This is a genomic window from Ruthenibacterium intestinale (genome assembly GCF_040096265.1).
Classification (GTDB): domain Bacteria; phylum Bacillota; class Clostridia; order Oscillospirales; family Ruminococcaceae; genus Ruthenibacterium; species Ruthenibacterium komagatae.
Genome location: NZ_JBBMFA010000101.1, coordinates 56,568 through 112,832, shown reverse-complemented (window position 1 = coordinate 112,832; position 56,265 = coordinate 56,568). Strand labels below are relative to the sequence as shown.

Genomic DNA, 56,265 nt, shown 5'->3' with positions numbered 1-56,265 from the left:
TTCTTTACATGGTCTGCTGCCACTGGGGGTCAGCGGTTTGGGCTTGCTCCTGAAACACCTCCAGATAATCCGATACCGCATCAGAGAGCTTTTGAAAGTCCCGTGCGTTGGGATGGTAGACATACCACTCCATTTTGCCGCCGTCATCCCAGATATAGGGCGAAATGCCGTTGCGGAAATTGGGATTGCCCACCTGCTTGCTGCCGAGAATGTCCTTAAAGTGGAGGACGAGGTTGTCGACATCACCCTCCGTCCGATTCAGGATAGTCAGGCGCAGGGCGTCATAATGGCTGGAAACGCCACAAGCGATAAACTGGATCTTTGCGCGGGTCATATCGTTCAGGCGTACATAGCAGGCTCTGCCCACGAAGGTGGCGTCAGGATGTTCACCTCCCACGATTTTTCGAAGCTCCTGCTCAAAATAGGTCATCATTTCACATCCTTACATCATCTGGATTTCGGTCGACTCCTGCTCTGACAACTTGAATGCCCTCAGCGCCGACTGGGATTCTTCAAACTCCTCTGCTGTGGGATCACATCCGTTTTCGACCGTATACTGGCTGATTTTCTCCAAAGGCCATCCCGCTTTCAACTTATTGGCTGCGCCCCGAAGCTCGAAGTAGTTAAAAGTAAATACCTCTCCATAGTTGAAGAGGTTTGTTGCGATGTCCTCGCCGTGGTGCTGCTTGATGAGCATCAGCTCCACATAAGCAGCGTCGAAAAAGTCCGATTCCGCTTCCACTTCCTCGTGATCCAGCTCTTGAGCGTATTGCACCCAGGTATCCACGGCACGGTCAGTCACAGCAGGAAGGAGGCTTTTGACCATGCTCTCAAAACGGACTCTCTGCATGGCTCAGATACCAATGATGCTCCAGAGATACATGGGAGCAGTGAGGGTGAACACGAGGCAGGCAAACAGGATGGCGGGAGCTGCCCACTCGAATTGGCCGGATTTTCTGTACTCGAAGTAGGCCGTGCCCAGCTTGGCGAAGAAGAATACGGCCAGAATCAGGTCGATGGCGGGAAACACCACATTGTCGACGACCGACTTAATCTGGGTGGATGCGGTGGACCAGGTGCTCTCGACGGCGCCGGCCACATCCCCGGTGCCTGCGGCAAAAGCTGTGGTCGCCATCAGGCAGGTCATTGCCAAGACCACAACCAGCATAACGATCAGGCGCTTATAGTTGAATTTACGCATAAATTCCCTCCGTTGTATGTTGTTAATTTGTGGGGGCGATATGCCAGTCCTCCCAAAGATCTCCGGAGATCCGGACGGAGTCCGTGAGGTTTAGCGACAGCATTCCTGCCGGTGTCCAGCAGTCCAGCAGCCAGGTGTACGGCGTATAGCTCCCATCGGGATACCATATCGGTGTGAAATGGGTCGGACGATTATAGGTGCTGTATGGATTGTCCTTGAAAGTGAAGGTGGAGCGTTTGCCGCTGATGCTTCGGTTCAGGAGCCTCCAAAAGCCCTCGTAGTTGAACTCCGGGAAATAGGTCACCGCATTCTGAGCCGCAGTAACTGCGGCGCTCTGTGTGGTGCTGACGCTGGCCGTAACGCTCTGCTGGATGCCGTATCCGCTCTTGAGCGTAGAGGAAGATGCCGTGGGCGACAGGCTGTCAGGCGTGATGACCATGGTTGCCGTCAGGCTGGCTGTGTAGGCGTTATAGTCAAATTCCCACCAGCCCTGATCCTCCCACCAGCCGTTGTCCACCCAGTGGTACCAGCGGTCCGTGTGGGATTTGCCCTCGCTGTCCGTCCACCGATCCGTGTGCCAGCACTTCTCCCAGTTTTCAACCCACACCCAATTCTCCTGCCACCAGGGAGACCAGATGCCCCAGGAGGCGGAGGTAACTTCTTCTTTCTCTGGGATATCCACGAGGGAGAAGGTATCGTTTCGGTCATCGGCCACGGGATTGGGCGGGTCGTTGCCGTCCAGATCCACAATGTTGGCGGTGATGGTGCTTTGCGCCGTGCCTCCGCCCAGCACCCTGACCTGAATGGTGCAGACACAGGGTTCATCGGGGGTGTGCCACTTTACCCAGACCAGCTGGCTGTCGCCGTCCGGATAATAGACATTGCTGACGGTATAGGTGCTGCCTTCGATCACAAACTGCACGGTGACCGGATTGTCCGGGTCTGACTGCCCGCCGGACACCTCCACCGAGGTGATAACATCGGTGTCCACCCGGTATTCGTAGTCAAACTCATCCACCTCCGGTTCCTCCACCTCATCGTTGAAGCGGACGATGCCGATCCCCAGCGAGGAAATGATCTGCTCATTGCTGACCTTGCTGGTGGTGCTGCCTGACCACGCGGGATACCCGAGGTCGGCTTCCTCCAGGAAGATAGCGAGCGGGAGATTCTGATGGGTCAGCGATCCCATCCAATAGCGCAGGTCACCGCTGACCACCTGGTCGTACAAAGCAGCTTCGGTGGCTGTCATTGCAAACTGCTGTCCGTCATAATTCAGGTATGCAATCGGCTCGATGATAATCTTGTAGTCGCCATTGATCAATGTATCGAAGTCCATGCCGACATAACCTGCCAGAGAACGAATGACCTGTTCATCCGTGAAGTAGCTTCGGATGGCCTCAATACTGGCCGAAGATGACCCCGAAGAAATGATTCTGGGTAAACTCTGGGAGGGATTTCGATAGGAATAACCGCCCACAACCGGCGATAGCGCCGCGCCTCCGTTATATGTGAGTTTGCAGACCTTCCCAAAGTGGATGATACCTGTAGAGGGCGTTTTGTTGGTGAGATCAACCGGCGTTGTCACGACAGCATGGCTTTCAGCGTTTATCACTGTAACTCTCACGCCGTCCATACCGGGATTCCAATAGCTCGAAGAATTGCCGCTGCCCATGTTGCCGCCACCGCCATCGATATTTCCCTCGCCGGTGGCGGCAAACGCAGGCATGGTCGTTCCCAGAAGAAGAGCGAGGGATAAAAAGAGTGCGAGAATTTTTCTCATGCAGGACTCCTTTCGGCAAAAAAAGGGCGCAGCCGCTTCCGACTGCGCCATGGGGATGTGGGGAGCTTACTCGCCACCCATAATCCCAATCTTATTCCCGTTTTCATACATATCATCCAGAGTGCCGCCCTGATTCTCACCGCTGTTTTCCACATAGCCGAAGCCGGGTACATAGACCTGACCGGAGCTGTTGGTGCTTCCCGCGGCAGGCTCCGTTTCGGTGGGAGTCACTGTGGGAGTCTCCTCATAGGTGGGCGGCACCTCATCCTCGGTCTTGCGCTCCTCCTCCGGCACATCCGTTCCGTCGTGGTCATCCGGCAGCGTGGTGGTGCCGGCAGGGGATTCCGGTTTTTCAGGGGATTCCGGCTTTACGGGATCTGCCTGGATGGTTTGCTCCAGACCGCTGGAGTCCGCGCCCTGGGCGGGATCGGTTTCGGATGCGTCCGGCGTTTCCACCTGGACATCCAGATCAGTCTGGCCGTTATTGTCGATATCCACATTGGGATCACCGCTCTGGGTGGGATCATCGGAAACCACACCGGAAGAAATGTCGGCATTGCCGCCGAACCGGACGGCGATCCCAACGGCCGCCGCAACGCAGAGCAGGCAGCAGACGGCGATGAGGACGATCCTCTTTGTCTTGTCTGTCATGGTGTATGCCTCCTTGGTGTATTTCTTGTTAATGGGACAATACCACATTTTTCTGTGGAAGTCTATTGAAAAGACCGGATGGATCAGAAGAGAGGCACATATTTGGCCTCCGTGTGCAAAGTCATGCTGGCGGCGGGCAAAAGATTCCCCAGAAACCGGACGGGCACCTCCAGATGGATCTCCACCAGTGCGGTATAGCCCTCGCTCTGGCCGGAACCGAGGCTGTTATTTTCCAGAACCACGGACAGGTCGGAGATGGTATATTCCACCTCGCCGTCCGAGATTTTCTGATACCCGCCCGCTGTATTTTCCAGACCGAGCGTTTCAGAGAGCTGGCCATACACATCGCCGGTGTCAATGCTCTCATCCCAGCGGCCTGTACCGTCCGGATACCAGCCTGCGGCGTATCCCTCACGGACGGCGTGGTACACATCGTCATAGTTGTCATTGACGGTGGAGATGACCGCCTGCTGCGCGGCCTCCTTTACGCCTTGGGCAATGATCCACAGCCGGCTGAACTCGGCAATGGCGCAGAACAGCATCAGCAATACCAGTACAATGGCAAGGATCATGGGGGTGCCCTCGCCGGAGCGGCGGCGAAAGACCTGCTTACATTTCAATGGTTTCACCAACTTTCATCGCGGGCGCACAGGCCCGATTATTCCGGCTTCTGGTGCGCGCACTGGGGGCAGCGGCACGCTGCTCACTTCCAATACACCTCCGACTTTCCTGTGGCGGAAGCCGTCAGCGTGATCGGGAACGAGCCAAATCCACCGAACAGGCCGATATCCGTTTCCAGCGTCAGGGTCACGGTGACCTCGTCGTTGAGCTGGATGCGTCCGGTGGTGGACCACCGGATGTCGGGGTCAAGCCCGGTGCTGTCGGTAAGCGCCGCCGCCCGGCGGGTGGTCTCCGTGCCAACCCGGCCGGCGATCTCCGCCTCGCGCACCAGCTCCACCGCATAGGTGTCCAGCTGCTGTTTGGTGATGTAGACCGGAAGCACACGAACCACCAGCGCCAGCACCAGCATGGCGCACACCACCAGAACGCATACATCGATATAGCCTTCGCCGGAGCGCCGTTTCAGTATTTTTTTCATGGCGACCTCCTTTAGAACAGGCTTCCCAGAGAATTGACGATCTGGTACACGATGATGACGATGTAGGTCATCATGAAGCACATGAGCATGATGAAGCTGAACACCCGGATCTTGGGCGGGATCTTGGCGGCCTTGGCCTTGAGGCGCTGCAGTTCCAATGCCTTCAGATCGTGGGACAGCATCTGGAAGTACATTCGCCCGTCGTCACCCCGCAGTATGCCGATGAGGCCGCGGACGATGTCCGAAATGATGGCGGAGCCCATTCTGGCCTCAAAGCGGATGAGCGCCGCTTCATAGGAGGAGGAACGCATATCCGCAGTCAGAACATCCAGCTCCCGACCGAAGTCAGATCCGGCGTGTTTCTTGTAGTTCTCCAGAATCCGCAGGACATCCCGGCTGGCTGCCAGCTCCTGATGGATGGTGGCGACGAACCGGGGCAGTTCGCCCTCGATCAGCTCCATTCTGGCCTTGACCAGCTCGTCAGCCCGGCGGCTCTCCTTGAACCAGGTCAGAACGGCCAGCACCACGATGAGGGGACTCAGGATGGGCAAGATCAGCAGGCACGGGATGATGCCGAGCAGGATGAGGCAGGGTTTCAAAATGGCGTAGGCCGTGTAGACCTGGGGCGTCATATCCAGCCCCGCCGCCGTGAGCTTGCTCTCCAGCCGGCGGTATTTGTATTCGTCCATTCGAATCAGCGGGGCCAGCTTCAGCGCCCAGCCGAGGATCAGCGCCTCCAGAGCTTTGACCAGGCTCCGCTCCCGCCGTCCGGCGGAAATGAGCGCCCGTTCCGTGGCCAGTCTGGGAATCTTCAGAAGGTCGGCGAGGACGAAATACAGTCCGGCGGCCAGCACGGTCCCGAACAGAAATAAAAGTGCGCCCATTTCCTCACCTCCGATACTCAATGGGCTGCGTCAGCTTCACCACGAAGGCAAAGGACACGAATACGGCTGCGATGCAGACGGCGATGACCATCTGGCCGGGAACGGTGTCTACCAGAGTGTGGTACCAATCGGTGTTGATGAACCGCACCAGCGGGATATTGATCAGCACCAGGATCGCCATGGTGACGAATTCCTTGCGGGGGCCGAAGACCAGATTTTCCAGCTCTCCGTTGACCACTCTCATGTCCGACAGCTTGCTGACGATGGGAGTCAGGGTGCTTTTCAGGCTGCGGTCTGTCTGGCACGCCATCACCGCTTCGCACCACTCCTGCCACACCTCATTGTCGATGGCGTATTTCAGGTCATGAAGTGCGGCGTCCATGTCCGGGTCAATGTGCTTGATGCGGGTGAGGAACCGCTGGAACACATCCTGCACGGGGTGGTGCAGGTAGCGGATATTTTCCTCTACGGCCTGCTGGAAGTTCTCTGTTCTCAGGTAGGCGGTGGTGATGACCGACAGCGCCGTTTCCAGCTCTGCGGCCACATCCTTTTTAAAGCCTCCGGCTGTCAGCTTGACATACCAGAACGGCGCCAGCATAAAGCCGACGGCCAGCACAGGGACAAGAAAAGCATTCCCGGCGAGAATGGCAATGCAGGCGCCCAGGGCAAACAGCACCAGGGATGCCATGCACACCATGGGGAACTTCCCCTCACGCCCGGATGCGGCCAGCACCGCCTGCGCCTCCGTGATCTCCCGGCGGAGGAAGCCGGCCTTTTTTCGCTTGGTCGTCTCGTTGATATCCGCCCGGATGCTGCCGCGGGCGGAAGTCAGCCGGGAGAAGATGCTGTCGCTCATTTCTGCGGGTGAGATCCCCAGCACCATAAAAAGCCCGGCGATCATGCCGATACAGGCGATCAGTTGGATCATTGTCATGCAGTTTCCTCCTTCCTCTGGATAAACTGCTCCAGCTCACCGCGGGGCATACCGTTTTCGATAAAGCGGCGCTGCAGGCTCTCGGACATCTCCTCGCACTTCTGGTGGTGTCCCTCAATGATGAACCGGTCGCCCTCCAGACGGTTTTCGGTGATATTGTACTCGTAGAGCTTGTGGAGCCGGCGGCTCCCATCCGGCAGGATCTCACATTCGGAGATGTTGGTGATGCGGCGCTCCTTGTTCTCCAGCTGGCGGCAGTAGACCACAATGGGATATGCCTCAGTGACATAGCCCATGAGCGTATCGTCGGGGGTGTCCACGGCCCGCTTGCACAGGGATACCATGCGGCGATAGGTGCCCTCGCTGGAGCTGGAGTGGATGGTGGTGAGAACGGCCACGCCCACGCGGGCGGCCTCCTGGGCGGCATTGGCCTCCGGTCCGCGCATCTCACCCACGGCGATGATGTCGGGATTAAAGCGAAGGGCGATGTCCAGCAGCGCAATCTGGTCGATGCGCTGCCGCTCATTCTCACTGTCGCGGGTCTGGGTGTGGACGACGGAGTTGACCACCCTGCCGTTCTGCTCCCGGATGAGCTGAAGCTCACGGGAGCCGTCCTCGATGGTGAAGATCCGCTTGCGGTCAGGGATGGTGGACAGGAGCCAGCCCGCCACCGTGGTCTTGCCGGAGCTGGTTGCGCCTGCCACACAGATGGAGACGCCGTAGCGCAGGCAGGCGGACAGGAAATCCAGCATTTCCTCCGTGGCGGTGCCGCTGCCCACAAAGTCCTCCTTGGTCAGATTCTTGGGGTTGACGATTCGGATGGAGGCCGCGACGCCCGCGTCCTCGTCCAGCACCGGGGTCTTGATGACCGAAACACGGATGTTTTTGGCCAGACGGGAGGTAATGATGGGGCTGGCATTGTCCAGCACCTTGCCGGAGTTCTGGAGCATACGGCGGATGACATTGGCCGCATGGTCCGGGGAGTCGAAGTGTTCCTCCAGCTTGACGGTTCGGCCGTCGGAATACTGGATCTCGATGTCGCGCCAGGAATTGATGTCGATCTCCTCGATGCCGTCGGCGAAGATGTACTTGGTCAGAAACCCATACTCGGCCATCTCTGTATACAGGGCGTCCACCAGTTCGCTCTGAGTCATGCCGTCCACGGCCATGTGGTTATCCTGCAAATAGCGGGCGATCCGGCGCTTCATCTGCTCCTTGGCCTCGTCGCCGCCCTCCGTGATCAGGGTGGCATAGGTGCCGGAGAGGTAGGACTGCACCTGGCTGAGAACCTCCGCGAAGGGCATCCCCTTGTTCTGGGGAGCGAAGAAAACATCGCTCGCTTTGGGTGCGACCTTGGTTTCCGCAAAAATAGCCCTTCCGGTATTTTCCTCAAAGGAGATGTCATGCACCCCGGCCTGCTCCTGCCTGGCCTCCGCCGGGGCGGCGGACGGGGCCGCGGCGAACAACGAATTGCTTCTTCTGTCGCCAAGCATCAGAACACCTCCTTGCAGATTTTCTCGATCTCCCGGCGGAACGCCTTGCTGTCTTTCATGGAAAGATCATTCAGGAGCGTACCCTCCAGATACTGCTCCTCCAGCTCCTGGGAGTGCGGGAGCTGGAAAGCGACGCTCCCAAGTACCTGACCGATGCGGTCCGCCGCCTGGAGGGGCTTGATATTGGATGCCGCCTTATACTGCTTGTCCTCATCCCAGTGCAGTTCCCGAAGGAGCGGGAGCTGGCTGGACAGGTAGCCGATGGATTTCAGGTCGCAGTTGGCCAGCCGGAGGACGCTGTCGGCCTCCATGAGCGCCACGGCGGAGAGAATGTCATTGGCGATATAGCTGGAGCAGTCGATGACCACATAGGGGGCGATCTCACGCAGGCCGCGGATGAGCTCCTCTGCCTGCTGCTTGGTGCAGGCCGCATAGGTGTACTCGTTTTCCCCCTTGCGCAGCCCCAGCATGGTCAGGTAGGACAGCTTCTTGTGGGTGGTCAGGTTGTGCTTGATGAGATTCACGGAGATCCGCTGGGCGGCGAAGATGCTGCCCAGGGATTTGTCGCACTCCAGTTCAGAGGGCGGACAGATGCAGGGCATCATAGGGGCGGTCATATCGCAGAGCAGAAGCGCCACATTTTTCTTCTGGGAGGCCAGATGCTTTGCGATCTTTACCGCAGTCACAGTTTTGCCGCAGCCGGGGCTTCCCCAGACGGCCAGGACTCCACCGCCGGATTCCTGGGTGATTTCCAACTCCTCCGGCTCCGTGCTGCGGTGAAAGAGGCTTCCTTTCATGAAGTTCATTCCGCAGCCGCCTCGCTCTCTGCGGCAGGATCGGCGCCCTCGCTTTCCCCGGTTTCGGTATTCTCAGTCGCCTCGGCAGTCTCCTCGGCTTCCGGCTCGGCGTACAGCTCCTCGATCAGAGCGTCCTGCGCCTCGATGAATGCGGAAGCGTTCTCGGCGGTCCCACGATAAACCAGCGCCAGATGCAGCTCGCTTTCCTGTTCCAGCCCGGCCAGAACCTTGGCTTGCTCGGTGGTCACCAGCAGGGTGACGGTGGAGGGCAGCTCTTTCTCATCTCCAACGGCCTCGCCGGTGTTGGCGTCATAGCCGGAGGAAGCGGTAACGGAAATGACCTCAACATACTGCAGCTCGGGCGGGATCACGGTTTCGCCCATGCCCTGATAGTCGGCCACGAGGACGGAAACGATGTCGCCGCTCTCCAGCTTGCCGGAAAGGCCGGTGGCGAAGCTCTTGATGGTGACCGAGATGGCGTATTTACTTCCGTCCAGACTGTACAGATAGGCATTTTCGGCAGCGGGTTTGTTGGAGAGCTTGCTGGCCAGAATGTAATCGCCCACCTTCAGGTCGGCGGTGGCATACTTGCCGATGACCTCGTCTTTTTCTGTCATGATGCCGGACGGCAGGTTATAGGCGCCCACCTCCACGGTCTGTACCATCTCGGCGGTGATCTCGTCACCCTCCTTGATGTCGGCGGTGACGCGGACGATCTCAGCCTTCTCGCTGGCGCTGCGGCTGAACAGAGGCGTCACCCCGAAGCAGATGACGAGCGCCAGGAGGATACACAGCACACCGATCACGGTGCGGTTACGGAAAATCTTCATATAAGCCTCCTTATAAGAAATATGCGGGGATAAATCCTGCGGCAATGAACGGGACCAGTGGGCAGGTGAACCGGGTGGGGCGTTGGGAGAGCTTCAGGACAAGACTTTTTCCAAGCACAAACAGGGCGTAGCAAAAGGCGAACAGCGTAAGCCCCGCGAGAGTGCGGGAAAGGCCCAGCACAAACCCCGCTGACGCCGCAATCACCGTATCCCCGGCTCCGTTTTTCCCAAACCCTGCCCCCAGATAGAAGGGCAGCCCTCCCGCAAGCGCCCCCAAAAAGGAGGCGGGGCTGATGGTGATCAGCCCCGCCAGCACGAGCGCCACACAGACCCGGTCATCCACCAGGCGGTGCCGGACATCATAGATCGAAGCGCCCATCAGGCAGCCGCAGAAGGCCAGCGCCTGTGCCCAGTGCATCAGCCGGCGTAGTCGAACATCTCCTGGATGCGCTGAGTCACGGTGGGCATGACCGTGTCGTTCAGCACAGCGTACAGGCCGGCCAGCACCAGGGCGCCCAGAACGACGGCGATCAGCACTTTGACGGCGGTATCGATATAGCCCTCGCCGGCGTTGCCGCAGACGGCGCGGCGGTGGAAGGCGGCGATGGAAGTCTGGCAGTTGATGGCGGCGGACTTGGCGGACTTGGCGATATTCTTGAACATCTTCTTCATAAGGTACATTCCTCCTGTAAGTAAAAATGATTTTTGGTAGTGTGTTGGCTGGAAAGAGATCGTTGGACGCACTTGGGGAGGCCCCCGGCCTCGGCTGGGCAAAGGAAAATCCGGGCGGCTATCCTCCCAGACTACATAGTCATTTCGTGGCATTCGTTCTGCTCCTGATGCTGGTCGAACTGGATGGGACGGAATCCAACGCGGTCGCAGTAGAAGAACTCGCTGCCGGAATCATCGTACAGCTCCACCACATCGGACAGAGCCATCCGGTAGCCCTGATATCCGGGAGGCGGGCTGTCCCGGCAGATGGCGTAGATCTGCTCCAAATCGTTGGTACCCAGATCGCCGTCAAAGACCTGCGTATAATTGTCTGCGTCCGGTTCTCCGAACCGCTTTATCAGATCCTCATATCCGATAAAGCGCATGGTGACATCCACGCCTTTCCGGAGCTGCCAGATGCGGCAGCCTTTTTGCGGCTGCCCCAGCTCCTCGCCGGGCGCCTCTCCGGCTGCAAGGCGGTCAAATACGCCTTCCTTCCACTGAGGCGTCAGATTCAGCCGGGCCAGGTAGTGGGACAGCTCATCCGTCTGGAACATCTCGTCCACAACAGCGGCGTCATCCTTCACATAGCCCACCATGTTGCCATAGAAGATCAGGCGGTTTCGATTGTCTATTGTGAAGCGGACCAAAATCACATCACCTCCCTTCCGGGCGAGCGGCTCACATCTGCTGGCTCATGGTCTGGTCGGGAGCGTCGCCTTTCTGCTCCTGCTGCTCCTGGAGCTTCTGCTCGTAGGCGTCGTTGACGGCGTCCACCAGAGCGTTCCGGGCTTCGGCGGTGATGGCATGGAAGGTGTCGTTGTACTTGGTCTCACCGTTTTTCTTGTAGGAGTCCTGGGGCATGGAGATGAAACGGCCCTTGTCCGACTCGATGACCCGGATGCCGTGGACGGCAAAGGCACCGCCGATGGTGGCGCTGGCAAAGGCTTTGGTCTTGAAATCTCCGTCCATCAGACGGTCGATCCGCGCCTCCACCTGGGGCGTGGTGGCTTCCTGCTGTTTCTTCTTGGTTGTTGCCATGGTAATCAAGCTCCTTTCACTCACATGGTTGGGGTGGTCATATCGGGAGATTCGGCGGGATCTTCCTGCCGGATCTGCTTCAGGCTTTCTCTGGCCCAGTCGGGCAGATGCTCCTCCCGGAGAATGCCGATGAAGTCGCTGCGGTTCCACCGGGTCTGCTCTCCGTCGCCGAGGCAGGTGGCATATACCGCTCGGCCCGCGGCGTTGGGGGCGCAGCCAAACCCGCCGGTCGCCAGCCAGAGCTGGTTTTCGGGAGCCCAATAGGACTCCTTCAAAGTCATGGGACTCATGACCAATACCTTGCCTTCCAGCTCCTGCCCGGTCATATCGTCACAGTGGGAGCGCGTAAACATCCCAAGCGCATCCTGGGCTTCCCGAAACTCATTCACGAAGATGTCCAGAACACCGGCGTGACTTTCTACCATAAACTCATGGTTCCGGTCGCTGGGAGGGATGAAGGCTGCGGCGGCCCATTCCTTGTTCCGGCGGCTGAAGCGTCCATCCTCCGGCTTCAGCTGAATGGTGGCGGCCAGCACCCATCCCACACGCTTGAAGCCAAAGTCCTCGATGACGCCCCTGGCGCAGTCGTGGCTCAGGTGCATCCCGTCAAAGCCCCTGCGGATGGCCTCCTCGATGGCCTGCTTACAGGCGATGTTCTCCAGATGGCTTGCACGCCAAAGGGCCAGTTCGTTCTGCCGCCTGGCCTCGGAAACAGAGCCGAGATAGAGATAAGCGTGATCCTTAGTCATCGCCCTCGTCCTCATCCGGCTCCATGACTGCCTTGACCAGCTTCTCAAAACCGGCTCTGTCGATGCCGAGCTGTTCCAGGCTCTTGTCCAGCTCGGCCGCCCACTTGGTCTTGCGGTCATCGGACACCACCAGAACAGCGCCGTCCACGCTGACCACACAGAGGTTGTCGTGCAGGATGCCGGCATCCGCAAAGGCCTCCGCAGGAATGGGCAGCATATCCTCGCCGCAGCCAGAACAACCGCCGCACGGGTCCGCATCGCCCTCCTGATCCTCCCATCCGGCCATCATATCCGCCCACAGGCTGTTGGTCAGCCGAATCAGCGCCATCATAGCGGCGGCTTTCTCCACCGGCTCCATCTCCTGCTTGAGCAGGACAATGGCGTTTTCCAGGGTATGCATCTCCAGCGTTTCCTCCTGCTCCAGACCACTCAGGGTGAGGGCCGCAGGCTGAATGACAGCCTTGCCGTCGTTGGTGTACTTGATAAAGGTCATCTTCATTCCTCCGTTTTATCAGATTTTGTTTTCGGTTCGTGGATCAGCGTGTAGCGCCCGTCGTCTTCCTCCGCAGCTGACAGATTGAAAATGCTGAGCTGCCAATGCCTTGCGGAGTTATAGAGGCGGGGATCGTAGTTGGTGATGACGATCTCCTCGTATTCACTTCCGGCCTTCTGAGACATGCTGTTGGGGCGTGTGGTGTAGAAGATGTAAAACTCCTTGTACAGATCTACGATGAAGGGGCAGTAGTTGTAGGAAACCATTACAAACCCCTGGCACTCCAGAAGCGCATCGTGGAGGCGCTGGTGGTCTTCCTTGGGAAAGACCACCGCATAGCAGTCCTCCGCATCGTAGTAAGGCGGGTCACAGTAGAAGAATGCGTCTTCCCGGTCATATTGGCGGATGAGGTCGACGCAGTCCTTGTTCTCCACCACAACATCGGCCAGCCTGCGGGAACACTCCCAGACCAGATGGAAAAAGCGGCGGATGTCGCAGGATTTTCCAGCAAAGGATTTTGCGCCGCCGCTGAAGCTGTACCGGATGAGCTTGAAATAGTCGGCGGCTCGCCGCACATCTCCGCGAGGCGCCCGTTCCAGCATCATCCTTCGGATGGTTTTGGCATCCGGCGGTTCCAGATACCGCTGAGTCAGCTCCATCTCCTCGTCCAGATAGTCATCGGTGAATTCCTCGCGGGAGAAGAACTTATACAGCACATTGAAGTCATCACGGGTGTTCAGCGGCAGAAAGCCAAGCTCCAAAAGGAGCGCCATAGTTCTGTTTTTGACACAGCAGAACAGATTGGTCAGGTCGCCGTTGAAATCGTTATAAACCTCCATGCATCCCTGCTGGATCGGGCGGCTCAATGTCACTGTCCCGCTGCCGCCGAACACATCGATAAACCGGGAATAGCGCGAGGGGGACAGCTTATGGATCAGCCAGAGCAGCTTGCTTTTGCCTCCCACCCAGGGGATGAAGCTTTTCAAGCGGTATCACCTCCATCCAGGGGGAGGGATATCTGGCCGCTGTCGGTAAATTGCTCCAACGCTTTGGTGAGGCCGCGCTCCGCATGGGCGATCTTCTTGATCCTGCTTCGAAGCTGCCGGATCGTCCTCCGCAGTTCCTCCTCGGTGTCGGCGTAATAATAGCCGGAATCAGAGCTGCAAATGGGGATGCCATCCCCGCGCAGGCAGTTGATCGTGCGGCGAAGATCAGGTCCGCGAATCTGAAAAGCGGCCTCCAGCTCACGGCTGGGGACGACTCTCAGCTCTCCGCGGTGATACTCCTTCAGGTGCTTGGCGATAAGGTTGTCAGTCGTCATGAAGACTCCTTTCCGGGACAGTTACCCGGAAAGAGCGCAAAAAAAGCAGGGGCCGTCAGTCCCTTTCGGGTAACGGCCCCTAAAACCAGCTTAATGCATTGTCATCCCCGCCTCCTCCGGGGTACTGCGTTCATATATGAATTCCTTGTCATTTCGCGCAATATACGCACTTTTATCGTTGGTCAAGGTATATCCTTCGCTCTCCAGCAAATCGGCGGCGTAGGCATCCAGGTCGATATAACCGGAGTCGATCAGCTCTGGCGATACGCCGCTCTCCCGCAGCCTTGCTTTGCCGAAGTCCTTCAGATTATTGCGTGACACCCACTCATAGCAGTGAAGATTCTGGGAGATATCAAGGGCAAACCGAAGGCTTCGACAGCCCTCGTATTCCAGCGCCGCGAAAAACTTTTCCATAAAGTTTGGCATTCCCTGACCCTGCTCATCCAAAACATACCCCAGGTCATCACCATCGTTGACCAGTTCGACGGGGTCAGAATACTGCGCCATGATATTGCCCGCTTCCGGCAGACTACAAATAGCATTCAGCAGAACACAGCTCTCCAGACTCCGCACTTTCAGCGTATCCAGAACCACGGCAACTTCATCCGGTCTGCCACCGTTGATGCGGGAGCAATCCGGCAGGCGCAACCATACACCTTCCGGAACTGACGGTGAGGCAAGTTTTACCATGAGACTCCAATCGTTGTCTTCGGGGATAGTATCGTTTTGATTCGCGTAATGCTGCGTTGCCGGCGCAGAGGGATAAACCACGAAGCAATTTCCGATGAACAATCCGGGATGCTTGTCCTCGTACAGCCATCCAAACTGCTCAAAGTCCACATAGGGGAACGCATTGTCCGGCAGCTTTGCCTCATGCCGAAGATAGAATTCACCTAATTCGCGGTAGCTTCCAGCGGGAAAGCAGACCTCATAGTCCCCTATGGTGAGCAGTTGATTGATGGCTTCCGCCATGGAGGCGGGCTGCCTGCCGATGATGATGGCGCTGACGATGTATTTTTCTTTCTCACTCAGAAAGGTCAGGCGGCGTTCAAGCCATGACCGTTCACGATCTGTACCAGGGAGCGACGTCAGCTCTGCGAAATCAGTCATCACATCATCTCCATTCCGGCATTCTCTGCCTGTGTTTCTTCACTGCGGATCGGTTCGCCATCTCTGCGCTGGATCAGCCCGTAGGGGGTAAGCAGAGCGTTGTGTGCTGCCATGACATCCTGACCATAGTTGTAGAGGACGACGTGCTTCTGCAGAATGGACCGGGAATGCTCGTCCACAATGAAGCGAAGCTCCTCTACGGCCACCTCCTCGGGGTTTCGCTGATCAGGCTCGAGCAGGTAGTCATCCAGATTTTCCGCAATCTGGACAGCGGCAGCAATATCGTGACAATCCGCCGCAAGGATAACTGCCTTGAATTTGGAAAGTTCTCCTTGTGCGCTCAGCTCCTTGAAGCATTTGGCCAACTCGTTCAGTCCATGGATATCGTTGCAGTCCGTGTTTTCCAGAAGCGCAGGCATCGCGCTGTCCTCCACCCGGAAGACCATTTCCGACCAGAAGGCGCCTCCGCAAGCCTCCAGCACGGCATCCAGCCGTTCCTGTGTGGCGGGCAGATCCAGGTACATCATGTTATCCGGCTGCTCATTGGAGTGGAAGGGATACCTGCCGACCATCAGGCGGATGCCGTATTCCGGCGCTTCGGGAATCAAGGCCAGGCTGTCATATACCTGCTTCAGCTCGGTGTGCTGCGTGACATAACCGCCGCTTGCGAAAACGCCGCCCTCCTCAAACCTGGCTTTTCTTCCGAGCATCTCAAAGTCAAGATACTCGAAGATGGAATCCGGAACTTTTTCCAGAGCAGGGATGAAATCGTTCTCCGCATAGAACCTGCCGAGCTGCTCGTCCGTCGTGGCGTTGACCACATGGCAGCAGTCTGCGCTGTAGGCCAGGTCGATCATGGTGGCAACGCTGATGGGACCGTATTTTTTTGCCACCTCCATGTTGAACAGCCCTTCGAAGGCAGTTCTTTCTCTGCCGTTCATCTGTCCCAGGCAGGTTGCCAGCGCATTGAGCTGATACAGATCGCATTCATGGGTCAGATGGACATGGAGGAACTGAAAACCATGGTGTTCAAGGAATTCCCACCTCGGCTTGTCGCCCAATGTCATTTGGAGCTTGTCCAGTGCGTCCGAAAGGCCATAGTAGGTAGCCGGAAGCTCCAGCTCACACCACCGATCCGTTTTCTCTCCGAACAGCTCCACGCGGAACACTTCATTCAAGGGTCATCCCTCCCATCTGGGGCCTGTAGTCCTCCTCATATTTGGCGGGGTCGGCACCGGGGACATCCCAGCCACACATACTGCCCACTTCCATAGCCTGGCGCTGGATGGGGCTGACTCCCAGCTTTTCATTCATCGTATCCGCCAGCTCCACATTCTGCTCCTTGTCGCCGGTGTCCCAATCGGAGGGGTAGTAGCCGGACTCGCCCCGGCGGATACAGATGAGGTCACCGGTGGACTTGAGAGTCGAGAAGCACATCTCCGGCAGCCCCTCCGCCACTCTGGGCGCGAAGCGTTCCGCCTCGGTCTGGATGTCCCAATCATCCTCCACGCTCCACAGATGGACATACAGCTCATCGTCGCCGGCGCAGATCTCCCGCTGTTCGAAGCCCTCGCCCCAGCCATCCGACGCCTGTCCGGAGATATACTCTTTCAGGGTGGTCAGTTCCTCCGGGGTGAGGGTGCCAACCACGCGGCACTCGGCAACACCCCAGAGTTGGCCGTTCCGATCCTCGACGGTGAACACGGCGGATTTGACCTTCTGGTTGACGCTGTCATCCTCGCCATACCAGTGCATGATGCCGCTCTCGGATTCTTCCGGCATCCGGTTGTTGATCAGAGCTCTGAGGATCTCGCCTTCATAGGCCCGCAGCGATCTTCCGTCCAGCAGAGTACTGTCATCCTCCATCTCCCCATACTCGTTGCGGATGTAGAGATCTGCGGTCAGAGGCATATACAGCTTCAGCGTGGTGGGCTCGGGCGGCAGGACAGAGAAGCTGTCCTCTCCGATGGTCAGCGCCAGGGTTCTGCCATTGTCCCATATCATGTGGAACTGCCCGGCGTCGTCGATGTGGTCCAGAGTCCCCGTACTGCCCGGCTCCAGCGGGGCATAGGGGTCTTTCATCTCTCTGAGCTTGATCCTTGAGCCTGCGGGAAACTGCTCTCGGAGAAAGCTCAACCATTCTTTGGGTACAGACATTTACATTCCTCCCATCTTCATACCCTGGCCAGAGCTATTTTCATAGTCCGTCAGGGATTGCGGATTTTCTTCGCCATACAGGTCGAAAAGGATATCGTCCACCTGCTTGCGAACAACCGGGTCATCCGTCAGCGTCTCATAGCGGAAGCCCGTGACCGAATGCTGAGGCAGTTCCTTCTGGATGCACCGGAGATATTCCTGTGCGTCGGTGTAGTCCATCCGGCTGCCATCGGCGAAGGTGACCCGGCCCACAGGCTTTGCCTGCTGGGCCATCTGCTGCTGGCGCAGGTCGTAGCAGTAGAGATACCCCTGGTAGTCGCCAGGGGAAGGGGTGCAGCGGAGGCAGTAGCGGTAATGCTCGGTGTCCACGACATAGCCATAGCACCGGCCGTCTTCGGTGATCTCACCTCCATTCCGGTAGCAGTAGCTTCTCATCGAGGCCAGATCCTTGAGCGGCCCATCAGCCCGAAGCACATCCACGACTTCCTGAAGCTCACCCTTGAATTCCTCGGTGTTGAACTGGTCATCGTTGTGGGGCCACCAGGTGTGGTAGAATCCTTTTCCGGAAGATCCAAAGTCCATCCGGACATGGCCGACCGTGCCCAGCCTCTCGTCGGCGGTCTCATCGAGTTCCGAATAGAAGAGGCCCGCTTCCTCGAGAGAAGCGGGCCTGATGTGAATCGGTGTATTTACTTTTACATTCTGCTTCATGGTATTCACCTCCGTATCCGTACAGGAGTGGTAAATTTGCCAATCAGGATGTCCCATCCTCCCCAGGGTTACTCGCTGGAATGCGATGGAGATGTCATCATCGTTGTAATATCCATGATGGAAATCCGATGCGTTGATGACATCTTCCTTAATATCTGCGGCAAATCTTTCATCAAGGCTGGAGAAATATGTCCCAAAAGTCTTGTGAAGATATGCTTTGATGTCACTCTCCAACTGTTCCGATAAAGAAATGGTCATTTGCTTCACCTCCTCATGCGGAACAATACCACAGGTCAGCGGAAATAGCTATGACCAAAAGGCGTCCTGCCGGAGAAGTGGAGATAGCCAGCGACAGCGGCTCCCAGTGCTGCCAGAGATGCTACTGTGATCATGATTTTCTTCTTCATTTACATTCCTCCCAATCATCGGATCATGTCGTTCAGGTCATTTGCATATCAAATCCCGGCTCCGGGGACTCCATGATCTGTTCCAAGTGCCGCGGGTCTACGATGACCTCGCTTTCATTCCTGCCTGTGAACAGAGCCAGGATGTGTTCCTTCCGAATCTGCGCTTCATACACCGTTCCCTCCTCACCAAAGCGGTGGGCGAACCAGTCCGCCGTTTTCCGGTCCAGTGTCCAGGACAACGCACTGATATTTTTGGCGTTGTAGGGGGTAACGCCCCGATAGACCGTCACCGTATCCTCCAGCGCCTGGTGTGCGGCGCGCTCCTCCTCGTCCATCAGGAACTCCGGAGGGACGGATCGGAACAAGGCCACCAGTTCTCGTTTGCTCACATTGCAGTCCTGATTGGGGCATTCCTCCTGGGTCCAGGCGGTGGATAAGAGCTGTCCCAGATCCTTCTCTGAGAGAGCGGAGGCGGCAAATTTGATAAAAGTCAGATAATAGGGCGGGTTGAGCAGTACGAAGATCTGATGGACATTTTCGGCGCTGTCGATCTGCTCTCCAACCTTTCTGCGCCACCTTGTGCAGTCATCCGAATTGTTGATCAGGTCGACCATGGAGAGGCTCCCATCCTCATTCCGAAGTGCGGAAATCCCAGAAGATGTGAAAGGGTGGCTGACGATCACCGGGGAGAGGGCCGTTTCCTGGATCTGCACATCGAGGAGGGTGTGCGCCACCAGCTTTACGCGGAGCAGATCGGTTTCACGGGGCATTAGGAAAGGCCTCCCATCTCCATCGCCTGGGTTTCCTCAGCGAAGGGGCTGCTGCATCGGCGGATCAGGCCAAACTCGGTTCGCCGGACTCCTTCCTCCGCCATAGTGTCCTCACCCAGCTTCTCAAAATCCATATATCCGTCGATGGTATCAATCAGCTCGTCATCAGCACCGATGCGCCGAAGGACTGCTTGCCCGTATTCGTAAGTGTCCTCCGGAATGCGCTCATAGTCGTCCAGATTCATGGCACAGCGGAGAGCCTCCTGCATAGTCCCCGGCTGCTCCACAGAAAGAACCGACAGATATTTCAGCAGTTCATCATCTTCACACTGCATCCCCTCAATGGCCCAAGCCAATTCGTTTGCATCTGCCACGCAGACCCCTGTGGTGGGAATGTGCTCGTCCATATAGGGAACGGAAAACAACACCTTGGTTACGGCTGCCTCTGCAAAACAATCAATTCCCAGTGTTCTTTTTACTCGCTCCAATTCTTCCTTCGTTGCCGGAAGGCAGACACTCACTTGCGCTTGGGAAGAGGAGAGGTCAAGCTGGATCTTCGATTTTTTCTCTCTGACAAGCTCATCATCCTGCTTGCGGAGCACATAGCCCGCATAGGTATAGGCGCCGCCATGCTCGGCATAGTATTCTGCGCCGATTTTCGCGAAGTCCAGGTAGGGCCAGGCCGCTTCGGGGAATCTGGGGTCACCTTGAATCTGACCGGCAACAGCGACATATCGGCCAAGCGTCACATCCGAGTTTACATTAGGGATGAGAATGTAGTCCGACACCTGTTCCGCCACACGAATCATATCGTTCAGATCATTGATGCTGTTGCCATCCAAGGCGCCGGCATAGATGTTCCGTTCGCGGGAGTCCATTTTGGCAATGATGCTCGAAAGCTGATTCAGCTGTGCAAGCTGCATTCTGGAATCAGGATCGAGTCCGCCGAGGTACGACGGCAGATTAGCGATCACGCTTTTGATCTCGACGATCTCTGTTTTTCCTGCTCTGCTGGCCTCATCAAGCTGGCTGCCCGCTTCTGTCATGGCGTCATGAGAGGCGGGCAAATTGAGCGGGACAATGACAGGACTCCCACTTCGTTTCATGAAAAGTTGGATCATGTCATTCCTCCCATCTGAACCCCCTGTTCCCGCTGGCACTGATCCACCGGATCTTCTGCCATCAGTTCCTCCAGATCTACTGTGCCAACATAGGCGATGTAGCCTCGGTCGGTAAACACGCCCGACTGATAGTCCATGTGCTGCAGGCCATACCGCTCGTAGTCATAAAACTCGTCCAGATTGGGGTCATACTCAAAATGGCCGGATTTCTGGATCATGTATTTCCCGTACTCCGCGGGGGTGTGCGCACCGGGGGCGAATTCAAACAGATCCATGTTTTCCGCCAGACGGCGGATCTGGCTGGCGTTTTCCGGCTTGGCCATGCTTACTGCTGCCCCCAGCTTCTTGCGGTCATGAATCGAAAACTTCTCCACAACCAGCGCCAGCTCATTGAGTTCGTGGATGTTATCGCACTGGAAGTCCAGTGCTACATCCACTTCCTCTGGGAATGAACTGTCAGCTATAAAGAGGCGCATATCCTTTGGGTCAGCAATGCCGGAACGCTGCATGGCGCGCTCAATTTGTCCTTTTGATGCAGGGAGATAGATCCAGGTCACATTCCTGCTGTTCTCCGGCTCCCACCGGGAGGATATCCCGACAGCAGTCATATCGGCCTCATAGTGGTAGCAGGGCAGATGTTTTCCATCATAGAGCTGTGAAAGCTGCATGCCGTTGTCATAGACCACTCCGTAGCGGGTGATAGTCCCCTCATTGTCCTCAATCAACAGGACAGCGGTTTCCACTCCGTCCAGCTGTTCCAGTTCTTCCATGCTGGCACACCCGCCATGGATGTTCATGTAGTGATCACGGCCAACCTCTTTCAAATTTGTGAAGTCCGTGATCACCGTCGCCTGCTGGCAGCAGAAGGTCAGGTTGATGAGATCCTTCATGCTGGTGAGATTCAGCTTTTCAGCCATCGCCTGAAATTGCGAAAACTCGCCCACAGTAAAGCTGTCCAGCCGCTTTGCCAGATAGTCCAACTCATCAAGGTTGACCTTGGTGCATACCAGCCGATTCAGCACAGGCCAGGCACTGTCGAGCGAGTCCAAGCGGCAGTCGGCTTCAGAGGCATCGCCGATCTCCAGTGCCTCCAACAGCGCAACGCAGTGGTCGTATTGATTTCTGGGAATAGGAAGAGGAATCGTCGCAACACCGTATTCCGGGTGGTCGGCGTTGCTCAGAACTGCTTCCATCATCACATTGCATCACCTTACTTTCCTTCAAAATTCAAAATCACATCTCCGTACTTGGCCAGAAGCAGAGCGCAGACAATCAGGTGGAACGCCTCATCTGTGACCAATTCGGGGGATGCGAGATCGGCAAGAGTAATATTGTGGCTGCCGGTGGAGATGGCTTTGGCTGCCTGGTAAACACTGTACAGTTCCGGCTGGATGCCGGAAAGCTGGACGGACTGGAAGTCAAATCCGCGGGCATCAAACTTGCAGATCATCCTGCGCCAGATATCCTCATACGCCGTGAGGAGAAACAGCGCGGCCAGATTACGGCCTGACATTCGATAGCAGCGCGCACGCCAGTGCTGCCAACGCTCCCGATGACTGTCGCTCAGGAAAAATCCAATGGAGCAGCCATTGAAACTTCTCTCTAAGCGGGCCTGAAGCTGCACTCCCGCTTCAGGGAAGAAGCAATCCCTGACAAATTCGTTGAGATCAATCGCACCGGCCACGATCCGTTCATCCAGACAGACGCACTGCTCCAACGGGCAGGGATGATTGCGTCTGAAGTTCATGCAGTATGGGCACTCCATGTCATCTCTGCTATATTGGAAACCGGGAGAGTATCGGCCATGGCCCCTGGGCTTGAAATAGGGCGGGGTCATCATCTGCTGTTCCATCTGGCACAGCGGTGTATCCCGCATGAAGTAGCGTGTCATTGGTGGTGTGCTCCTTTCAGTAAAGCAAAAAAGCGCCGGAGTCTTATTTCTAAAACTCCGGCGCTTGAATATTACATGATCGGTTCCTGGTTGTAGGGTTCCATGGGGTGCTGCTCCTGCTCCCTTATGCGATCCAGGGCATCGGGAGCTGCAATGGCAATCTGCTCCTGAACGCCCCGGATGCACTTTTCCTGCTCGGCAGTCAAATCAAAACCAGCGTCTAAGGTGTCAGAGCAGCACCGGTAGATTTCGATAAGCTGCTCCTGATTGAAGATCTGCTGTTTGGAAATGAGGCCGGCGCGGATGGCGAAGTCCTGCTTGGCACCTACATAGTTTTCCTGAAAGTAATTGCCCTGGTTGAGACCTGTGCGGTCGAAGCTCCAGTCCCATGTGACGAATTGGACGCCAAGCCGGGTGGGATGGGCGGCCAGCACGGCTCCATTGAAGTCAGCCAGCAGACGGTAGTCACCGGTCAGGCTTTGGGCTTGCAGGGGCGGAGCCTGTTCCAGCAGCGTCATGTACTCCCGCACGGTGCAGGCCAGATCGGTGGCTCGCTCACAGGCCCGTTCCCGTTCCGGCGTCGCTACATCCTCCTGCCAGTAGCGAACGCCTCCGTCCGCTGTGATCCGGCAGAGAGGGAGACCTTGCCAGTCCGCTGACAGACAGTCGGTTTCGCCTATGTGGACCGTGTAGCCTTCTTTGCTAAGGCGAAGCGAAAGCTCCGAAAAATATGGGCTCAACGGCTTCATTTGCTGATCCATCCTAAAGACCTCCAGTCGATTGAATATATATTTTGCAAATAAAAAAGGCCGCCACCCAGTGATGGGTGACGGCCACTATGCTCCAAAAAGAAAATCAGTGGTTTGTACTACATTTTGGTACAAACCACATTGTTCACAAAAATTTAACATTTTATTTTTTGAGTAGATCAATATTTATTATCGTTTTGGGCCAAAAAAGAGGCTCAAAACCGGTCAGATTTAGTTCAAGTCCTCACCACACGAGTGAAGGGCGGGAAGATATCTTTTTTTGTGCAGTCAAAACCGGGCACGAAAAAAGCCCGGAAACCGCATGGTTTCGGGCTTTTTCGGTGCGATATCTTTTTTGGTCGCACAATGTGGTTACGGAGGCAGGATTTGAACCAATGACCTTCGAGTTATGAGCTGTCGGATAAAGTTTCAAACACTATATACTATCTGCGCAAAAAAGTATTACCTACTAGGTCACACCTTATTTTAAACTTGCTTCAATTAAATGATATTGAATAAAGCTTTTGTTCGTACATTTGTGATGATCAATACACAACCGCAATTTCCCCGATCGCAAAGCGTTTGCAGGGACCAAAAACCGTGTTCAGAGAATCCCCTTCCGCCTGTTTGCCGCAAAGCAGCTGTGCCGCCTGCAGGAACTGGTCCAAAATCTCCGGGCGGACCGGGACCTGATGATGGGCGGGCCACGTTATGTCATAGCAGGAGCGAAGCCGCTGCAGCCTGGCCATGCTGTTCCTGTACTGTTCCACGCTGGCGGCATAGGGAAGATTCAGCAGCACGTCCGCTTTGCAGCAGGTGTCGCCTGTAAAGAGCCAGCGCCGCTCCCGATCCAGAATGCAAACCGATCCCACGGTGTGGCCCGGTGTATGGATGATCTGGAGCGTGCGCCCGCCCAGGTCGAAGACGTCGCCGTCGTGCATGGCCGCGAGCCTGTCCGTGGGGGCTGGAAAGGAATATTGCGGAAAAAACGTTTGCAGTTCACCGCCGCAATATGCCCGATACACCGGTATGTCCTCTTCGTGAATAAAAGAGCAGTCGAACGCGGAATTGCCCCTGGCGTGATCAAAATGGCCGTGCGTATTCAGGACTTTCAACGGTTTTTGGGTCAGCGACTCCGCCAGATTGCGAAGATCGATCATCCCCATACCCGTATCGATCAGCGCGGCTTCCCGCTCTCCTTCCAGAAGATACATGTACACACAGATCTGGTCGTCGTATTCCTGAATACGCCAGGTGTGATCGTCCAGTGCAAAAACTCGATGTTTCATAGATTTCCCCCTAAAAATCGGTATCGATGCCGTTTCTCTTCCGTTCCGGCGTGCGGGCATCCCGATAACGCAGCAAGGCAATGTCCCGTTCCCGCAGCCGCTGGTTCCAGACAGAGGAAATTGCCGAACGGTATTCCAGTTCTCTCTCCCAAGCCACCACGCCCGGCGGGAACTGTCCATTGAAGAAGGCCATAGTCTCGTCGCTCAAGCGGGCCGGATGCTGAAAATACACGTACTGCGCTCCCTCCACAAAACTGTCCAGCCAGCGCTCCACGTGGTTCTGATAGATCGTTTCCGAAGGGCCGAACGCCGGCATGCCCGCTGGCGGGAAGCAGTAGTAATCCCGCACATACAACAGGCCCTTGTCCGCGGCCCAGGCGCGCAGCTCTCCGGAAAGGCCCGGGATGGACGCGTCCGGTGCCATATGGGCATCCACATAGCAAACCGGCAGACCCAAGGCCGTGAGGCGCTCCAGCTGCGCGTTCAGCTCCAGCAGAATTTCCTCCATGGGCACATGGGCCTGCGCCAGGCCCTGTCGCGTCTGGTAAAACTGTCCCCGTTCGTCCAGAAGCGCGCCGATGTTCTCCTTCGGGGCGCAAGGGGTCCAATGGACGGTGTCCCATTCCGAATTCAAGGTAAAATGCAGGCCCACATCCACATTGCCGCACAGACGCGCCAGCTCCGGGGCGCCCTGCTCCAGAGCAGGTCCCACGGCCATGCAGGATACATTGCGAATCAAGCAGCCTGCGGCCAGAGCCTCCAGGATGGCCGCATTGGCCGCCTGCCCGGAACCGAAGTCATCCGCACGGGTAATCAGTCCGTTTTTCATACCGAATCCTCCTTAAAAATCCAGATTCCGTTCCAGCGCATCCGCCGTCTGTTTCAAATAGTTTCGAATGGACAGATGCTGAGGGCAGTGCGCCTCGCAGGCGCCGCATCCCACACAGTCGGAGGCTTTTCCGTGGGTCTGCGTCAGATTCTCATAATAAGCGCCCACATTGTCCCGCTGTTGCGGACCAAAGCGGCGCAGATTGTTGTACAGAGAAAAATAGTCCGGAATCGCAATATGCTTGGGGCATCCGGCCACGCAATACCGGCACGCCGTGCAGGGAATGGCAATCTTCGTCCGCAGATGCTCCGCCACCTGCAGCAGCGTCTGTTCCTCTTCGCCGGTCAGCGGAGGCTGTTCTTCCACAACGCGAAGATTTTCCTTCATCTGTCGTTCATCGCTCATTCCGGAGAGCACCGTCATCACCTGTTCGCGGCTTGCCGCAAACAAAAGCGCCCAGCCGGCCGCGGACAAATCCGGACGGTGCCGGCGCAAAAGCGCCATCTCTTCTTCAGGCAACGACGCCAGCGTTCCCCCTTTGACGGGCTCCATGACAAGGATCTGCTTTCCGTGGCGGACCGCCGTCTCATAGCACAGCCGCGCCTGAATGTTGGCATCCTCCCAATCCAGATAATTCAGCTGCAGCTGGACGAATTCCATCTCGGGGTGCTCGGTCAGGACCCGGTCCAGCAGATCGGCCCGGTCGTGGAAGGAAAATCCGATGTGCCGAACCTGTCCCTGTTCTTTTTTTTCGCACAAAAATTCAAATGCACCCAGTTGCCCGGCCGTGGCATAACTGGCCGTTCCCACATTGTGCAGCCAGTAATAATCGATGCAATCCAGCCCCAGCCGCTCCAGCTGCTGCCGAAAGATGGGCTCCATCTGCGCCTCGCTTTGAAGCAGATACAGCGGGAGCTTATCCGTAATGGTATAGCTGCCGCGCGGATGGCGTTTGACGACCGCCTCCCGAAAAACGACCTCACTCAATCCGTCGTGGTAGGGGTAGGCGGTGTCGAAATAGCCGAAGCCCCGTTCCAAAAACAGATCCGCCATGCGGCATACCGCCTGCCGGTCAATGCTCTTCGGATCGTCTGCGTTCAGCAGCGGCAGACGCATCAACCCAAAGCCCAGTTTTTTCATATTCTTCCTCCCGGTTCAAGGCGTCGGGCCGTCACTCCCGCAGCATGAAATCGATCGCCGCGGGCAGCAACGTGTTCCAGTACAGAGGATCGTGGGTTCCCGCGCCCCACTGCGTGGTCACCGGAATGCCTTCCCGCTTCATCTCCTCTGCGAACTCGCGGTCCATCTCATAGGTGAGCGGGTCCTGTTCACCGCAGCAAAGGAAGATGTCCGGCAGCGTCCGGCCCGCTTCTCTGGCCTTTTTCAAATTGTTGGCCGGATGGTAGTGCGCCCGGTAGTAATCTTCGCTTTTGAAATACCGGTCCAGCTGCGCCTTTGTAAACCCACTTTCCAGCAGATTGGGTCTGTATGGATTGGTGGCCGGAGAAAGGGCCAGAATCTTGCTGAACGTATCCATGTGACGGCTGCCCAGCATCAAACTGCCGAACCCGCCCATGGAGATGCCGCCGATGTAAGTATCTTCCCGCCTGCGGGACAGTGGGAACAGCTTGCGGGTAACCTCCACCAGTTCTTGCGACACAAATTGTTCGTAGAACGTGTTGATGTCCTCCTGATCGGTGTAAAAGGAATTTTCCCCGTCCGGAATGACCACAGCAAACCCCTTGGCAAACACGCGTTCGGCCAGAATGGTACTGGAGACAATGCTCTGTGCATTGGCGCTGTAACCGGGAAGAAAATACAGCGTCTTGAACGGCTCTCGAAATCCCCACATGGGGGCAATGTCAAAGGGCAAAAACACTTGGATGGTCACGTGACGCGCCATTTTCTGCGAAAAAAAGCTCATAGAAATATCCGCCATTGATCGTTCTCCCTTTCATAATTGGTTTGTGTCAAAACGCCCGTCAGCGGGGCAAAAGCCTGCACCCGACACTGTAAAGGCGTCCGTTTACGGCGTCGTTCAGCCACTGCATGGGAGACACGCCTTCCACGCGTCCCTCGATGAAGGTGCTGGCCGCCAGAGTCATGTGCTGCGTCAGGCCGTCAGGTTGCTTGAAGGGATGGATGTAAAATCCGAAGGGAACCCCCAGCGCCCGCAGTTGCTCCACCTGACGAGTCAGCGCCCTTCCCATGCGCTCGGCGCCCTCCGGGGTATAGGCCTGCACCCCTGTGTCAAAATAGTTTTGAAAGCTGGTCAGAGCAACATCACCCACGCCGCAGCAGAACAGATACCGTGCTCTGTCTCCCAGCCGACCGGCCAGCTGCCGGTAAAAATCCACCAGGATGTTGTTCGTCCGGACGCCTTGGGCAATATGCTCCGGCGCGTTCCACACTTCGCGGACAATCTGGGGCCAGCGATCCGATAAGAGCAGCGCGCTGTCGGAACAGATGGTGATCTCCGCACAATCGGGGTAGGCTTCCACAATGTCCCCGGCCACGGCCGGAACCGCAAAGGCGCCGGCGCTCTCACCGGCAATCAGCAGCTTGTCCGGATGGGGGAACCACTCCCGTATGCGTGCAAGACACGCTTTAAAATTGACATAACCGCAGTGGTGCAGCACCTGCGGCCGGCCATCTTCGTCGGTGTAGGGAAAGTCGTTTTGTCCCACGTGAAAATCACCGGTGCCGTAATTGACCATGGCAATGTTCCAATCCGCAAACACGTTGTCCTCCCGCAGGGTAAAAATCCCCTGATTGTCGGGGTTGCGAAAGAACCAGCGCTCGTTGCCCGGCTGCACTTCATCGGTATAAAAGCCGGCTTTTCCCTGTAAAATTCGTTTCAACGTGCCGGGGCCGCGGGCCGTCTCCTCGTTGAAGGACAGACCTCCGCCGATCATGAAGACCAGCAGCTTGCGGGACCGCCCCTTTTTCAAATACATAAAATAGGGGTATCCGCCGCCGCACCGGCAGCTGTCCAGCCGTTGTTTGTACCACACCATGGGCCTGGGCTCGCCGCCGGCCAGATCCTGCAGCGCCGGGTGCTTTTCCATCTCGTCCAGAATCGCTTTGTATTGTTGCTCCCACGCTTCCAATTGATTTGCCTCCTCGTTATCCGTATCGAAAGATGTCCCCGGTGGGCACATACGTCACGGACACGGTGCCGTCCGTCAAATCCGGCAGCCAATCCGCCATAAAACGCATTCCCAGCTCCTCCAGGTTGAAGTGTCCGATGTTCATGCAGGCTTTGTTTTTCCCGAGCGCCGCCGCATCGCGAATGTAAGAGAGAATGTCCCATTCGATGATTTCACCGGGAATCAGCACTTCGATGCCATTCTCCTTCTCCATCTCCCCTATCAGAAGCGTTGCGTAGTCCGCGTAGACATCGCCCGGCGGCGAGGGACAAAAGCCGCCCGGATACAAATGTGCGCACAGCGCCACGCGGCTCACCATAGCATCCGGATTTCCGATGTACCGCAGGCCGTTCAAATGCAGTTTCTCCATCAAAAAGCGGCGTAGTTCCGCCACGGTGGTCGGCAGCAAATCGCAGGGATAGCAAAAGGGAACCTTGGTGGTCTCGGGATGATAATACGTTTCCCAGCCCAGATATTTCAGCACACCCGTAAAGATTCCGTCCGGTCGATGGGCATGCAGATGATCGTGATCGCGCCAGACCGTGATGCCCGTCTGGCGTAAAAGGGCCCGTTTTTCTTCGTATACCCGGTTTTCAAAAGGGCCGCGCCACTGGGGAAAATCCGGCGTCATGTAGTAGATCGGCTCATGAACAACGAGCAGATTGGCACCCAGCGCCGCCGCTTTGCGTATCACTTCTACCGTGGGTACCAGCGCACATACAACGCCGGTGCATTCCGCGTCCGGATCTCCGCTTTTGTAGCCGTCACAGCCCTGGTAATCGGGCATGGCCGGATGGTATTGCAAAATTCGTTCAATAATTTCTCTGTTTTTCATAGGACGCTCCTTTGCGATCGGATCCCATGCGGGTACTATTTATTGTATGTAATTTTGTCCGCCGCAACAAGTGATTCATCGTTTTTGAAAAACGGCCCCGGCAATGCCGGGGCTGTTTTCTTCGGGTGGTCCGTGCCGCTGCGTTATTGCGCCGCTCTCCAGGCGTCGTACTGCGCCTGTTTTTCGGCGATAATTTCGTCGATGCCCGCATCTTTCAAGGCCTGGTTGAACGCGGGGATGGTGGTCTCCGGGTCCACACTGCCGCAGTCAAGGCCGGAGTAATACTGCATGATTACATTGTTCACAGCCGCGTACTGGGCGGTGACGTTGCTGGGATCAAACACGAAGCCGAAGGAACGGGAATGTGCGGCATTGTAGTTGTTTTCCACACCGAACTCAACGCTTTCCTGGGATGTCCCGACCGCCGGATATTCCAATCCGCTATACATATTTCCGTAGTTCATATAACCGCCGGGATAGGGGACGGAAGCGGAATCAAAGCCCTCGGGCGGCTGGACCGTGCCGTCCGGATTCACCACATAGTCGCGGCCCTCGATGCCCCATTGAATCAAGTTGGCAATATCCGCATCGCAATAGGTCAGATTCAAGAACTTCAGCGCCGCCTCGGGATGTTCGCTGGTGGACGCCACGCAAAGCGGCTGATTGGTCACGTTATTGGTGCTGAGAACCGCCTCTCCCAGGGCTTTGCCCTCCAGCGGCTGACCGGTCTGGTTGGATCCGTTGGTGGCCACATAATCCGGATGTCCGCCCTGGCCGGTGATATTGGCGAATCCGTTTCCGGCTGCCAGCAAATCAATGTTCGTACCCGTATAGGTGACAAGGTCCTGCATGATGTACCCTTTTTGATACCAATCGCGCACCAGCGCCATCTGCTCGGCATATTCCTCGGTCTCAAACAGGTTCACAACCGTGTCGCTGTCGCCCATGAGCACGCCGGCGGGCATGAGCGGATTATCCCCCATGGCATCCACACCGGGAATGGCGTACGTCATGCCGGTCCAACCGCCCCAGCCCAGGTTTCCGCCGATCAGAGGATACATCTCGGGGTGAGCTTCCTTCACCTTGGCGAACACGTCGCTCAGATCTTCCACCGAATTGACATCGTCCAGACTGATGCCCAGCTCATCCGCAATGTCGCTGCGCCAGGTCAGATTGATGTACAGGGCGCTGGGCAACCAAATGGGAAGCGCGTAGATGCGTCCGTCCTGCGATACACAGCTCCACCAATCCTCAGGGATCAGCTCTTTCACATCCGGGCAGTTTTCGTCCAGCAAATCGGTAATGTCATAGCACATATCACTGGACAGAATCGACTGAAAATTCTGCACCGCGCAAAATGCATCGATCTGGCCGCCGCTCTGCAATTCCATTGACACCTTGTTAAAGTATTCGGCCATCGGATACACCTGATAGTCCACTTTTACACCAATCTTATCCACGGTGATCTCGTTGATCGCATCTTCTACGGCCTGCAATCCCTCCTCGGTGGGGGGAGAGTTGATGGTCCAGGTAGCAAACACGATCTCCTCCACCTCACCGGCTGAGGCTCCGGATCCCGACGCGCTGGTGGAACTGCTTGCCGTGCCGCTGCAGGCCGTCAGGGCCATGGTGACGCACACAAGCAATCCGATGAGTTTCTTCATTTTCATCTTTTCTCCTCTTTTCTTTATGATACTGTATCGTTCGCACCGCAAAGGTGCGTTTCAACCCTTTACCGCGCCCACTACGACGCCGCGGATCAAATACTTTTGCACAAACGGGAAGATGACCAAAATCGGCAGCATGCCGATGACGGCCAGCGCCATGCGCACCGACGAACTGGGCAATTCCACGGTGATTGCCACCCCGCTGGTGGCCGCCGTACTTTTCAGTGCCTGAATGTTGTTCATGATGCGGATCAAAAAGTTCTGAATGCCGAACAGGCTCGTATCGTTGATAAAGTAAAGGCCGTTGATCCAGTCGTTCCAGTACGTGAGCCCCGTGAACAGACTGATGGTTGCCACCGTGGGCACCGCCAGGGGAAGCATGATCTTGAAAAAAATGGTGCCCTCGCCCGCGCCATCCAGCTGAGCCGACTCAATCAGGGATTCCGGGATGTTGTTCTGATAATAATTCCGCACCAAAATCACATTGAAAGCCGTCACCAGATAATTGGGCAGAATCAGCGCCAGCAGGGTGTCTTTGATATGAAAGAAGCGCGTCCACATGATATAGGATGCCACAACGCCGCCGTTGAACAGCATGGTAAAAAACACAAAAAAGGCGAGAATGTTGCGGTACTTGAAGCTTTTGCGGGACATGGGATAGGCCAGCATGGTGGTGATAAACACGCTGGCCACCGTGCTGATCACCGTGACCAAAATCGAAATGCCGTAGGCGCGGAAGATGGTGCCGCCCTGTCGGATCATGTAAACGTAAGAATCCAGGCTCCAGTTTTTGGGAAACAGGGTATACCCGCTGGACAAAATTTCTTTTTCATCGGTGAAGGAGGCCAGCACCAGAAGCAGGATGGGGATCAGGGTTGCGATCACCAACACCAGGGTAATGGCGGTCGACACGCGGACCGCTCGTTTCTGTTCTGTCATTTTCCGTTCCTCCTACTCAAAACAGTGCGTTTTCCGAATCCAGCTTGCGGACCAGAGCGTTGGCGCCCAGCACCAGTACAAAGCCCACCACGGATTGGAACAGAGCAGCTGCGGCCGCCATGCCCACGTTGTTCGAAGTCATCAGCGCGCGATATACGTATGTATCGATGGTCTGCGTCACGGAGAACAGCGCTCCCGCGTTTTGGGGAACCTGGTAAAACAAGCCGAAGTCGGAATAAAAAATACGTCCCACCATCATCAGTGTAGTGATAATGATCGTCGGTTTCAGCAAGGGCAGCGTGATGTACCAAATCTGTTTCAACTTGCCCGCGCCGTCCAACTGAGCGGACTCATAAATCTCCTTGCTGATTCCCGCAATGCCGGCCATGTAGATGATGGATGTGTAACCGGTGTTTTTCCACAGAAATACCAAAAGTAAAATAAACGGCCAATATTCCGGAGTGGAATACCAGGAGATCGGGTCCAGGCCCAGCGCCGGCAGAACGGTTTTGTCCAAGAAGCCGTTGTCGGCATTGAAGAAAGCATAGCCCACAATGCCGATAATGACCCACGACAAAAGATTCGGCAACAGCAGAGAAGCCTGAAAGAACTTGGTTCGCAGGCGTTCGCCCATCTCACTGAGCAGAATTGCCACAAAAATGGAAAAAATGGTGCCGATCACAATGAAAGCCGCGTTGTATAAAAGCGTGTTGCGCGTCATGATAAACGCATCTTTTGTGCGAAACAGAAACTCAAAATTTTGAAAGCCGCACCAATCGCTGCCGAACACGCCTTTCATATAGTTGAAATCTTTGAATGCAAGAAAAACGCCCAACATGGGAATATAGTTGTTGATCAGCAGATAAAGAATGCCCGGCGCGGCGATCAGCAGCAGACTCAAGGTCTGTTTGCGACGGCCTTTCCGTTTTGAAATAACCCTTGTTCTCTCCATGGCTTCAAACTCCTTCTTTGCATCGGTTGTCTTGCTGTTTTGTCTCTGTTTCATGAAGCACTACTAAAAGCATAATCGATCAAAAAGAATATGTCAATCGATTAACATTTTTTAGCAATAGAATTTCGCCTTGCATTTTTGTGTATTTTTGATAAATATTATTCTTTTTTGAGATTTAAAATGTGGTCATTTTAAGATGTCCCAAAAGCAACCCGGCATACAGCGCGGATAGATACACCAATTTTTCTTTGTGTAAACTCACTATGAATGGCCAAAAGAAATTTACATTCAAAATTTATGTTAATCGATTGACATTTTTAAGATTATGGATTAGCCTTATATGTAGAAACTTTCAGGTGGTTTCGCGCACCACCAGTTCCACCGGGAAGGTCACGTTGTTCGGAACGGTTTCTCCTTTTGCCGCGTGTACGATCTGTTCCACCGCGCACTTACAGATCGCCTCCACGGGCTGCCGAATGGTGGTCAGCTGTGGGACACACAGGGAAGCCAGGTCGATGTCGTCGTATCCGACCACCTTCAGCTCTTTCGGCACGGAGATGCCCGCGCCGGCACAATACTGCAAGATCTGCGCGGCGATGATATCGTTGGACGCAAAAATCCCGTCCACACCCGGATGCTTTTCAAACAGCTCATGAATCAAATTCTGATATTTCATGGTGATAAACTGCTGTTCACTTGCATCCACCATGAGGGGCGTTTTGGCATTTTGCTCTCGGCACACATCGCAAAAACCGATGTAGCGCTTGTTGGCGTCCATCTTGATGTTTGCGCTGCCGCTGATATAGGCAAGATTTTTGCACCCTCGTTCCAACAGGTGCCGGGCGGCCAGACGTCCGCCGTTGTAGTTGTCCGCGCACACGGAGGGAATTTCTTCCGAGACCGTGCGATCGATGGTGACCAGAGGCTGTGTCACGGAGATATGTTTTTCCAAATTCTGCGTATGGCTGGCAAGAATCACGCCCGCCACCTTGTTGCCCTTGAGCATATTAAAATACTCTTTTTCCTTGCGCAGTTCCAGGTCTGAAATGCAAAGCAGCAGTTTATATCCGCTCCGGCTTGCATACCGCTCCACGTGCTCAACCACCATACTGAAAAAAAAGTTGCGCGCGGAAGGGACGATCAAACCGATGATATTGCTCTTCTGTTTGATCAGAGATTGGGCAATTTCATTCGGCTGATAATCCAAATCCTGCATGGCCTGCTCAATTTTCGCCCGTGTTTTAGGGCTGACATTGGCGCGGTTGTTCAGCATGCGCGAGATTGTTGTCACGGTCACACCCGCCAGCTGTGCTACGTCTTTCAAGGTTGCCATGGATGCGTTTCCTCCCGTCTTGCTTATATCCGCTATTATTGCATAGCTCTGGTGGGAAGTCAAACGCACTGCTTTAAAATCCCAATCATAAACAAAAGAGGAGACATGAACATGGAACACACATTGTCAAACCGCCTGCACGCTCTGCTGGGACAGGGTACTCCGCTTGTTCCGCAGCACATTCCACCGGAAATCCCTCACGGGGACATGCCGGGCGATAAGATTGTGATCGACGAAGGGCACATTCAAAAAGCCAACACACTGTTCCCGCCGCTGATCTCTTTGCTGGCCAATACGTTGGAGCAAAAAAAATATCCCCGCTGTGTAATCGGCGTTTGCGGCGGATCGGGCGTGGGAAAATCGGAAACAGCCTCTCTTTTGGGCTGGTATCTGCGGCAACTGGACGTGCCGTGTTACATTCTCTCGGGGGACAACTATCCCTATCGCATTCCCAGGCACAACGATGCGGAACGAATGCGTGTCTTTCGTGACAGCGGCATCAAAGGACTGTTTGCCCACGGGGTGTACACCGATGAAATCGGCGTTATTCTGCACCAGATGATGCTGCAGGACCAAGATGCAGATCCGCGCCTGTGCGAAGTTCATCCTTGGCTCTCTGTTTACCAAGCGGCCGGCCGAAATGGATTGAAGGGGTATCTTGGCACGCCCAATGAAATTGATTTTTCACGTGTTACCGATATTATTGCACAATTTCAAAATGGAGCTCAAGCCATTATGCTCAAGCGTATGGGGCGTGAAGAGGCGCAGTTGTGGTACGACCTGGTCGATTTCAGCGATACATCCGTTTTGATCATCGAATGGACACACAGCAACAGCGACTTTTTAAGCGGAGTGGATCTTCCCATTTTGCTCAACAGTACGCCGCAGGAAACGCTGGCCCATCGCCGGCAGCGCAATCGCGACGGGAAAACCGACAGTCCGTTCACCACCATGGTGCTGGAAATCGAGCAAGCTCTTTTGACCGCCCAGGCCCGCAAAGCGAAACTGATTCTCTCAAAGAGCGGCCGGCTGCTGTCCTACGAGGAATTCTGCAGCATTATGAAATAATTGTGGGGGTGAAACTATGAAACATGGATGGACAATGTCCGCCGGGCCCATGCTGAACGCTTATCCGGACAGCATCGGCGGCACCTTAAGCGAAATCGTCGCGCTGTTGCATCGGCCGGAATTCGCGCACGCTTTTCAGGCATTCTACATTTTGCCCAGCGTGTTCAACACAGATTTGGATCGAGGGTTTTCCGTCATTGATTATGGCCTGAATAAATGCTATGCGCGCCGGGAAGATTTGACCGCGCTGCACAAATTGGGCATTTCCCTGAAATTTGATCTGATTTTAAACCACGCTTCCGTGCTCTCCCCGCAATTTCAGGATCTTTTGAAAAAAGGAGAAACATCCCGATACAAAGACTTTTTTATCAATTGGAACGCTTTTTGGGAAGGGCACGGCGCCATGACGCCGGAAGGATACATCCAACCGGACCCCTCTCTGATCGAGCACATGTTCTTCCGAAAGCCGGGCCTGCCCATTCTGATGGTCCGCATGCCCGACGGCAAGGAAATTCCTTACTGGAACACTTTTTATCAAGAGGTCCAGTACCCTGCAGTCGATGCGCTGGAACTGGTCCGTGCGCTTTCGATCCAGTATTTGGCGGCAGAGCGGATCGCCTCACTGGTCAACGATGCACTTGCACGCGGAGAAAAGCCGCGTGAAATAGAGTTCGGCGCTCTGGAAGAATATCGGGAAGATGTCGTGGATTACCTGGAAGCACACCGGCGTTATCTCGGTCAAATGGATCTCAACATTGATTCCCCTCTGGTGTGGGAATTCTACGATGAGACACTGCATCAGCTGGCAGAATACGGCGCGCAGCTGATCCGCCTGGATGCTTTTGCCTACGCTTCCAAGAAACCGGGTGCGCGCAACTTTCTAAACGAACCGGAAACCTGGCAGATTTTGCAGCGCGTCCGCTCCATCGCCCAAAAATACGATCTTGAGCTTCTGCCGGAAATTCACTCCTCGTACGCGGACAAAACGCACGAGGCGTTGTGCGCCTCCGGTTGTATGACCTATGACTTTTTCCTGCCCGGCTTGCTGCTGGATGCATTCGAGCATCATACCTGTGAATATCTGCTGCGTTGGATCCGGGACATTCAATCCAAAGGGCTTCGGGTGGTCAACATGCTGGGCTGCCACGACGGCATTCCCTTGCTGGACTTGAAAGGCCTCTTGCCCGAAGCCCGCATTCAGGAGATGATCGATCTTCTCCAGCAACGCGGCGGCCTTGTCAAGGATCTTCACGGCGCAAAAAACATTTACTATCAGGTAAACTGCACCTATTACAGTGCCTTGGGGGAATCGGATCAAAAAATGCTGCTGGCACGGGCCATTCAGCTGTTTATGCCGGGCAAACCGCAGGTGTGGTATCTGGATCTGTTCGCGGGCAAAAACGATCTGGAAGCCGTGCGCCGGGCCGGCGGCAGCGGACACAAAGAGATAAACCGAAGCAATCTTTCTTTTGAACAAGCCGTTTCCCTGCTCTCGCATGATGTCGTCTGCCAACAGCTTTCTTTGCTGCAGTTCCGCAATACGTTTCCCGCTTTTTCCTGGGAAAGTCAGATCACGGCCGTCAGCACAGCGCCGCACAAACTTTTTATACGCTGGTTTCATCAAGGTCATTCCGCTTCCCTCTCTGCCGACTTGAACACGTACTCATTCTGCATAAAAAAATGCTTTCCCGGCGAGAATGAAGTTACCGTTTTCAACTTGGAATAACGATTCTCTGTCATGCAAAAGGCGCACATTGCAGAATGTGCGCCTTTTATATCGTTTCAGACAAATTATGAAAAAATAATCTTTGAAATAAGGAAGCAAGCCAAAGCTGGAAGTAATGAATCATCCCAAATATTATTCCGTCCAGATTTTTAAAGTCCTTTCTTCTACCAATAGCCTTTTCCTGGTTCGACATGATATAATAGAGCAAAACGAAACGAACGGCGGAGGTGTTTGTGATGACCCCGGAGCAAAAAGCGCGGGAAGCCATTGACCAGCGGCTGACGCAGTCCGGCTGGATCTTGCAGGATATGCGCCAGTTGAATCCTGTGGCAGGACCCGGTGTGGCGGTGCGGGAGTTTCCCACCAGTACCGGGCCGGTGGATTATGCGCTTTTTGTGGACGGCACCCCTGTGGGCGTCGTAGAGGCCAAAGCGGACGAAAAAGGGCAGGACATCACCACCGTGGAAGGCCAGTCCAGCCGTTATGCCGGCAGCACCTTCAAATGGGTCAAAACGGGATACACCATCCGGTTTGCCTATGAGGCCACCAGCAAACTAACCCGCTTTACCGACTATGCCGATCAGAAATACCGTTCCCGTCCAATTTTCAGTTTCCATCGTCCGGAAAGTCTGCGTGCTCTGTTGAAAGCGGATGACACCATTCGCAATAACATGAAGCATTTTCCGCCGTTTGACACCACCGGGTTCCGCAGCTGTCAGATCACGGCCATTCAGAATCTGGAGCGTTCTTTTGCCGAGAACCGCCCCAGAGCTCTTGTGCAGATGGCCACCGGCGCCGGCAAAACTTTTACCGCCATCACAGCGGTGTACCGTTTGCTGAAGTATGCCAAAGTCAACCGTGTGTTGTTCCTGGTGGACACCAAAAGCCTGGGCGAACAGGCCGAGCGGGAATTTCTGGCCTACCGTCCCAACGATGACAACCGCTCTTTTTCGGAGATTTACGGCGTCCGCCGTCTGAAAAGCTCTTATATTCCCCAGGATGTGCAGGTGTGCATCAGCACCATTCAGCGGATGTACTCCATTCTGAAAGGGGAAGAGCTGGACGAGTCCGCCGAAGAGACCTCTCTCAATGAGATGACCACCGCGGAGCGTCAGACAGCCAAAGAAGTCGTCTACAACGCCAAATATCCCCCCGAATTTTTTGACTGCATCATCATCGATGAATGTCATCGCTCCATCTATAATGTCTGGCAGCAGGTGCTGGACTATTTCGATGCCTTTCTCGTGGGGCTGACCGCGACGCCGGACAAGCGTACCTTTGCCTTCTTCGAGGAAAATGTGGTCAGTGAATACTCCCGTGAGCAGGCCATCATCGACGGCGTCAACGTGGGCGAAGATATCTTTCTCATTGAAACCCAGGTGACGCAGAGCGGCGCCCATATTATGAAGCAGCTCATCGAGTGCCGCAACCGTCTTTCCCGTGAAAAGCGCTGGAAACAGCTGGATGAGGATGTAAACTATGTTCCCACGCAGCTGGACCGGGACATTGTCAATCCCAGCCAGATCCGTATGGTCATTCGCACTTTCCGGGAGAATCTGTTCACCACCCTGTTCCCGCGGCGTAAGGAAGTGCCCAAAACGCTGATTTTTGCCAAGACCGACAGCCATGCCGACGACATCATTCAGATCGTCCGCAAAGAATTTGGCGAAGGCAACGAGTTCTGCCAGAAAATCACCTACGCTGCCGATAACCCGGAGCAAATCCTGAGCGACTTCCGCAACAATTATAACCCCCGCATTGCGGTCACCGTGGATATGATCGCCACCGGCACCGATGTAAAGCCCATCGAGTGCCTGATTTTCATGCGGGACGTGCGCAGCAAGAACTATTTTGAGCAGATGAAAGGCCGTGGCACCCGCGTTCTGGGCAAGGATGACCTGCAGAAAGTCACCCCTTCCGCCACCGAGAACAAGGACCATTTTGTCATTGTGGACGCCGTAGGCGTCACCAAATCCAAAAAGTCCGAGACCCGCACCCTGGAGCGCAAGCCTTCGGTTTCCATGAAAGAACTCATGTTGAATGTGGCGCTGGGCGCGCGGGATGCAGATACCCTGACTTCCCTTGCCAATCGTGTGATCCGGCTGAACAGCCAGATGAGCCCCAGCGAGCGCAAGGAGTTTGCCCAGGTGGTCGGCCTGCCAGCCAATCAGCTGGCGGAGAATTTGCTCAACGCCTTCGACGAGGACGTGCTGACGGCCCAGGCCCAGGGGAAATTCCAGACCCCCACCCCCACCGAGGAACAGCTGCAGACGGTGCAGCGGGAGGCCGCCGGGCAGGCCGCAGCGCCTTTCTGCCGCCCGGAAGTCCGGGATTTCATCGAAAATGTCCGCCGCAGCCATGAGCAGATCATCGACAACACCAACCCGGACACCCTTCTGTTTGCCGGTTTTGACACCCAGAAGGAGGAGACCGCCGACCGGGTAATCCGGACGTTCCACGAGTTCATCGAGGAAAACAAGGATGAAATCATTGCGCTGCGCATCCTGTACAGCCAGACCTATCGGGATCGCCCCATGGCCATTGAGAAGCTGAAGACTCTCTACCAGAAACTGCGCGGCAAAGGCGTGACCATCGAAAGGCTGTGGGACTGCTATGTCATCAAGAAGCCGGACAAGGTCAAAGGAAGCAGTACCCTGCGTCAGCTGGCGGATCTTGTGTCCATGATTCGGTTTGAGATGGGCCAGGCGGACAGTTTACAGCCCTTTGCAGATAAGGTAAACTATAACTTCCAGCAATGGACCTTCCGCCGCAATGCCGGCGCGGTGCATTTTACGCCCGAGCAGATGGAGTGGCTCCAGTTGGTGAAGGATCACATTGCCACCTCCCTGAGCATCCAGACCGAGGACCTGGACCTGAGCCCCTTTGACCGCAAGGGCGGCCTGGGACGGTTCTACGAGGTATTCGGGGAGCAGTACGAAGCGATATTGACAGAAATGAATCAGGAATTGGTAGCGTAAGGAGTAAAGCAATGGGATTTTATGACGCTTTTAAGGACGCCCTTAGTGTGGCGCAAAAGGCTGATAATGTTGAACTTTATCGCCAACTTTTAGATTTATGTGCCCAGGCCCTTGATTTACAAGAAGAAAATGCACAGTTAAAAGGCGAAAACGCAGAATTGCGCAAGGCAAAGGATTTAGAGGCACGCATTGTCCGGCACAAGCAGCCTTTTATCTCCCTTAATGATGATGAACAGCATTTGCCTTATTGTGCTCTGTGCTGGGCGAAAGAAAACAAGCTCTATCAAATGAAAATACTTCAAGACCGTGGATACACATCTGTATATTGCAAGAATTGTGGGAATAAATGCGAATATGAAAAATGAGATACCCAAATATCTTCTTAAGGATATTGCTACCATTACAGCGGGACAGTCTCCGGAGTCAAAATACTATAATACTTCTGGTGATGGGCTTCCGTTTTTCCAAGGCAAGGCTGACTTTGGGCCACTATATCCTGAAATAAAAAACTACTGTTCTCAGCCCACCAAAATTGCCGAAAAAGATGATATCCTTTTATCGGTCCGCGCCCCTGTCGGACCAACAAACCTGGCCCCTTGTAAAGTATGTATTGGGCGTGGCCTAACTGCCATCCGCCCAAATAGTAGTATTTGTTTAAAATATCTATTGTACTTTTTCCGATACTATGAGGCACAATTGCAGAAGTCTGGAACCGGAACGACTTTCAAAGCGATTACGCAAAACGTCGTTAAAAATATTGAAGTGCCGGTTCCAGATTTTACTGAGCAGGAGCGGATTGTCTCCAAAATTGAGGAGTTGTTTTCCCGGCTGGATGCCAGCGTGGCAGAGTTTCAAACCGCAAAAGGAAGGCTGAAAGTCTATCGCCAGTCAGTACTAAAAGAGGCCTTTTTAGCTCTGCCTAAAGAATCATATCTGACCTTAGACTCCATATCAGACAAAATATTTGATGGCCCTTTCGGCTCAAATTTAAAAACATCAGATTATGTTGAATCTGGAGTAAGAGTTGTGCGTCTCGAAAATTTGAAGGATGGGTGGTTTGATGATAGTAAAAAATCATTTATTTCCCCTGAAAAGTATGCACAGCTCTCAAAACATACTATATATCCATCAGATTTAATAATTTCTACTTTTATATCAAACTCGATCAAGGTATGCCAAATGCCAAAATCAATTGGAAATGCCATAAACAAGGCAGACTGTGTAGTTATACGTTTAAAAGAAGATGTGTTGCCTCAGTTCATTATGTATTATCTTATGACAAAGCAGCTTTATAACACACTTATTCATCAGGTTCACGGCGCCACGAGACCTCGAATCAATACCAAACAAATAAAGTCTATGTATGTTCCAAATCCAAAATCTTGTGATCAGACAGGTATAGTAAACAAAATCCAGCGTTCCTTATCCATCTGTGACAGCATCGAACAATCCATTGACACTTCTTTACAGCGAGCAGAAGCCCTGCGCCAGAGCATTTTGAAACAAGCCTTTGAGGGGAAATTATAATATGTCTGATGAATATGTGAATAGTTATATTGCCTTTCTTGATATATTGGGCTTTAAGGAATTGGTCCGCTCTCATACCTGCCCCGAAATAGTAAAAATATTCGATGAAATAAATACGCAATATCTTATTACATGTGACGAAACCCATCAGCCTCTTGTCAGTCTTGATAATGTACATCTCAAAGTCATGTCTGACAGCATCTGCTTATATATTCCTACCAGTGTAGATAATTCGCTTCCCGTGTTAGTCGGGTTGTGTGCATATTTACAAGTGCGGCTGTGGCGCCTTGAACATCCTATACTGGTAAGAGGAGGAATTGTCCAAGGAGACATTTACGCAAATGGGGATGTCACATTTGGGACCGGCCTTACGAATGCATACCTGTTGGAGGAGCGAAATGCCAAGGTTCCCCGAATAATCATCACAAAAGAAACCGTTGATAGCTGTACGGCAGATCCGGCATCAAAGGCTTATATGGAAATGCTTTTGATCAGAGACTATGACGCTTTCTATTTTATTGATAGTTTTGTGATGCTTTATGTATGGGGGCAAAAAGATGGAAGTTACATTCGCTTTTGTGACCATATACAAAAAATCCTCAACAGCACAACAGATGATTCCGTCCGCGAAAAGTATTTGTATCTCGAATCCAAAATCAATCAAGTTCCATATCGCGTGAAATCAGGAGAGGAAAATCCATGTCCGAACAAACTACAAGCATAATTTCCAAAGTCTGGGGCATGTGCGGTCCTCTGCGGGACGACGGCGTGTCCTATGGTGACTATCTGGAACAGCTCACCTATTTGATTTTTCTGAAGATGTCCGATGAATACGCCAAACCGCCCTATAAGCGGCAGACCGGCATTCCCGCGGGATGCAGCTGGGCAGATATGTGCGATTTAAAGGGCACCGAACTGGAAGAAAAGTATAAAACCATCCTGGAAACCCTGGGCGAGCAAGGCGGTACCCTGGGCAAAATTTTCAAAGGTGCCACCAACAAGATCAACAACGCAGCCATCCTGTACCGCATCGTCCAGATGATCGACCGGGAAAACTGGGTTTCCATGTCCACCGATGTCAAGGGCGAGATCTACGAAGGCCTGCTGCAGAAAAACGCAGAGGACATCAAAAGCGGCGCCGGGCAATACTTCACACCCCGTCCGCTGATCCAGGCAATGGTGGAGTGTGTTCGCCCCGAACCCATGAAAACCATCGCAGAAATTAAGACTCGCTATTTGATACAAAGATATGCGGCATAGGCACAAGGGTGTCGGGGTGTCGTTTAGGGTGTCGGTTGAGTGACTGGCGCTATTTTTGTATATGGGAGATTTGAAAATGCCGACAATATCAAAAAAAGAGCTGGAGGATTACCAGCAGTTGTGTAAAGATCGAAATAACGGTAGAATATTAACACCAGATGGGCTTAGGCTCATCTGTGAAGCGTATAAAAATGATCCAGAAGCCATCGGAAAGCATATGCTGGAAACATTGGCCCGGATTCAATCAATAAAAAAGGTGGGATCATGATGAGCGATTATAAATTTATGAAATTGCTGAAAGACAAAAAAGTTGCTGATGCATATCAGTATTTCGAAGCGAGTGCATATAAGTTGTATTTGGCAGAATTAAGCTATTCTGCCCTTGAGACGGTTATCGCACAGTATCAAGAAAACGAGAAAACATATGTTGAAAAAGTCTACGAGGATGCACTTACCACCGGAAAGGGTGCATATAAAGCTCACACAAACTGCATTGAGTATTTCGGTACTCAAGTATCTCCGACGGTTATGATGGATAAGTTAACTATGGAGATAATGAGTTTGCTACATAACTTCTTCGATACTTTTGCTCAGTGGATAAATGCCAGTTTGTTTGCTGAAGATGGTGTACCAATGGAAAGAGTATCGTTACCAAAGGTTGTAAGTAAATTATCGAGTTTTCCAGAATACTCTGGCCCTTTCATTGCCACTATTAGTACACTTACCTCATCCCCAGAGTATGAGTATGTTGCAGACTTCAATAATACGTTGAAGCATCGTCGACAGATCTACGTGGATAATCGATTTGATGTTTTAGCCATTAAGGGGAGTGTGAGCGTGCCGGAATTTTCCAAGGACGGAAGGCCACACGTAAAAGAAGATGCGCTAACAGTGCTGAAAGGAAAAATTGACTTTTGTACAGGCCTTCTTGACTCGTCTAAGGCCTATGTGGAGAGTTACTATGCGAGTGCTGACAATACACACGTAACCCATAGATTTGAAAACCCTGTTACATACTTGTTTTTTGATAGCAAAGAAGATTTCGAAGCAATGAAATCTCCCAAAAACCACTACTACTACATTGAGGTTGATCCTTCTCAAATTCTTGACGAGTATCATTTTATTCTTTGCTGTGACAGAATGGATGGATCGCAAGACGAAAGTATAGAGTTTTTTAACTCTCCGTATCCTATTATTATGCTCAGAGAAAATGGAACACAGAATATTGTTGGCATATTAAAGCCAGAAGATGGAGAAAACCGTTCTATAAAGGATGCAAGGGAACTTGCCTATAGGAAATATTCTGCGGTGTTAACTGGTTATGAGCATGAGATGTTTATTTCTATCTGCTCCAAAGATACATTCCATTACTATCCGTTCCTTTCAAATATGACCGGCGGGTATGCAGTGCCGGAGGTCGAAAAGGAACAAGAAACTTCAAACGAAGAAGCGGCAGATAAATAACGCAAAAACGCCTCACTGCTGGCGTCAAAACCAGTAGTGAGGCGTTCGTTTATGGGTTTATGCTTGGATTTCCTGTCCATTCTTGAAGGTGAAGCGGATATCGTCGGTGCTGTAAACGGTGGCGTAATCCACCAGCGAGTGCCAGTTTTCCAGCTTGAACTCGGTGAGCGTATCCGGCAGGGCCTTGAAGCTCTCGACGAAGGCTTCAATGTCGGCTCTCTGGGTCTGCATCCGATCCAGCTCTGCCATAACCGTCTCAAGGCGCTGCTTGGCGGTTTCAAAGCGTTTGGTCAGATTGTCGTAGCGTTTCTGGTATTCAGTCTGGTCGAGGGCGACGTGGGCATTTTCGTAAATGGTCTGATGCACCATATCTGAGATGAGTTGCGTTTCTTCCAGCAGAGTAGCCTGTTCTGCTTCCAGCCCCATGGTGTTAAAGAGCAGATCCATCATCTCACGGCAGTTGGCGATGACTGCGTCTTTGTCCACCAGCAGCTTGTTTGCCGCCGATAGGAACAGGCGCTGGATGTCCTCATCGCAAAGGTGCGGAGTGTCGCAGCGCTTGTCACCATCGAATTTGTGATTGCACTGCCAGATGGTTTTGCGGTATTGGCTGTTGGAATGCCAGACCTTTGAGCCGTACCAGCTTCCGCAATGTCCGCAGCGGATTTTGGAAGAAAAGGCGTGTACGCTGCTGTGGTACTTCTTGCCACGGCCACGCTTGGTCATTTCACGCTGGACCATTGCGAAAATCTCCGGTGAAATAATGGCTTCGTGGTTATCCTCGACATAGTACTGCGGGATTTCGCCCTCGTTGATTTTGGTCTTCTTTGTCAGGAAATCCACGGTGTAGGACTTCTGCAGGAGCGCATCGCCCTTGTACTTCTCGTTACTGAGAATACTGCGGACGGTGGAAATGCTCCATTTATCCTTGCCGCCGGGAGTCGGAATACCGTCAGCGGTCAGCTTCTTGGCAATGCCGTGGTAGCTCATTCCCTGCAGGAACATTGCGTAAATCTGCTGGACGATGACTGCCTGTTCAGGATTGACCACCAAGTTTCCGTCCGGGCCACGGTCGTAGCCAAGGAAGCGGTTAAACGGAACGGTGACCTTACCATCTGCAAACCGCTTTCTCTGGCCCCAAGTGCAGTTCTCGGAAATGCTGCGGCTTTCTTCCTGCGCAAGGCTGGACATGATGGTCAGGAGCAGTTCGCCCTTGCCATCAAAGGTCCAGATGTTCTCCTTCTCGAAATACACCTCGATGCCTTTTTCCTTGAGCTGGCGAATGGTGGTAAGGCTGTCGACTGTATTACGTGCAAATCGGCTGACCGACTTGGTAACGATAAGGTCAATCTTACCGGCCAGTGCATCGGCTACCATGCGTTTGAAGCCTTCACGGTGCTTGACGCTGGTACCTGTTATGCCCTCATCGGTGTAGACCTCGACAAACTCCCAATCGTCTCGGCTCTTGATGTAGTTGGTGTAGTAATCAATCTGCGCAGCGTAGCTGGTGAACTGGTCATCGTGGTCAGTGGAAACACGGGCATATCCGGCCACACGGCGCTTCTTTAATTCTGTGATCGGCGTCGCTGTAAAGCGGGTCAGCGATGCCGGTATGGTGGTTACTTTCTTTTGGACGACCAATGTTTCTCACTCCTTATCTGTTTCATTCTTTGGCTCATAGCTTCTCGGCGCTCCTCAGTGTATTTGCCCTGCATGGAGTCCGAGAATTTTTTATGCCTCTCTTCCGTCCAAGGTGTGCCTTGGCGCTTGGTGTTGTACTGGACCACCGGCTCCCTTCCATCGAAGAAGTGGAAGCTCAGCTTCATATCATCGGAAACGGAAATGTACTCAACCTGCTCTTTGAAGGCATCCGCATCGTGTTCTGCAAGGCCCATCACCGAAGCGGTTATGTCTTTGAGCCTGTCTTCACGAATACCGGTGGTAACGCAGTCGCCAGAGGTCGGGCAGCGCCAATAATGCATCTTGCCGCCATTGGCTGACTTGCTGGGCTGCGTATTTCTTCTAAAGGTGCTGGCACAGTGTTCGCAGCGGATTCTGGTGGTAAATTCCGAGAAACGACCATCCGAAGCGTTGGCCATGTAGTTTTTCATCCATTCACGCTGGCGATCTTTATGTTCATCCGTCCAGCAATCTTTCTTGGCTGTGGATACCCATTCCTGCAAGGCCGTTGTGCCATCGTAAAAATGAAACTCCAAAACCTGACCTTCCAACACCTGAATGTGGTCCACACGCTCAAGGAAAACATCTTCATCAAATTCTTCCAGTCCAAGCGCCGTAGCGCAGGCTTCACGGAGAACTCGCTCCGGGATATCCTTGTTGGAACAGCGACCGCCTTTTTTCTTGGTGGTGCCGCAGCCCCAAGCGACAATCGTATCGTCGTAAAAGTATCTACCACAACAACATAAAACCTGTGTAAAATTTGTGTTATATCTTTATTGACCACTTTAGCCTTCGGATAATCTTTGCTGAAATCATGGAGAAACAAATGCAAAAGGAGAAGGCCGTGAAGGTAGACTCTTAATCCAAACTATAGTATTATAAAATAAATATGTATATCAAATTATAAGACGGTGCTATGCAGGACTTTTTTCCTAACTGCTCTTGGCCTGCTTTTTATTAATATAGAGGTTGGATATGAAAGACGTCATCCTTTACGGCAGCCAATATGGCAGCACATACCGGTATGCGCAAAAGTTGTCCGAACAAACCGGCATTCCCGCAGTCAGTTACAAAGACGCACCGGCTCTTTCGGACAAAAAAATAATCGTTTATCTGGGCGGCCTGTATGCCGGCGGCATCCTGGGCCTTATGAAAACCCTGCGGGGCTTTTCTCTTCGGGATGGGCAAAAGCTGCTTATCGTTACCGTAGGGCTGGCCGACCCCAACGAACCGGAAAACCTGAACAACATCCGCGCTTCTCTGCAAAGGCAACTCCCCGCCAGATTGCTTGACCGGGCGAAGGTTTTTTATCTTCGCGGCGGGATCGATTACCAAAAGCTCTCGTTCGGTCACCGGACGATGATGAAGCTGCTGTACCAATCCCTGCGCCGGACTCCCCTTGAAAAACAAACGGCGGAAGACCGGGCGCTCATAGAGACCTATGGAAAGCAGGTAGATTTTACAGACTTCGGCGTACTGGAACCGATTATTTGGGAAATCCAGAGGGAAACAAAATAAACAAGACAATGAAAAACATCCTGAAAATTTTTTTGGTCGGCCTTGCCACCACCGTCGTCCGCATCATTGGGCAGCTTTCCATCCCGGCTAGCGAGCAAACGGTCCTGGCACCCAGTATTTTCGCACAAAACGGCACCATGCCGCTGGCTTTTACTGTTTACGGTATTTTTGCTTACTCCCTGATTGCCGCGTTGTTCCTGCTCATCCGGACGAGAATAGGTGGGAATCGGATTTTGCGGGGGCTGAAGCAGGCCTTTCCTGCTGTGTCGTATGGATCGTTTATCTTTTAGAGCCACTGCCGCATGTGGCGCCTCTGGACCGGATTACCTACCCGATAGCTGACAGCTTGGCGCTGATCGTTATGGGCCTGCTGCTGGGGCGGCTGTTTGGGAATCCCGCACAGCAGGCAGATAAAGAGAATCTGCCTTTTCCCATTCTCCCTGTGCCAACCGTGACCGCCTGCTTTTTTGCAGGACGGATGCTACAATATCTCTTCCTTGACATTTACTTTTCCTTTGATGAGAAGCCATTGGAAACAGTGCTGTGGTGTTTGTTAACAGGTATTGCAACCTCCTGCGTGATGGTATGGCTGAATCGGTATGTGGACAGCGGCGGCCGGATAAAGCGGGCGCTCATCCTGGGCGGCCTGCTGTTTGGAGTGAATTTAGTTCTCTTTAACTTCTTTATGCCGCTGACATTCCCGACCTAATCCTTCGCAGCTTCATCGATATCCTGGCGGTAACGGTCGGATGTTTGTCATTTTCAAATCAAGAAAATGCAAATCCAGCAGACTGGGGGTAAGGACAATGCAGGAAAAGCGAAGCATGCGATTTGGAAAATGGCTGCTGAAAGCTATCGTATCCTATGCGGTATTTATTGCCGCCGGCCTGCTGCTCTCCTTTGTACCGGCCAGGCGGCTTGGATTATCCGAAGAAATGTTTTTAAATTTGCGGATGTTCTTCATGCTGTTCGGGCCGATTTACCTGACACTCTTTGTTAAAATTATTCTTACTTTCATCGCTGCGGCAAAACGCCGGGAACCGGACGTCTCCGAGAGAAGCCGGGGAATCCTGTTCGCTGTCACCGCCCTGCTGCTGTTTGCCAACCTGTCCAACGCACAAACGGTTTCCGACCTTGCGTCCGGAACTATCCAAGGCAAAGGACTGCGGAACCTTGAAAGAAGCAAACGGTATTCCCTGAAGGGAAAGCGGTTTCTGAACGTCTTTCTGCCGGTGGGCTTCTACCTGCTGATTTTGGAGCTGCTGACACTGCTGGTCTGTATCGTCACCTTTGCCCCATTGCCAAGAGCTGCAAGCAACGCATTCATTTTTACGATTGCCCTGACCGCCTTACTTTTTCTCCTGCCTCCCCTCATTCTTTCTTTTATCTCCGGTTATCAGGGAGACAAGGCAAAGCACGAAAATAAGCGAGCACAGGAAAAGCAGAAGGCCGTCCAGTCAGATGTTCTGGTGCTGGAAACTGATCTGAATCGCCGGAAACGATATCTCCGGCTGCCGAAGATACTGGCTCTGCTGATCTGCCCCGGCGTTTGCCTAACTTCGGGATTTGTGCTTGCTCTCACCAAGAACTCCCAGGAGCTTTTATCCGTCCGGCTGCTGAGGATACCGTTTTTGGCGTTGATGGCTGCTGCTGTTTTTTTGTTTATTCCTCTGCTGATGTATTGGGCCAACTGCTCTGGCACTTCCTTAGTGCAGCGGGTTTATCTTACACAGAACCAGCTGTACTATACCGGATACAGCGGCAGCATGGAAGAGCGGGTGGAATTCACATTTACCTTACTCCGGCTGGAGAGCTATCATATTGGCAAGCGTTCCATTCGTGTCCATGGTCAGTTTACCAAAAAGACTAGGGACGCCTATGGCTCCAGCCAGAAAAAGCCATTCACCAAAACATTGTGGCTCCCCCGTACTTTCCCCATAGATCAGGAACAGGCTCTGCTATACTTTTTGCAGAATCAGGCAGCAGAAAATGTCTCTTGAGCCCCCTTGCCCTATTTTCGGCGGCTGTGGCTTGCCCCTGAAAAACGATATCCCTTAGATCAGGAAAAGAAAGAAAAAGGTGAACAGGAGGTGAATTCGATGTACAAAACGATGGTAGTCAAATATTCTCCCAAGGCAAAGGAAATGGCCGCCAAAGTAGAGGAAACGGCCAACAAAATGGAACAGGAAGGATTTGAACTTGTGTCCTGCTCCATCACGCCCTCTTCCAAAGGCATCCTGGTATTTAGAAAACCCGGAGAATCGGAGCCGGAAAAGTGAGTCTTTCCTGTTGCAAAGTACAAAAGCACTTAGAATCGCGTGGTTCTAAGTGCTTTTTCCTGTTATGTCTCTCAAAGCCGCATCCTGCCGATCCTTTGATTCCTCCAAGTCCTTGAAATCTCCCAGGTCGGTCAGCCGAACCCCGGAAGCGTCAACTTTGGCGTCCGGATTTTCCGCCTGACCACGGATGGTGGCGGGGATTTCACCGTCCAACTGCCCGCGTATACTCTCGGCCCGCAGCAGACAAACCTGTTCCAGCGTATCCACCGCCAGCCGGTGGTCTTCGTAGGAGCAAAAGGCGGTGGGATCTTTTTGAACATAAGGGGCAATCAGCTTTTCCGTCTGCCGGAGGGTGACTGCAAATTGTCCGCTTTCAAAATATTCCGAAAGGAGTTTGTGGAAATAGGCGTGATAGCGGGCAAAGTACTCATCGTGCTTCATCAGGTTGTGGTAAAGCGGGCGGCTTAGCATAACCTCCCCTTCCGCCGGGGTGTTAATGGGGTAGTTGATGAGAATGTTGGGATCTTTGATAGGGTCGGTCATTCCCAGAGCATAGGTGCCGAAGGCCAGGTTATAATCCCATGGAAGGATGCTGAGGATCCCGTCCTCCTCATACAAAAAATAATTGTGCCCGGTATAGCCCAGATAGCTGTCCCAGTTCATCACAAAGACCTGCACGGTGAAATACCGCAGCACCTCGTCCACATTGACGGCGATTTCCAGGTTTTCACCGGTGGACAGGGTTTTCAGCGCCTCGATCACCCGTTTCTGATCGGCTTCCGATCCCTTGAATTTGGCGTTTTCAAAGATACCGGGATAGCTGTCCGGGTTATCGTCGATATATCGCAGCGCCACGTCGGCGTTTTCCGCGTTCAGGGAACGGTAATCCGGCTTGTACAGCTTCCCGTGATCATTCCCGAAATTCCGGCGGGCAAAGGCTTCCTCCGGTTCCTCTACCGCCAGGAACAAGCCCCAGTCCTCCCCATTGACCGTCACCCAGACATAGCTGCAAAGGGGCGCAGGCACCCCCATGAACGCCATCATGTCGTAGACCATATAGGTTTTCAGGTAACTGTTGTCCTGAAAAGAAGCGTCCAGGGAAAATTTATCCAGCCCGTAATAATTCCCGCCGTCCTGGAACTGATCGAACTCCAGCTTGAGGCTGTAACGGGACAAACCGTATTCTTTCGTCAGCCGCAGGGAATTGTTTCCCTTGGCCCGCAGCCCGATATTATGAAACGCTTCTCCGTCGATTTCGACGGTGCAGGCCACATATTCTTCGCCTTCGGCGTCCTCGATAAAAGCACCCCAGTCCGCAATTTGAATATCAATGGTATGCACCTGGCTGTCGTCAAACAACCGGGTCACATATCCCGGGTTTTCGCTGGCCTTAGGGATCCCCAGCTGTTCGCCGAACATCAGAAGTATGGTGAGAAGGGCAGCCAAAACCGCCGCGCCGACACAGATCCGATCGATATACTTATGCTTCACCATCGCCTTATCCCATATAGTCGCCGTTGTAGGAGATCAGCACTACCCGGGACACACCGGGCATAGCCTCCAGCTCATTGACAAAGGCGCTGCTGTCCTCTTTCAGGCGGACTTCGTAATTCAGTTCCACACAGCCGTTGTCCACGCTCTTGCTTTTGAGATTCAGCCGCCTGACCTGGGACTTCACAAAAATCCGTGCCTGTTCCTCAATCCCGCTGTTTTCACAGTGCACCACCAGGATATAGGGGGAATCCGCCGTCTTCTTTTTGGAGAAAGCAACCAGCACCACCCCGATGAAGATGCTGCCGAATACCGCCAGCGGAATCAGGCCGGCGGCCAGCACGATGCCTACCGCAATGGCCCAGAACAGGAAAGCGATATCCATCGGTTCCTTGATAGCGGTGCGGAACCGGACGATGGACAGAGCGCCCACCATGCCCAGAGACAGCACGATGTTGCTCACCACCGTCATAATCAGCAGGGTGGTAATAAGCGACAGAGCAATCAGCGTCACGCCGAAGCTGGCCGAATACATTACGCCGCTGTAGCTCTTTTTATAGATGAAAAAGATAAACAATCCCAGCAGAAAGGCCAATACCATGGCAATCACCATGTCCAGTATGGAGATGCTGGCGATATTCTCCAGAAAGCTGGATTTGAAAATATCCTGAAAGGTCATAAGGCCCTTCCTCCTCAGATGGTTTTAATCGAACCGCCGGCTCAGGGCGTATTTGGAGCAGGCCGCAGCCTGCCTTCCGGGTACCTGCACCGCCATGCGGACAAGCTCCGGCAAAAACGCATCGTATTTGACTTCCAGTACCGTGCAGTGCTCCATTGTGTGCATGTAGAAAATCGCCGGATTCAGGAAGTCCACATTTCCAAGCCCGGTGCGGATATCCCGATCTAACGTGATCCGCACATTGCCGGGCGCATAGAGAAAAGCCTCTCGGTCGTAACGGACAATCGTCTTCGGCGACAAACCTTTCCCTTTGATTTTGCTGTAAAGCTCGATGAAGAGCGGTTCATCCGAATCCAGCAGGAATTCGGAGCTGCCCGAAAGCAGTTCCTTTACCTGTTCCTGCGTCATCCGGGCGCTGCGCTTGCCGCACAGGCCGCTTATTTTGTACTTCTTTTCCAGCCTGATAAAAGAGGTGTCCGTCCCGTAATACCGCAGCCGGAATTTTTCCCGCCGGTTGACCCCGTCGATTTTCTCCCGCAGGGCGCTGTCATAGGGTGTGTCAAAGTACAGGCTGGTGACCCGGTATGTACCCCCCGGCCCGGCGTTTTTATCGTGGGCAAACAGCTTTTTGAGCCTTTGGGAAAGCACCAGATCTTCCCGCAGGTTGATCCGGTGCTTCAGCTCATGCCGCAAGGGGAGCTCGTTTTCCGGCTTAGTCGTCATAACCGGAATCCCCATCGTCCCAATCATCGTCGGCTTCCCGGTCGTAATCGCTGCCGCCGTCGTCGTAATTGGTATCGCCGTAATTGGTATTGCCGTGATCATCATAGTTGGTATCGTTGTAATCAGTGACACCGTCATTATTCGGGCCATAGTCCGTATCATTGTAATCGGTGACGCCGTCGTTGTTGGGACCGTAGTCGGTATCATTGTAGTCGGTCACGCCGTCGTTGTTCGGACCGTAGTCGGTATCATTGTAGTCGGTCACGCCGTCGTTGTTGGGACCGTAGTCCGTGTCGTTGTAGTCGGTGACGCCATCGTTGTTGGGACCGTAGTCGGTGTCATTGTAATCGGTCACGCCGTCATTATTCGGGCCGTAGTCGGTATCGTTGTAATTGGTGGAACCGCTGCCGGTGGCCGGGGTTCCGCCCTGCGTGCCGGCAGTCTTATGTTCCGCCTTGACAACCTTGCCGGTGATCGCGTGGATGTCATACTCGTACTCGTTCCCGTTCGCCATGAACTCCAGCTCAAAAATCGGGGTTCCGTCATCGTGGTCGAATTCCTTATCGTCAAATACCGCGTCCGCTGCATTGACATTCGCCTGGGCAAGCGCAATTTCCTGCGCCTTTTCCAGCGTGATGTAGGGGGACGGCTTGCCGTCTTTGGCATAGGCGGGATCATAGTCATCGTCGTCAATGGTCACGATGCCGGAGGAAATCTCCAATCCCTTGACCGCTTCCTGCGTGCTGGCGCTCATATCCGCCAGAAAATCGTCGCTGGGAAGTACCGAGCCCGGCTCCAGCTGCAGGACGATGTTCTTTTTGTTGCCGTCAATGTCATCCACAAAGTAACCCGCCTCATTGATCTCAACGATCAGATCCCGCAGGACGGCCTCGCAGTCTTTTCCGATATAATCCGGATAGGCCTCCACAATGCCCTTGCCATCATCGTTCCGGCCGGTCAGGGCGGTGACTTTGCCGTCCCTGTTGTATTCGATTTGGATTTCCGGATTGACGCTCAAGGTGAGAACACCGGTTTCCTTCAGTGCCGTTCCCTCCTGCGCCGGTGCCCCGCATCCGGTCAGAAGGACTGCCGAGGCGACAGCCAGGGAAGAGACCGCTGCAAAAAGTTTTCTTCTCAATTTCATATGACTTGCTCCTTTCAGTTTCCGCTTGTTTTTGGCTTTTTGTTTTGCCTTACACTCATAGATTACGGAAACGGGTTTTCAAAACCGGGGTAAACTGGAAAATTTTTTTGAAAAATTCAGTCGTCATCGTCCGGATCGTTGTCATCGTCGTCATAGCCGCTGTCGCCGTCGTTATTGTCATCGTCGTTGTCGTCATCCTTGTTATCCGGATCATAATCGGTGTCCCCGTCCGTATAATTCGTGACCCCATCGCTGCCGGGGCCGTAGTCGGTATCCGTATACGCCGGCGAACTGCTGGCCGGCGGCGTATAGTCGGTGACGCCGTCGTTATCCGGGCCGTAATCGGTATCATCATAATCGGTGGCGTTGGAAGAGGTCGGAGGCACAACCACGGGGTGAGACGGCTCAGACGAGGAAGGCGATGTGGACTCCGGCTGAGAAGTGCTCGGCCGAGAGGGAGTCGAAGATGAACTGTTTTCCGGGCTTTCCTGACCCTGTCCGTCTTGATGGTTCGTAATTTCTATTGTAATGGTAATCCGCCCGTCCAAATGCTCCGTTACTTTGGTGCGCAGCTCCGTCCCATACTCCCGGAACAGGGCTTCGTCCGGGGAATCAATAGAGAAGGAAACCCGGCCGCCTTCCGACAGGAAGCCCATTTCAATGGCGCGGTCGATCAGCTCATCGGCAACCGTTACCTTGTCTTTTCCTTTTCTGTCATAGCCCTCCAGCAACGTTTTCCCGTCTTCATTCGTCCCCGTCAGCCCTACAACCGTGCCCTGCCGGTTCAGATCCATCTGTACCTCCGGGTTGATGGTCAGATATATGGAGGAATAGGGCTGTAGATAATTCTGGTAATAGCCGATGCCAAAGAACAGAAGGAAACAGGCTGCAATCGCCGCAATGCCGCTGCCGATCCACCGGACGGTATGCCGCTGCCTTTCCGGTGTCTCCTTCATCAGCACCGGATCATACACCGTCTGCCCGGTTTCGTATCGCAGATTGGCCGCTTTCAAGAAGCGCCCCTCTTCATCCAGAAGAACCGCATAGCCGGGGTGGCATTCCATAACCAGATAGCTCATCGCACTGCCACTCCTTTCATCACCTGTTTCAAATGCCCGCGTATGATTTCATACCCGTTGGTATAAATCAGAAGCAGGGCTACCATATACTTGCGGTGCCGCTCCAGCGTCTTGCGCTCCACACCGCTCCCCGTTGCCAGCTGCCCGATGGGCAGGCGTTTTGTCTTTAAAAGGTCCTCCAACAGCTCCGGGTTCCCCTTTGCGTATTCCAATGCTCTCCGGCAGGCGTCCAGCGTCCGCTGCTGTTTGGGGCAGTTGTCCGCCACATCGCTGAGGCTGACGCCGAATTCCTGCATCTGCCGCGTCAGCTCCTCGATCTCTGCGCGGGTCGCGTCCCGCAACGCCGTCTCTTCGTGGGGCTCCCTGTCGTCCGCCAGAGTCTCTCCCAGAGTTGCGTCTTCTTCTCCTATCGGTGCATCCAACGATATGACGCGGCTGTGGCGCTGTTCCCTGCGGCTGTAATCAACCAGGCGGCTTCGGATCAGCATGGCCGCATATTTCAGGAAGGAACCCCTGGTGCGGGAATACCCGCCGATTGCCTCGTGAAAGGCCATCATGGCGATGCTCAGCTCATCGTCCTGCCCCTCTATGGGAGGACGCTTTAAGAACTTCGCCGTTTCCGCCTTGATAAAGGGCAGGTATGAGCGGATCAGGTCATCCGCCGCCCGGACATTTTCTTTGGCCGCATAGACCTGTTCTACGATTTTATGTGCATCGTTCATGCGGCAGATCCCCTCCTATATATAGAATACGTCCCCATTTTGAAAAAACCGGGGTCGAAGCCAAAAACTTGTATGTATAAAACCCCATTATGTAATGATACCTCTACCAGTATTAAGACGCGACCATGAACGGGTTAAATTTGTGTAAAATCGATGTAAATCGAACGACGGAAGCAGGCGGCGCTTCCTCATTCCCGCATGTTTTCGCTTTCATATTCCATAATTTTACGCAGGCTTAACCTACTCATGATAGATGTCAAACACGAGTCACGATATAATTACACTGAATTGTTGTATCTAATTGAGGAGGCGTTTTTTATGGGGGCTTTCTTTGACTGGCTGCTGTCAAATTTGAACTGGATGATTCCAGTGATCTTCATCCTGGCGTTTGCGCTCCCGATTCTGTCCGTGATCCGCAGGCTGACGAAAGGGCATGTCAGCAAAAATCCCTGTACCGTGCAGACCGTAGGATTTATCCGCTCCACCCAGCAGACCGGCATGTATGTCAACGAAAACCCGCAGCTGCTTTTTGAACTGGACGCCCTGGCGGAGGACGGAACGGTGTTCCAGACCAGCGTGCGGAAAATCATCCCCATGACGGCGATGGCCGGTATGGTTCCCGGCAGGGCGATCCCCATCCGCTATAACCCGGACAACAGGACGCAGGCAGTGTGGGACGATCATCCGGACGAGTCGCTGGCGCAGGAACGCGCCGCCCGCTATCAGTGCCGGAAGCACCCGGGCGATCTTTCCTATGAACAGCGGATGGAACTGTTAAAAAACGGCGTGATGAAAAAGGCGTTGCTGAAAAGCTTCCGGCTGACAGGGAAAGAAGAAGCCGGGGACTATGAGGCAGAAGCGGCCATCCAGCTTGCTGGCGAGGAGCAGAGCGGCCACACATTTGAGCGAACGCTGTATGTACCCAATACGGCTTTGGAATACCTGATTCCCGGGCGGTATGTGGACGTGCGCATCATCCCGGGCAAGGAAGACCTCTTTGCTATCGTACTGGATACCTCCGTGGTGTCCGGTAT

At 53.9% G+C, this 56,265-nt stretch carries 63 protein-coding genes (1 of these 63 cut by a window edge); 16 read left to right on the top strand and 47 right to left on the bottom strand.

Translation table 11 applies throughout. The features are described 5' to 3' along the window. Positions 1-4: 4 nt before the first annotated feature. The 39 genes from WMO24_RS11820 to WMO24_RS11630 all read right to left on the bottom strand — a co-directional run bounded on the left by WMO24_RS11820 (position 5) and on the right by WMO24_RS11630 (position 33,893). Positions 5-433, bottom strand: a complete 429-nt coding sequence (locus WMO24_RS11820) for a hypothetical protein (RefSeq protein WP_349216640.1) — start codon at positions 431-433, stop codon at positions 5-7. 9 nt (positions 434-442) lie between these two features. Next, positions 443-826: a hypothetical protein gene (locus tag WMO24_RS11815; RefSeq protein ID WP_349216639.1), complete on the bottom strand. Its 384-nt coding sequence runs from the start codon at positions 824-826 to the stop codon at positions 443-445. Between the two features lie 27 nt (positions 827-853). Further along, positions 854-1,201, bottom strand: a complete 348-nt coding sequence (locus WMO24_RS11810; protein ID WP_087295600.1) for a DUF3852 domain-containing protein — start codon at positions 1,199-1,201, stop codon at positions 854-856. 22 nt (positions 1,202-1,223) lie between these two features. Continuing rightward, positions 1,224-2,981: a DUF8193 domain-containing protein gene (locus tag WMO24_RS11805; RefSeq protein ID WP_349216638.1), complete on the bottom strand. Its 1,758-nt coding sequence runs from the start codon at positions 2,979-2,981 to the stop codon at positions 1,224-1,226. 66 nt (positions 2,982-3,047) lie between these two features. Continuing rightward, positions 3,048-3,632, bottom strand: coding sequence for a DUF6550 family protein (locus WMO24_RS11800; protein ID WP_349216637.1), 585 nt, complete (start codon positions 3,630-3,632; stop codon positions 3,048-3,050). An 83-nt stretch (positions 3,633-3,715) separates the two neighbouring features. Next, positions 3,716-4,261 carry a TadE family protein gene (locus WMO24_RS11795; RefSeq protein ID WP_349216636.1) on the bottom strand — a complete coding sequence of 182 codons (546 nt, stop codon included), beginning with the start codon at positions 4,259-4,261 and terminating at the stop codon, positions 3,716-3,718. 74 nt (positions 4,262-4,335) lie between these two features. Beyond that, on the bottom strand, positions 4,336-4,731 hold the full coding sequence (locus WMO24_RS11790; RefSeq protein ID WP_087295606.1) for a DUF4320 family protein: 396 nt from the start codon (positions 4,729-4,731) through the stop codon (positions 4,336-4,338). A gap of 11 nt (positions 4,732-4,742) precedes the next feature. Further along, positions 4,743-5,615, bottom strand: a complete 873-nt coding sequence (locus WMO24_RS11785; protein ID WP_349216635.1) for a type II secretion system F family protein — start codon at positions 5,613-5,615, stop codon at positions 4,743-4,745. A gap of 4 nt (positions 5,616-5,619) precedes the next feature. Beyond that, positions 5,620-6,549, bottom strand: coding sequence for a type II secretion system F family protein (locus WMO24_RS11780; RefSeq protein WP_349216634.1), 930 nt, complete (start codon positions 6,547-6,549; stop codon positions 5,620-5,622). Further along, on the bottom strand, positions 6,546-8,042 hold the full coding sequence (locus tag WMO24_RS11775; RefSeq protein ID WP_349216633.1) for a type II/IV secretion system ATPase subunit: 1,497 nt from the start codon (positions 8,040-8,042) through the stop codon (positions 6,546-6,548). The genes WMO24_RS11780 and WMO24_RS11775 overlap by 4 nt, the downstream gene beginning before the upstream one ends. Further along, entirely contained in the window at positions 8,042-8,848 is an 807-nt protein-coding gene (locus WMO24_RS11770; RefSeq protein WP_262395396.1) for a P-loop domain-containing protein, read from the bottom strand. Before WMO24_RS11770 ends, WMO24_RS11775 begins: the two co-directional genes overlap by 1 nt. Further along, positions 8,845-9,669 (bottom strand): Flp pilus assembly protein CpaB, encoded by an 825-nt coding sequence (gene cpaB, locus WMO24_RS11765; RefSeq protein WP_331904333.1) that lies wholly within the window; start codon positions 9,667-9,669, stop codon positions 8,845-8,847. The genes WMO24_RS11770 and cpaB overlap by 4 nt, the downstream gene beginning before the upstream one ends. A 10-nt stretch (positions 9,670-9,679) precedes the next feature. After that, positions 9,680-10,087 carry a prepilin peptidase gene (locus WMO24_RS11760; RefSeq protein WP_349216632.1) on the bottom strand — a complete coding sequence of 136 codons (408 nt, stop codon included), beginning with the start codon at positions 10,085-10,087 and terminating at the stop codon, positions 9,680-9,682. Beyond that, positions 10,087-10,341, bottom strand: a complete 255-nt coding sequence (locus WMO24_RS11755) for a DUF6133 family protein (protein ID WP_331904747.1) — start codon at positions 10,339-10,341, stop codon at positions 10,087-10,089. Before WMO24_RS11755 ends, WMO24_RS11760 begins: the two co-directional genes overlap by 1 nt. Positions 10,342-10,472: 131 nt before the next feature. Further along, positions 10,473-11,030, bottom strand: a complete 558-nt coding sequence (locus tag WMO24_RS11750; protein WP_349216631.1) for a YodL domain-containing protein — start codon at positions 11,028-11,030, stop codon at positions 10,473-10,475. 31 nt (positions 11,031-11,061) lie between these two features. Next, on the bottom strand, positions 11,062-11,421 hold the full coding sequence (locus WMO24_RS11745) for a SpoVG family protein (protein ID WP_349216630.1): 360 nt from the start codon (positions 11,419-11,421) through the stop codon (positions 11,062-11,064). A 20-nt stretch (positions 11,422-11,441) separates the two neighbouring features. After that, positions 11,442-12,170: a DUF3849 domain-containing protein gene (locus WMO24_RS11740; protein ID WP_349216629.1), complete on the bottom strand. Its 729-nt coding sequence runs from the start codon at positions 12,168-12,170 to the stop codon at positions 11,442-11,444. Next, complete coding sequence (locus tag WMO24_RS11735; protein WP_349216628.1) at positions 12,163-12,663, bottom strand: hypothetical protein; 501 nt, start codon at positions 12,661-12,663, stop codon at positions 12,163-12,165. Before WMO24_RS11735 ends, WMO24_RS11740 begins: the two co-directional genes overlap by 8 nt. Positions 12,664-12,665: 2 nt before the next feature. Then, on the bottom strand, positions 12,666-13,649 hold the full coding sequence (locus tag WMO24_RS11730) for a DNA adenine methylase (protein ID WP_349216627.1): 984 nt from the start codon (positions 13,647-13,649) through the stop codon (positions 12,666-12,668). After that, positions 13,646-13,984 (bottom strand): hypothetical protein, encoded by a 339-nt coding sequence (locus tag WMO24_RS11725; protein ID WP_349216626.1) that lies wholly within the window; start codon positions 13,982-13,984, stop codon positions 13,646-13,648. The genes WMO24_RS11730 and WMO24_RS11725 overlap by 4 nt, the downstream gene beginning before the upstream one ends. Before the next feature lie 90 nt (positions 13,985-14,074). After that, on the bottom strand, positions 14,075-15,094 hold the full coding sequence (locus WMO24_RS11720) for a hypothetical protein (protein ID WP_349216625.1): 1,020 nt from the start codon (positions 15,092-15,094) through the stop codon (positions 14,075-14,077). Then, the gene (locus WMO24_RS11715; protein WP_494338178.1) at positions 15,094-16,272 is read right to left on the bottom strand and encodes a hypothetical protein; all 1,179 of its coding nucleotides are present in this window, start codon (positions 16,270-16,272) and stop codon (positions 15,094-15,096) included. Before WMO24_RS11715 ends, WMO24_RS11720 begins: the two co-directional genes overlap by 1 nt. Next, positions 16,265-17,251, bottom strand: a complete 987-nt coding sequence (locus tag WMO24_RS11710; RefSeq protein WP_349216624.1) for a DUF4314 domain-containing protein — start codon at positions 17,249-17,251, stop codon at positions 16,265-16,267. Before WMO24_RS11710 ends, WMO24_RS11715 begins: the two co-directional genes overlap by 8 nt. Beyond that, positions 17,252-18,220 carry a hypothetical protein gene (locus WMO24_RS11705; protein ID WP_349216623.1) on the bottom strand — a complete coding sequence of 323 codons (969 nt, stop codon included), beginning with the start codon at positions 18,218-18,220 and terminating at the stop codon, positions 17,252-17,254. It abuts the gene before it with no gap. A gap of 181 nt (positions 18,221-18,401) precedes the next feature. Beyond that, on the bottom strand, positions 18,402-19,139 hold the full coding sequence (locus tag WMO24_RS11700; RefSeq protein WP_118427311.1) for a hypothetical protein: 738 nt from the start codon (positions 19,137-19,139) through the stop codon (positions 18,402-18,404). Beyond that, entirely contained in the window at positions 19,139-20,260 is a 1,122-nt protein-coding gene (locus WMO24_RS11695) for a DUF6329 domain-containing protein (protein ID WP_349216622.1), read from the bottom strand. The genes WMO24_RS11700 and WMO24_RS11695 overlap by 1 nt, the downstream gene beginning before the upstream one ends. Further along, complete coding sequence (locus tag WMO24_RS11690) at positions 20,257-21,456, bottom strand: antirestriction protein ArdA (RefSeq protein ID WP_349216621.1); 1,200 nt, start codon at positions 21,454-21,456, stop codon at positions 20,257-20,259. The genes WMO24_RS11695 and WMO24_RS11690 overlap by 4 nt, the downstream gene beginning before the upstream one ends. Positions 21,457-21,470: 14 nt before the next feature. Continuing rightward, positions 21,471-22,151: a hypothetical protein gene (locus WMO24_RS11685; protein ID WP_349216620.1), complete on the bottom strand. Its 681-nt coding sequence runs from the start codon at positions 22,149-22,151 to the stop codon at positions 21,471-21,473. 71 nt (positions 22,152-22,222) lie between these two features. Beyond that, positions 22,223-22,912, bottom strand: a complete 690-nt coding sequence (locus WMO24_RS11680) for a hypothetical protein (RefSeq protein ID WP_349216619.1) — start codon at positions 22,910-22,912, stop codon at positions 22,223-22,225. A 533-nt stretch (positions 22,913-23,445) separates the two neighbouring features. After that, positions 23,446-24,189 carry an MBL fold metallo-hydrolase gene (locus WMO24_RS11675; protein WP_349216618.1) on the bottom strand — a complete coding sequence of 248 codons (744 nt, stop codon included), beginning with the start codon at positions 24,187-24,189 and terminating at the stop codon, positions 23,446-23,448. 10 nt (positions 24,190-24,199) lie between these two features. Beyond that, on the bottom strand, positions 24,200-25,018 hold the full coding sequence (locus WMO24_RS11670; protein WP_349216617.1) for a carbohydrate deacetylase: 819 nt from the start codon (positions 25,016-25,018) through the stop codon (positions 24,200-24,202). Positions 25,019-25,030: 12 nt separating this feature from the next. Continuing rightward, the gene (locus WMO24_RS11665) at positions 25,031-26,158 is read right to left on the bottom strand and encodes an aldo/keto reductase (protein WP_349216616.1); all 1,128 of its coding nucleotides are present in this window, start codon (positions 26,156-26,158) and stop codon (positions 25,031-25,033) included. A gap of 31 nt (positions 26,159-26,189) precedes the next feature. After that, positions 26,190-26,957, bottom strand: a complete 768-nt coding sequence (locus WMO24_RS11660) for an alpha/beta hydrolase (RefSeq protein ID WP_349216615.1) — start codon at positions 26,955-26,957, stop codon at positions 26,190-26,192. Between the two features lie 43 nt (positions 26,958-27,000). After that, a complete protein-coding gene (locus WMO24_RS11655; protein WP_349216614.1) occupies positions 27,001-28,128 on the bottom strand; it encodes a pectin acetylesterase-family hydrolase in 1,128 nt (375 codons plus the stop codon). A gap of 16 nt (positions 28,129-28,144) precedes the next feature. After that, positions 28,145-29,002, bottom strand: a complete 858-nt coding sequence (locus tag WMO24_RS11650) for a Nif3-like dinuclear metal center hexameric protein (RefSeq protein ID WP_349216613.1) — start codon at positions 29,000-29,002, stop codon at positions 28,145-28,147. A 143-nt stretch (positions 29,003-29,145) separates the two neighbouring features. Then, positions 29,146-30,672 carry an extracellular solute-binding protein gene (locus tag WMO24_RS11645; RefSeq protein ID WP_349216612.1) on the bottom strand — a complete coding sequence of 509 codons (1,527 nt, stop codon included), beginning with the start codon at positions 30,670-30,672 and terminating at the stop codon, positions 29,146-29,148. A gap of 54 nt (positions 30,673-30,726) precedes the next feature. Beyond that, complete coding sequence (locus WMO24_RS11640; protein ID WP_349216611.1) at positions 30,727-31,608, bottom strand: carbohydrate ABC transporter permease; 882 nt, start codon at positions 31,606-31,608, stop codon at positions 30,727-30,729. Between the two features lie 16 nt (positions 31,609-31,624). After that, the gene (locus tag WMO24_RS11635) at positions 31,625-32,560 is read right to left on the bottom strand and encodes an ABC transporter permease (protein WP_349216610.1); all 936 of its coding nucleotides are present in this window, start codon (positions 32,558-32,560) and stop codon (positions 31,625-31,627) included. 352 nt (positions 32,561-32,912) lie between these two features. Further along, on the bottom strand, positions 32,913-33,893 hold the full coding sequence (locus WMO24_RS11630; protein ID WP_349216609.1) for a LacI family DNA-binding transcriptional regulator: 981 nt from the start codon (positions 33,891-33,893) through the stop codon (positions 32,913-32,915). Between the two features lie 111 nt (positions 33,894-34,004). Here WMO24_RS11630 and WMO24_RS11625 point away from each other — a divergent pair, with 111 nt between their 5' ends. The 9 genes from WMO24_RS11625 (at position 34,005) to WMO24_RS11585 (ending at position 43,916) form a co-directional block, all read left to right on the top strand. After that, positions 34,005-34,961, top strand: coding sequence for a nucleoside/nucleotide kinase family protein (locus WMO24_RS11625; RefSeq protein ID WP_349216608.1), 957 nt, complete (start codon positions 34,005-34,007; stop codon positions 34,959-34,961). A gap of 16 nt (positions 34,962-34,977) precedes the next feature. Continuing rightward, positions 34,978-36,687: an alpha-amylase family protein gene (locus tag WMO24_RS11620; protein ID WP_349216607.1), complete on the top strand. Its 1,710-nt coding sequence runs from the start codon at positions 34,978-34,980 to the stop codon at positions 36,685-36,687. Between the two features lie 236 nt (positions 36,688-36,923). Beyond that, positions 36,924-39,665, top strand: a complete 2,742-nt coding sequence (locus WMO24_RS11615) for a type I restriction endonuclease subunit R (protein ID WP_349216606.1) — start codon at positions 36,924-36,926, stop codon at positions 39,663-39,665. An 11-nt stretch (positions 39,666-39,676) separates the two neighbouring features. Next, positions 39,677-40,030 (top strand): chaperone modulator CbpM, encoded by a 354-nt coding sequence (locus tag WMO24_RS11610; protein ID WP_349216605.1) that lies wholly within the window; start codon positions 39,677-39,679, stop codon positions 40,028-40,030. Next, complete coding sequence (locus WMO24_RS11605; RefSeq protein WP_349216604.1) at positions 39,972-41,192, top strand: restriction endonuclease subunit S; 1,221 nt, start codon at positions 39,972-39,974, stop codon at positions 41,190-41,192. Before WMO24_RS11610 ends, WMO24_RS11605 begins: the two co-directional genes overlap by 59 nt. Before the next feature lies 1 nt (position 41,193). Further along, on the top strand, positions 41,194-41,916 hold the full coding sequence (locus WMO24_RS11600; protein ID WP_349216603.1) for a hypothetical protein: 723 nt from the start codon (positions 41,194-41,196) through the stop codon (positions 41,914-41,916). Next, a complete protein-coding gene (locus tag WMO24_RS11595) occupies positions 41,892-42,452 on the top strand; it encodes an N-6 DNA methylase (protein WP_349216602.1) in 561 nt (186 codons plus the stop codon). Before WMO24_RS11600 ends, WMO24_RS11595 begins: the two co-directional genes overlap by 25 nt. Before the next feature lie 76 nt (positions 42,453-42,528). Further along, positions 42,529-42,720, top strand: a complete 192-nt coding sequence (locus WMO24_RS11590) for a cytochrome C (RefSeq protein WP_349216601.1) — start codon at positions 42,529-42,531, stop codon at positions 42,718-42,720. Between the two features lie 17 nt (positions 42,721-42,737). Continuing rightward, positions 42,738-43,916, top strand: a complete 1,179-nt coding sequence (locus WMO24_RS11585) for a hypothetical protein (RefSeq protein WP_349216600.1) — start codon at positions 42,738-42,740, stop codon at positions 43,914-43,916. 57 nt (positions 43,917-43,973) lie between these two features. Here WMO24_RS11585 and WMO24_RS11580 read toward each other — a convergent pair whose 3' ends face one another. After that, the gene (locus WMO24_RS11580) at positions 43,974-45,557 is read right to left on the bottom strand and encodes a recombinase family protein (protein WP_349216599.1); all 1,584 of its coding nucleotides are present in this window, start codon (positions 45,555-45,557) and stop codon (positions 43,974-43,976) included. Beyond that, positions 45,536-46,132, bottom strand: coding sequence for a recombinase zinc beta ribbon domain-containing protein (locus tag WMO24_RS11575; RefSeq protein WP_349216598.1), 597 nt, complete (start codon positions 46,130-46,132; stop codon positions 45,536-45,538). The genes WMO24_RS11580 and WMO24_RS11575 overlap by 22 nt, the downstream gene beginning before the upstream one ends. Here WMO24_RS11575 and WMO24_RS11570 point away from each other — a divergent pair. The 6 genes from WMO24_RS11570 (at position 46,121) to WMO24_RS11545 (ending at position 49,393) form a co-directional block, all read left to right on the top strand. Beyond that, the gene (locus WMO24_RS11570) at positions 46,121-46,342 is read left to right on the top strand and encodes a hypothetical protein (RefSeq protein WP_349216597.1); all 222 of its coding nucleotides are present in this window, start codon (positions 46,121-46,123) and stop codon (positions 46,340-46,342) included. The two genes, WMO24_RS11575 and WMO24_RS11570, sit on opposite strands and share 12 nt — an antisense overlap. Before the next feature lie 229 nt (positions 46,343-46,571). After that, complete coding sequence (locus WMO24_RS11565; protein WP_349216596.1) at positions 46,572-47,114, top strand: flavodoxin domain-containing protein; 543 nt, start codon at positions 46,572-46,574, stop codon at positions 47,112-47,114. Positions 47,115-47,122: 8 nt separating this feature from the next. Beyond that, positions 47,123-47,404, top strand: coding sequence for a hypothetical protein (locus WMO24_RS11560; protein ID WP_349216595.1), 282 nt, complete (start codon positions 47,123-47,125; stop codon positions 47,402-47,404). Between the two features lie 71 nt (positions 47,405-47,475). Beyond that, complete coding sequence (locus WMO24_RS11555; RefSeq protein ID WP_349216594.1) at positions 47,476-47,823, top strand: hypothetical protein; 348 nt, start codon at positions 47,476-47,478, stop codon at positions 47,821-47,823. Positions 47,824-47,938: 115 nt separating this feature from the next. Next, the gene (locus tag WMO24_RS11550; protein WP_349216593.1) at positions 47,939-49,114 is read left to right on the top strand and encodes a hypothetical protein; all 1,176 of its coding nucleotides are present in this window, start codon (positions 47,939-47,941) and stop codon (positions 49,112-49,114) included. 99 nt (positions 49,115-49,213) lie between these two features. Further along, a complete protein-coding gene (locus WMO24_RS11545) occupies positions 49,214-49,393 on the top strand; it encodes a hypothetical protein (RefSeq protein WP_349216592.1) in 180 nt (59 codons plus the stop codon). 45 nt (positions 49,394-49,438) lie between these two features. Here the strand turns inward: WMO24_RS11545 and WMO24_RS11540 are convergent, their stop codons facing one another. The 6 genes from WMO24_RS11540 to WMO24_RS11515 all read right to left on the bottom strand — a co-directional run bounded on the left by WMO24_RS11540 (position 49,439) and on the right by WMO24_RS11515 (position 55,231). Next, entirely contained in the window at positions 49,439-50,887 is a 1,449-nt protein-coding gene (locus WMO24_RS11540) for a CotH kinase family protein (RefSeq protein WP_349216591.1), read from the bottom strand. A gap of 4 nt (positions 50,888-50,891) precedes the next feature. Further along, positions 50,892-51,563, bottom strand: coding sequence for a DUF4956 domain-containing protein (locus WMO24_RS11535; RefSeq protein ID WP_349216590.1), 672 nt, complete (start codon positions 51,561-51,563; stop codon positions 50,892-50,894). 24 nt (positions 51,564-51,587) lie between these two features. After that, positions 51,588-52,313 (bottom strand): polyphosphate polymerase domain-containing protein, encoded by a 726-nt coding sequence (locus WMO24_RS11530; protein WP_349216589.1) that lies wholly within the window; start codon positions 52,311-52,313, stop codon positions 51,588-51,590. Then, positions 52,276-53,430 carry a PepSY domain-containing protein gene (locus WMO24_RS11525; RefSeq protein ID WP_349216588.1) on the bottom strand — a complete coding sequence of 385 codons (1,155 nt, stop codon included), beginning with the start codon at positions 53,428-53,430 and terminating at the stop codon, positions 52,276-52,278. Before WMO24_RS11525 ends, WMO24_RS11530 begins: the two co-directional genes overlap by 38 nt. A gap of 116 nt (positions 53,431-53,546) precedes the next feature. After that, positions 53,547-54,509 (bottom strand): anti-sigma-I factor RsgI family protein, encoded by a 963-nt coding sequence (locus WMO24_RS11520; protein WP_349216587.1) that lies wholly within the window; start codon positions 54,507-54,509, stop codon positions 53,547-53,549. After that, on the bottom strand, positions 54,506-55,231 hold the full coding sequence (locus tag WMO24_RS11515; RefSeq protein ID WP_349216586.1) for a sigma-70 family RNA polymerase sigma factor: 726 nt from the start codon (positions 55,229-55,231) through the stop codon (positions 54,506-54,508). The genes WMO24_RS11520 and WMO24_RS11515 overlap by 4 nt, the downstream gene beginning before the upstream one ends. A gap of 318 nt (positions 55,232-55,549) precedes the next feature. Here WMO24_RS11515 and WMO24_RS11510 point away from each other — a divergent pair, with 318 nt between their 5' ends. Continuing rightward, positions 55,550-56,265 carry the 5' portion of a hypothetical protein gene (locus WMO24_RS11510; protein ID WP_349216585.1) on the top strand. 7 nt of this gene lie beyond the right edge of the window, so only the first 716 of its 723 coding nucleotides appear in the window; its start codon is at positions 55,550-55,552; its stop codon lies beyond the right edge, outside the window.

Coding starts and splice junctions, on each gene's coding strand:
- WMO24_RS11645 (WP_349216612.1), bottom strand. CDS start 30,672: ATGAAAATGAAGAAACTCATCGGATTGCTTGTGTGCGTCACCATGGCC.
- WMO24_RS11540 (WP_349216591.1), bottom strand. CDS start 50,887: ATGGTGAAGCATAAGTATATCGATCGGATCTGTGTCGGCGCGGCGGTT.
- WMO24_RS11565 (WP_349216596.1), top strand. CDS start 46,572: ATGAAAGACGTCATCCTTTACGGCAGCCAATATGGCAGCACATACCGG.
- WMO24_RS11535 (WP_349216590.1), bottom strand. CDS start 51,563: ATGACCTTTCAGGATATTTTCAAATCCAGCTTTCTGGAGAATATCGCC.
- WMO24_RS11720 (WP_349216625.1), bottom strand. CDS start 15,094: ATGACTGATTTCGCAGAGCTGACGTCGCTCCCTGGTACAGATCGTGAA.
- WMO24_RS11800 (WP_349216637.1), bottom strand. CDS start 3,632: ATGACAGACAAGACAAAGAGGATCGTCCTCATCGCCGTCTGCTGCCTG.
- WMO24_RS11735 (WP_349216628.1), bottom strand. CDS start 12,663: ATGACCTTTATCAAGTACACCAACGACGGCAAGGCTGTCATTCAGCCT.
- WMO24_RS11755 (WP_331904747.1), bottom strand. CDS start 10,341: ATGAAGAAGATGTTCAAGAATATCGCCAAGTCCGCCAAGTCCGCCGCC.
- WMO24_RS11760 (WP_349216632.1), bottom strand. CDS start 10,087: ATGCACTGGGCACAGGCGCTGGCCTTCTGCGGCTGCCTGATGGGCGCT.
- WMO24_RS11635 (WP_349216610.1), bottom strand. CDS start 32,560: ATGGAGAGAACAAGGGTTATTTCAAAACGGAAAGGCCGTCGCAAACAG.
- WMO24_RS11705 (WP_349216623.1), bottom strand. CDS start 18,220: ATGACCATTTCTTTATCGGAACAGTTGGAGAGTGACATCAAAGCATAT.
- WMO24_RS11805 (WP_349216638.1), bottom strand. CDS start 2,981: ATGAGAAAAATTCTCGCACTCTTTTTATCCCTCGCTCTTCTTCTGGGA.
- WMO24_RS11590 (WP_349216601.1), top strand. CDS start 42,529: ATGCCGACAATATCAAAAAAAGAGCTGGAGGATTACCAGCAGTTGTGT.
- WMO24_RS11560 (WP_349216595.1), top strand. CDS start 47,123: ATGAAAAACATCCTGAAAATTTTTTTGGTCGGCCTTGCCACCACCGTC.
- WMO24_RS11745 (WP_349216630.1), bottom strand. CDS start 11,421: ATGGCAACAACCAAGAAGAAACAGCAGGAAGCCACCACGCCCCAGGTG.
- WMO24_RS11665 (WP_349216616.1), bottom strand. CDS start 26,158: ATGAAAAAACTGGGCTTTGGGTTGATGCGTCTGCCGCTGCTGAACGCA.
- WMO24_RS11775 (WP_349216633.1), bottom strand. CDS start 8,042: ATGCTTGGCGACAGAAGAAGCAATTCGTTGTTCGCCGCGGCCCCGTCC.
- WMO24_RS11660 (WP_349216615.1), bottom strand. CDS start 26,957: ATGGCGGATATTTCTATGAGCTTTTTTTCGCAGAAAATGGCGCGTCAC.
- WMO24_RS11515 (WP_349216586.1), bottom strand. CDS start 55,231: ATGAACGATGCACATAAAATCGTAGAACAGGTCTATGCGGCCAAAGAA.
- WMO24_RS11640 (WP_349216611.1), bottom strand. CDS start 31,608: ATGACAGAACAGAAACGAGCGGTCCGCGTGTCGACCGCCATTACCCTG.
- WMO24_RS11790 (WP_087295606.1), bottom strand. CDS start 4,731: ATGAAAAAAATACTGAAACGGCGCTCCGGCGAAGGCTATATCGATGTA.
- WMO24_RS11625 (WP_349216608.1), top strand. CDS start 34,005: ATGGAACACACATTGTCAAACCGCCTGCACGCTCTGCTGGGACAGGGT.
- WMO24_RS11555 (WP_349216594.1), top strand. CDS start 47,476: ATGGGCCTGCTGCTGGGGCGGCTGTTTGGGAATCCCGCACAGCAGGCA.
- WMO24_RS11670 (WP_349216617.1), bottom strand. CDS start 25,018: ATGAAAAACGGACTGATTACCCGTGCGGATGACTTCGGTTCCGGGCAG.
- WMO24_RS11710 (WP_349216624.1), bottom strand. CDS start 17,251: ATGTCTGTACCCAAAGAATGGTTGAGCTTTCTCCGAGAGCAGTTTCCC.
- WMO24_RS11620 (WP_349216607.1), top strand. CDS start 34,978: ATGAAACATGGATGGACAATGTCCGCCGGGCCCATGCTGAACGCTTAT.
- WMO24_RS11630 (WP_349216609.1), bottom strand. CDS start 33,893: ATGGCAACCTTGAAAGACGTAGCACAGCTGGCGGGTGTGACCGTGACA.
- WMO24_RS11810 (WP_087295600.1), bottom strand. CDS start 1,201: ATGCGTAAATTCAACTATAAGCGCCTGATCGTTATGCTGGTTGTGGTC.
- WMO24_RS11695 (WP_349216622.1), bottom strand. CDS start 20,260: ATGATCCAACTTTTCATGAAACGAAGTGGGAGTCCTGTCATTGTCCCG.
- WMO24_RS11550 (WP_349216593.1), top strand. CDS start 47,939: ATGCGATTTGGAAAATGGCTGCTGAAAGCTATCGTATCCTATGCGGTA.
- WMO24_RS11820 (WP_349216640.1), bottom strand. CDS start 433: ATGATGACCTATTTTGAGCAGGAGCTTCGAAAAATCGTGGGAGGTGAA.
- WMO24_RS11610 (WP_349216605.1), top strand. CDS start 39,677: ATGGGATTTTATGACGCTTTTAAGGACGCCCTTAGTGTGGCGCAAAAG.
- WMO24_RS11650 (WP_349216613.1), bottom strand. CDS start 29,002: ATGAAAAACAGAGAAATTATTGAACGAATTTTGCAATACCATCCGGCC.
- WMO24_RS11525 (WP_349216588.1), bottom strand. CDS start 53,430: ATGAAATTGAGAAGAAAACTTTTTGCAGCGGTCTCTTCCCTGGCTGTC.
- WMO24_RS11600 (WP_349216603.1), top strand. CDS start 41,194: ATGTCTGATGAATATGTGAATAGTTATATTGCCTTTCTTGATATATTG.
- WMO24_RS11740 (WP_349216629.1), bottom strand. CDS start 12,170: ATGACTAAGGATCACGCTTATCTCTATCTCGGCTCTGTTTCCGAGGCC.
- WMO24_RS11815 (WP_349216639.1), bottom strand. CDS start 826: ATGGTCAAAAGCCTCCTTCCTGCTGTGACTGACCGTGCCGTGGATACC.
- WMO24_RS11680 (WP_349216619.1), bottom strand. CDS start 22,912: ATGGATCAGCAAATGAAGCCGTTGAGCCCATATTTTTCGGAGCTTTCG.
- WMO24_RS11780 (WP_349216634.1), bottom strand. CDS start 6,549: ATGACAATGATCCAACTGATCGCCTGTATCGGCATGATCGCCGGGCTT.
- cpaB (WP_331904333.1), bottom strand. CDS start 9,669: ATGAAGATTTTCCGTAACCGCACCGTGATCGGTGTGCTGTGTATCCTC.
- WMO24_RS11675 (WP_349216618.1), bottom strand. CDS start 24,189: ATGAAACATCGAGTTTTTGCACTGGACGATCACACCTGGCGTATTCAG.
- WMO24_RS11585 (WP_349216600.1), top strand. CDS start 42,738: ATGAAATTGCTGAAAGACAAAAAAGTTGCTGATGCATATCAGTATTTC.
- WMO24_RS11700 (WP_118427311.1), bottom strand. CDS start 19,139: ATGCCCCGTGAAACCGATCTGCTCCGCGTAAAGCTGGTGGCGCACACC.
- WMO24_RS11595 (WP_349216602.1), top strand. CDS start 41,892: ATGTCCGAACAAACTACAAGCATAATTTCCAAAGTCTGGGGCATGTGC.
- WMO24_RS11530 (WP_349216589.1), bottom strand. CDS start 52,313: ATGATTGGGACGATGGGGATTCCGGTTATGACGACTAAGCCGGAAAAC.
- WMO24_RS11520 (WP_349216587.1), bottom strand. CDS start 54,509: ATGAGCTATCTGGTTATGGAATGCCACCCCGGCTATGCGGTTCTTCTG.
- WMO24_RS11570 (WP_349216597.1), top strand. CDS start 46,121: ATGAAACTCCAAAACCTGACCTTCCAACACCTGAATGTGGTCCACACG.
- WMO24_RS11785 (WP_349216635.1), bottom strand. CDS start 5,615: ATGGGCGCACTTTTATTTCTGTTCGGGACCGTGCTGGCCGCCGGACTG.
- WMO24_RS11615 (WP_349216606.1), top strand. CDS start 36,924: ATGACCCCGGAGCAAAAAGCGCGGGAAGCCATTGACCAGCGGCTGACG.
- WMO24_RS11725 (WP_349216626.1), bottom strand. CDS start 13,984: ATGACGACTGACAACCTTATCGCCAAGCACCTGAAGGAGTATCACCGC.
- WMO24_RS11690 (WP_349216621.1), bottom strand. CDS start 21,456: ATGATGGAAGCAGTTCTGAGCAACGCCGACCACCCGGAATACGGTGTT.
- WMO24_RS11685 (WP_349216620.1), bottom strand. CDS start 22,151: ATGACACGCTACTTCATGCGGGATACACCGCTGTGCCAGATGGAACAG.
- WMO24_RS11770 (WP_262395396.1), bottom strand. CDS start 8,848: ATGAACTTCATGAAAGGAAGCCTCTTTCACCGCAGCACGGAGCCGGAG.
- WMO24_RS11545 (WP_349216592.1), top strand. CDS start 49,214: ATGTACAAAACGATGGTAGTCAAATATTCTCCCAAGGCAAAGGAAATG.